The 56424-nt window shown below is 62.5% G+C and carries 53 protein-coding genes (1 of these 53 only partly in view); 31 read left to right on the plus strand and 22 right to left on the minus strand.

The annotated features are described in order from the left end of the window. From VBE63_RS05270 to VBE63_RS05280, 3 genes are all read right to left on the minus strand, one after another. A partial coding sequence (locus tag VBE63_RS05270; RefSeq protein WP_323681953.1) for an efflux RND transporter permease subunit occupies positions 1–1058 on the minus strand: 1058 nt, incomplete at its 3' end. Positions 1059–1482: 424 nt separating this feature from the next. Further along, complete coding sequence (locus VBE63_RS05275; protein ID WP_323681954.1) at positions 1483–3186, minus strand: FapA family protein; 1704 nt, start codon at positions 3184–3186, stop codon at positions 1483–1485. 20 nt (positions 3187–3206) lie between these two features. Beyond that, positions 3207–4790 (minus strand): cation:proton antiporter family protein, encoded by a 1584-nt coding sequence (locus VBE63_RS05280; RefSeq protein ID WP_323681955.1) that lies wholly within the window; start codon positions 4788–4790, stop codon positions 3207–3209. Positions 4791–5017: 227 nt separating this feature from the next. Between VBE63_RS05280 and fusA the strand changes: the two genes are divergently transcribed. The 4 genes from fusA to VBE63_RS05300 all read left to right on the plus strand — a co-directional run bounded on the left by fusA (position 5018) and on the right by VBE63_RS05300 (position 10638). Continuing rightward, a complete protein-coding gene (gene fusA / locus VBE63_RS05285; protein WP_323681956.1) occupies positions 5018–7066 on the plus strand; it encodes an elongation factor G in 2049 nt (682 codons plus the stop codon). A gap of 141 nt (positions 7067–7207) precedes the next feature. Then, entirely contained in the window at positions 7208–8878 is a 1671-nt protein-coding gene (gene pabB / locus VBE63_RS05290) for an aminodeoxychorismate synthase component I (protein ID WP_323681957.1), read from the plus strand. A gap of 38 nt (positions 8879–8916) precedes the next feature. Next, a complete protein-coding gene (locus VBE63_RS05295) occupies positions 8917–9936 on the plus strand; it encodes a Uma2 family endonuclease (protein WP_323681958.1) in 1020 nt (339 codons plus the stop codon). An 81-nt stretch (positions 9937–10017) separates the two neighbouring features. Continuing rightward, positions 10018–10638 carry a copper chaperone PCu(A)C gene (locus VBE63_RS05300; protein WP_323681959.1) on the plus strand — a complete coding sequence of 207 codons (621 nt, stop codon included), beginning with the start codon at positions 10018–10020 and terminating at the stop codon, positions 10636–10638. Between the two features lie 178 nt (positions 10639–10816). On the opposite strand, the gene VBE63_RS31305 is transcribed toward VBE63_RS05300, so the two are convergent. After that, positions 10817–10945: a helix-turn-helix domain-containing protein gene (locus VBE63_RS31305; protein WP_416274508.1), complete on the minus strand. Its 129-nt coding sequence runs from the start codon at positions 10943–10945 to the stop codon at positions 10817–10819. After that, positions 10942–13668 (minus strand): aminopeptidase N, encoded by a 2727-nt coding sequence (gene pepN, locus VBE63_RS05305; RefSeq protein WP_323681960.1) that lies wholly within the window; start codon positions 13666–13668, stop codon positions 10942–10944. Before pepN ends, VBE63_RS31305 begins: the two co-directional genes overlap by 4 nt. A gap of 252 nt (positions 13669–13920) precedes the next feature. On the opposite strand from pepN, the gene grxC reads away from it, so the two are divergent. The 3 genes from grxC to VBE63_RS05320 are packed head-to-tail and all read left to right on the plus strand — an operon-like array spanning position 13921 to position 15076. Continuing rightward, positions 13921–14178, plus strand: coding sequence for a glutaredoxin 3 (gene grxC, locus VBE63_RS05310; protein WP_323681961.1), 258 nt, complete (start codon positions 13921–13923; stop codon positions 14176–14178). Positions 14179–14189: 11 nt separating this feature from the next. Continuing rightward, the gene (locus tag VBE63_RS05315) at positions 14190–14597 is read left to right on the plus strand and encodes an RNA-binding S4 domain-containing protein (protein ID WP_323682017.1); all 408 of its coding nucleotides are present in this window, start codon (positions 14190–14192) and stop codon (positions 14595–14597) included. A 17-nt stretch (positions 14598–14614) separates the two neighbouring features. After that, positions 14615–15076 (plus strand): hypothetical protein, encoded by a 462-nt coding sequence (locus VBE63_RS05320; RefSeq protein ID WP_323681962.1) that lies wholly within the window; start codon positions 14615–14617, stop codon positions 15074–15076. Positions 15077–15084: 8 nt separating this feature from the next. Here the strand turns inward: VBE63_RS05320 and VBE63_RS05325 are convergent, their stop codons facing one another. From VBE63_RS05325 to gmk, 4 genes are all read right to left on the minus strand, one after another. Beyond that, on the minus strand, positions 15085–17316 hold the full coding sequence (locus VBE63_RS05325) for a RelA/SpoT family protein (RefSeq protein ID WP_323681963.1): 2232 nt from the start codon (positions 17314–17316) through the stop codon (positions 15085–15087). A gap of 142 nt (positions 17317–17458) precedes the next feature. Continuing rightward, entirely contained in the window at positions 17459–17737 is a 279-nt protein-coding gene (rpoZ, locus tag VBE63_RS05330) for a DNA-directed RNA polymerase subunit omega (protein ID WP_323681964.1), read from the minus strand. Between the two features lie 235 nt (positions 17738–17972). Beyond that, complete coding sequence (locus tag VBE63_RS05335) at positions 17973–18107, minus strand: hypothetical protein (protein ID WP_323681965.1); 135 nt, start codon at positions 18105–18107, stop codon at positions 17973–17975. After that, positions 18107–18754, minus strand: a complete 648-nt coding sequence (gmk, locus tag VBE63_RS05340; RefSeq protein ID WP_323681966.1) for a guanylate kinase — start codon at positions 18752–18754, stop codon at positions 18107–18109. Before gmk ends, VBE63_RS05335 begins: the two co-directional genes overlap by 1 nt. Before the next feature lie 229 nt (positions 18755–18983). Between gmk and VBE63_RS05345 the strand changes: the two genes are divergently transcribed. The 6 genes from VBE63_RS05345 (at position 18984) to VBE63_RS05370 (ending at position 25619) form a co-directional block, all read left to right on the plus strand. After that, positions 18984–20102, plus strand: coding sequence for an aminotransferase class V-fold PLP-dependent enzyme (locus VBE63_RS05345; protein WP_323681967.1), 1119 nt, complete (start codon positions 18984–18986; stop codon positions 20100–20102). Between the two features lie 330 nt (positions 20103–20432). Then, complete coding sequence (gene pap, locus VBE63_RS05350; RefSeq protein WP_323681969.1) at positions 20433–21992, plus strand: polyphosphate:AMP phosphotransferase; 1560 nt, start codon at positions 20433–20435, stop codon at positions 21990–21992. A gap of 125 nt (positions 21993–22117) precedes the next feature. Beyond that, a complete protein-coding gene (locus tag VBE63_RS05355; RefSeq protein WP_323681970.1) occupies positions 22118–23314 on the plus strand; it encodes an alpha/beta hydrolase in 1197 nt (398 codons plus the stop codon). 13 nt (positions 23315–23327) lie between these two features. Then, positions 23328–24926: an alpha/beta hydrolase gene (locus tag VBE63_RS05360; protein WP_323681971.1), complete on the plus strand. Its 1599-nt coding sequence runs from the start codon at positions 23328–23330 to the stop codon at positions 24924–24926. A 102-nt stretch (positions 24927–25028) separates the two neighbouring features. Beyond that, positions 25029–25160 (plus strand): hypothetical protein, encoded by a 132-nt coding sequence (locus VBE63_RS05365; protein WP_323681972.1) that lies wholly within the window; start codon positions 25029–25031, stop codon positions 25158–25160. A gap of 24 nt (positions 25161–25184) precedes the next feature. Further along, on the plus strand, positions 25185–25619 hold the full coding sequence (locus tag VBE63_RS05370) for a YqaA family protein (RefSeq protein ID WP_323681973.1): 435 nt from the start codon (positions 25185–25187) through the stop codon (positions 25617–25619). A 60-nt stretch (positions 25620–25679) separates the two neighbouring features. On the opposite strand, the gene rfaE1 is transcribed toward VBE63_RS05370, so the two are convergent. The 5 genes from rfaE1 to argH form a co-directional block, all read right to left on the minus strand. Beyond that, entirely contained in the window at positions 25680–27113 is a 1434-nt protein-coding gene (rfaE1, locus tag VBE63_RS05375) for a D-glycero-beta-D-manno-heptose-7-phosphate kinase (RefSeq protein WP_323682018.1), read from the minus strand. A gap of 121 nt (positions 27114–27234) precedes the next feature. Beyond that, positions 27235–27861, minus strand: a complete 627-nt coding sequence (locus VBE63_RS05380; protein WP_323681975.1) for a D-sedoheptulose 7-phosphate isomerase — start codon at positions 27859–27861, stop codon at positions 27235–27237. Continuing rightward, positions 27851–29320 carry a glycogen synthase gene (locus VBE63_RS05385; protein ID WP_323681976.1) on the minus strand — a complete coding sequence of 490 codons (1470 nt, stop codon included), beginning with the start codon at positions 29318–29320 and terminating at the stop codon, positions 27851–27853. The genes VBE63_RS05380 and VBE63_RS05385 overlap by 11 nt, the downstream gene beginning before the upstream one ends. A 31-nt stretch (positions 29321–29351) precedes the next feature. Continuing rightward, entirely contained in the window at positions 29352–30515 is a 1164-nt protein-coding gene (locus VBE63_RS05390; RefSeq protein WP_323681977.1) for a hypothetical protein, read from the minus strand. A 71-nt stretch (positions 30516–30586) separates the two neighbouring features. Next, positions 30587–31984, minus strand: coding sequence for an argininosuccinate lyase (gene argH, locus VBE63_RS05395; protein ID WP_323681978.1), 1398 nt, complete (start codon positions 31982–31984; stop codon positions 30587–30589). A gap of 223 nt (positions 31985–32207) precedes the next feature. Here argH and hemC point away from each other — a divergent pair, with 223 nt between their 5' ends. Then, positions 32208–33197: a hydroxymethylbilane synthase gene (gene hemC, locus VBE63_RS05400; protein ID WP_323681979.1), complete on the plus strand. Its 990-nt coding sequence runs from the start codon at positions 32208–32210 to the stop codon at positions 33195–33197. Next, entirely contained in the window at positions 33194–34030 is an 837-nt protein-coding gene (locus tag VBE63_RS05405; protein ID WP_323681980.1) for a uroporphyrinogen-III synthase, read from the plus strand. The genes hemC and VBE63_RS05405 overlap by 4 nt, the downstream gene beginning before the upstream one ends. 62 nt (positions 34031–34092) lie before the next feature. On the opposite strand, the gene VBE63_RS05410 is transcribed toward VBE63_RS05405, so the two are convergent. After that, positions 34093–35124 (minus strand): CDP-6-deoxy-delta-3,4-glucoseen reductase, encoded by a 1032-nt coding sequence (locus tag VBE63_RS05410; RefSeq protein ID WP_323681981.1) that lies wholly within the window; start codon positions 35122–35124, stop codon positions 34093–34095. Positions 35125–35257: 133 nt separating this feature from the next. Between VBE63_RS05410 and VBE63_RS05415 the strand changes: the two genes are divergently transcribed. The 6 genes from VBE63_RS05415 (at position 35258) to VBE63_RS05440 (ending at position 39172) form a co-directional block, all read left to right on the plus strand. Beyond that, a complete protein-coding gene (locus VBE63_RS05415; protein WP_323681982.1) occupies positions 35258–36118 on the plus strand; it encodes an SDR family oxidoreductase in 861 nt (286 codons plus the stop codon). A 222-nt stretch (positions 36119–36340) separates the two neighbouring features. Beyond that, positions 36341–36736, plus strand: coding sequence for a Rap1a/Tai family immunity protein (locus tag VBE63_RS05420; RefSeq protein ID WP_323681983.1), 396 nt, complete (start codon positions 36341–36343; stop codon positions 36734–36736). 83 nt (positions 36737–36819) lie between these two features. Next, positions 36820–37047, plus strand: a complete 228-nt coding sequence (locus VBE63_RS05425; RefSeq protein ID WP_323681984.1) for a glycine zipper family protein — start codon at positions 36820–36822, stop codon at positions 37045–37047. An 84-nt stretch (positions 37048–37131) separates the two neighbouring features. Continuing rightward, a complete protein-coding gene (locus tag VBE63_RS05430; protein WP_323681985.1) occupies positions 37132–37371 on the plus strand; it encodes a glycine zipper domain-containing protein in 240 nt (79 codons plus the stop codon). 25 nt (positions 37372–37396) lie between these two features. Next, a complete protein-coding gene (locus VBE63_RS05435) occupies positions 37397–38713 on the plus strand; it encodes an SO_0444 family Cu/Zn efflux transporter (RefSeq protein ID WP_323681986.1) in 1317 nt (438 codons plus the stop codon). A gap of 192 nt (positions 38714–38905) precedes the next feature. Beyond that, on the plus strand, positions 38906–39172 hold the full coding sequence (locus VBE63_RS05440) for an RNA-binding protein (protein WP_323681987.1): 267 nt from the start codon (positions 38906–38908) through the stop codon (positions 39170–39172). Between the two features lie 77 nt (positions 39173–39249). Here the strand turns inward: VBE63_RS05440 and ubiD are convergent, their stop codons facing one another. Genes ubiD through egtB form a run of 3 tightly spaced genes read right to left on the minus strand, consistent with a single transcriptional unit; the run spans position 39250 to position 43075 of the window. Then, positions 39250–40716, minus strand: coding sequence for a 4-hydroxy-3-polyprenylbenzoate decarboxylase (gene ubiD, locus VBE63_RS05445; RefSeq protein ID WP_323681988.1), 1467 nt, complete (start codon positions 40714–40716; stop codon positions 39250–39252). Further along, entirely contained in the window at positions 40713–41777 is a 1065-nt protein-coding gene (gene egtD, locus VBE63_RS05450) for an L-histidine N(alpha)-methyltransferase (protein WP_323681989.1), read from the minus strand. Before egtD ends, ubiD begins: the two co-directional genes overlap by 4 nt. Then, positions 41774–43075 carry an ergothioneine biosynthesis protein EgtB gene (gene egtB / locus VBE63_RS05455; RefSeq protein ID WP_323681990.1) on the minus strand — a complete coding sequence of 434 codons (1302 nt, stop codon included), beginning with the start codon at positions 43073–43075 and terminating at the stop codon, positions 41774–41776. The genes egtD and egtB overlap by 4 nt, the downstream gene beginning before the upstream one ends. 308 nt (positions 43076–43383) lie before the next feature. Here egtB and VBE63_RS05460 point away from each other — a divergent pair, with 308 nt between their 5' ends. From VBE63_RS05460 to VBE63_RS05480, 5 genes are all read left to right on the plus strand, one after another. Further along, positions 43384–44340 (plus strand): MDR/zinc-dependent alcohol dehydrogenase-like family protein, encoded by a 957-nt coding sequence (locus VBE63_RS05460; protein WP_323681991.1) that lies wholly within the window; start codon positions 43384–43386, stop codon positions 44338–44340. Positions 44341–44567: 227 nt separating this feature from the next. Next, positions 44568–45866, plus strand: coding sequence for a sodium:proton antiporter (locus VBE63_RS05465; protein WP_323681992.1), 1299 nt, complete (start codon positions 44568–44570; stop codon positions 45864–45866). Between the two features lie 31 nt (positions 45867–45897). Continuing rightward, positions 45898–46953 carry a serine/threonine protein kinase gene (locus tag VBE63_RS05470; protein WP_323681993.1) on the plus strand — a complete coding sequence of 352 codons (1056 nt, stop codon included), beginning with the start codon at positions 45898–45900 and terminating at the stop codon, positions 46951–46953. Between the two features lie 93 nt (positions 46954–47046). Next, positions 47047–47397 carry a DUF4342 domain-containing protein gene (locus VBE63_RS05475; protein WP_323681994.1) on the plus strand — a complete coding sequence of 117 codons (351 nt, stop codon included), beginning with the start codon at positions 47047–47049 and terminating at the stop codon, positions 47395–47397. Positions 47398–47507: 110 nt separating this feature from the next. Beyond that, positions 47508–47720 (plus strand): hypothetical protein, encoded by a 213-nt coding sequence (locus VBE63_RS05480; RefSeq protein WP_323681995.1) that lies wholly within the window; start codon positions 47508–47510, stop codon positions 47718–47720. 31 nt (positions 47721–47751) lie between these two features. Here the strand turns inward: VBE63_RS05480 and VBE63_RS05485 are convergent, their stop codons facing one another. Genes VBE63_RS05485 through VBE63_RS05495 form a run of 3 tightly spaced genes read right to left on the minus strand, consistent with a single transcriptional unit; the run spans position 47752 to position 51412 of the window. Further along, positions 47752–48615, minus strand: coding sequence for a phosphatase PAP2 family protein (locus tag VBE63_RS05485; RefSeq protein WP_323681996.1), 864 nt, complete (start codon positions 48613–48615; stop codon positions 47752–47754). Continuing rightward, positions 48615–50228: a glycosyltransferase family 39 protein gene (locus tag VBE63_RS05490; RefSeq protein WP_323681997.1), complete on the minus strand. Its 1614-nt coding sequence runs from the start codon at positions 50226–50228 to the stop codon at positions 48615–48617. Before VBE63_RS05490 ends, VBE63_RS05485 begins: the two co-directional genes overlap by 1 nt. Then, positions 50228–51412: a glycosyltransferase family 2 protein gene (locus VBE63_RS05495; protein WP_323681998.1), complete on the minus strand. Its 1185-nt coding sequence runs from the start codon at positions 51410–51412 to the stop codon at positions 50228–50230. The genes VBE63_RS05490 and VBE63_RS05495 overlap by 1 nt, the downstream gene beginning before the upstream one ends. A 57-nt stretch (positions 51413–51469) precedes the next feature. Here VBE63_RS05495 and VBE63_RS05500 point away from each other — a divergent pair, with 57 nt between their 5' ends. Further along, entirely contained in the window at positions 51470–51904 is a 435-nt protein-coding gene (locus VBE63_RS05500) for a DUF29 domain-containing protein (RefSeq protein WP_323681999.1), read from the plus strand. Between the two features lie 77 nt (positions 51905–51981). On the opposite strand, the gene VBE63_RS05505 is transcribed toward VBE63_RS05500, so the two are convergent. Then, positions 51982–52995 (minus strand): class 1 fructose-bisphosphatase, encoded by a 1014-nt coding sequence (locus VBE63_RS05505; RefSeq protein WP_323682000.1) that lies wholly within the window; start codon positions 52993–52995, stop codon positions 51982–51984. 245 nt (positions 52996–53240) lie between these two features. Here VBE63_RS05505 and VBE63_RS05510 point away from each other — a divergent pair, with 245 nt between their 5' ends. The 4 genes from VBE63_RS05510 to VBE63_RS05525 all read left to right on the plus strand — a co-directional run. Further along, entirely contained in the window at positions 53241–53723 is a 483-nt protein-coding gene (locus tag VBE63_RS05510) for a hypothetical protein (RefSeq protein WP_323682001.1), read from the plus strand. A gap of 10 nt (positions 53724–53733) precedes the next feature. Continuing rightward, entirely contained in the window at positions 53734–54486 is a 753-nt protein-coding gene (locus VBE63_RS05515; RefSeq protein ID WP_323682002.1) for a molybdopterin-synthase adenylyltransferase MoeB, read from the plus strand. 262 nt (positions 54487–54748) lie between these two features. Beyond that, positions 54749–55750, plus strand: coding sequence for an endonuclease/exonuclease/phosphatase family protein (locus VBE63_RS05520; RefSeq protein ID WP_323682003.1), 1002 nt, complete (start codon positions 54749–54751; stop codon positions 55748–55750). An 83-nt stretch (positions 55751–55833) separates the two neighbouring features. Next, on the plus strand, positions 55834–56424 hold the 5' portion of the coding sequence (locus VBE63_RS05525) for a hypothetical protein (RefSeq protein ID WP_323682004.1). The gene runs 159 nt beyond the window's last position; the window shows 591 of its 750 coding nt (coding positions 1–591); its start codon is at positions 55834–55836; the stop codon falls past the right edge of the window.

Raw genomic sequence — 56424 nt, forward strand, 5'->3', positions numbered from 1 at the left:
ATCCGCTGCTCGAGACCGGCGAGCTTCTCGAGCACCGCCTCGGCCACCGTCACGCCGTTCGCGCCCTCTTTCTTGGCGATGGCAAGCGTCACCGCCTGCGCGCCATTCGCCGGATGCTGGCCCTGATAGGCCGGGCCGGTCAGATGGGTCACGACCTGCTCGGTCTCCTGCGGCAAGGGTCGCACGCGGGCGATATCACGGATGTAGATCGGCTGGCCGCCCTGGGAGCCGACCACCAGCCGTTCGATGTCATCGGCATCCTGCAGAAAGGCCCCGGAATAGACCTTATACGAGGTACCGCCGCCTTCGGTGGCGCCGGTCTGGGTCTCGGCATTGGCGCTGCGGATGGTCTCGGCGATGCGATCGAGCGTGATGCCATAGCCGGCCAGGCGCTCCATCATCACCTCGACCCGGATCTGCTCCTCGCGCCCGCCGACGACGAAGCCCTTGCCGGTCTCGGGCACCGAGCCGAGTGCTTGCAGCACATCCAGCCCCAGGGTGCGCAGTTGGCTGTCCTCGACCTCATCGGACCAGAGTGTCAAGGTCACGATCGGCACGTCATCGATGCTAACCGGCTTGACCAACGGCGGTCGCACATCCGGCGGCATGCGATCCATGTTCGCCTGCAGCTTGTCGTGGACCTTGACCACCGACTGGCCCATGTCCTCGCCGACCTTGAAGCGCACGGTGACGACGGCACCACCGCGTTGGGTGGCGGAATAGACATGGCGCACGCCGGTCAGCTCCATCATCAGCTGCTCGAGCGGCTGGGTCACCATGCTCTCGACCTGCACCGCCGACGCACCGGGGTACTGAACGAAGAGATCGATCATCGGCACCGAGATCTTCGGATCTTCCTGCCGCGGTGTGAACAGCAGCCCAAGCAGGCCGATGCAGAGCGCGCCGATCAGGAGCATCGGCGTCACTGGGGTGTTGATAAAGGTGCGTGCGATGCGGCCGGAGAGGCCGATCGAAGCCGCCGCCTCTGGGGCACTGCCCTGCCCCTGCGGAGCGGCCTGTGGCGGTTGAGACGCGCTGGAGTTGGTCGATTGATGCATGCGGTGCGCTCGCTCTAGAAGCCGGGCACTGCATAAGCCCGATCAGTGGCCTTGACCTGTCATGACAGACGGCTGCCACTATAACCGACAGGACGATAGCAACAAGTGTCTTCTGTACGTACGGCCATTGTCTTTAGGCGCGCATGCGCGTGCCGCGATATGCCGAGCTTGATGTGCCGAACTGTGACCGAGTCGCTTGTTTGGCAATTAAGCGTTTAGTAATATTAGGAGCATCTAGAGCAACTGCCTCGCTCGAGGCTGGACACATAAAATGATCGTCGATACGCTGACCATTGCGGGTTTCTTGAGTGCAGCCAGCTTCCTGCTGATGCCGCTCCTGATGGGCCGCGAGTTCGTTTACGTTCAGGCTGCCGACGAGCCTCAAAGCGCAAGCCTGGCCAGATCAGGCAAGGCCCTGCGTGACTCAGCGGGTTTGAATGGCCCCATCCTGCAAGATGAAGGTTACGTTCCCCAATTGCTTGTGCGGTGATAATTCATGGCCAGCCAGTTTGATGAGGGTCCCTGGATAGCAGGTAAATCTGACCCGGATTCGCGCTGACTGGCACTGTTGTAATGCGATTTTCAGCTCTGCCAACTCGTCATAGTGGGCGTGCTCCCGCTGATGAAGGCTTTCCCGCGCCTCAAGGAATTTTTGTTTTTTCTCCGCCGTGATCGGTTTCTTCTGCTTGACGAATTTCTCGACAATCGCCGTCAATTGCTTGCGCTGACCCTCGATCTGATTGATCGCCTCCTTGAGGTCGGCGATGCGCGTCTTGATGTCCTCGCTCTCTCCAGCGATCAATGTGGTCGACACATTGGCGATGGCGCCAGAAACCCCGATATCGATCATCTCCTTAGCGCGAATCACACCGCCAACGATGGCCCCGCGACCTGGCAGCAGAACCCGACTTCCAGCCCTGACGTTGGAGTGGAAGATCTGCTTCTGAACGATGATCTCTTGACCGGCTTCGAGCGTCGCATCCTGCACGAAGCGCGCCTTGATCTGAGTGCCTGCCTTAAGATACGCATCATCGATCGGTCCTGCCGCGCCGTCCTGACCCTCTGAACTGGACTTTTTGGTGCTGGGGTGATCGTCTCCATCGGATTGTCGACGGCCAATCACGCCACCGCTGACTTCGATCGCACCTCCTGCCTGGATATGCGCAGCCTCAACCAAGCCACCGACTTTCACATCGCCTTGCACCTCGATTTTCATGCCCGGCTCAACGTTGCCCTTGACCTGAACACTGCCATCGAAGCGGATATGTCCGGTTTCGATGCCCACCTGCTCGAAATGCAGGACTTTTTCAACGTAAGCGCCCTGGCTGTAGACCACCGGCATGCCGCTGGTGGCGGCGATCAAAAGATGCTCATCCCCGGGGGCTAGCTGAACACTGTCATCCTTGGGTTTGAGAACAATGTTCTTTCCGTTGCGCGCCTTGACCAATCGGCCCGTCACGGTCCGTCCTGGCTGACCCTCGGTCGCTGGGTGATGTCTCACGAGCGCCTGGCCGACCTCGATATGGGGAAAATCCCCAAGCTCGAGGAAATCGACGTTTCCAGCCTCGTCGACCTGCGGCCGACGATCAACAATGGTTTCGATCAGCGGCTCTAGCCAGGCATCAACGCCATCCTGGGCTGGCTCGCCAAAGGCGACGATCATGCCAACGGGTATCTGGGTCTCGCGGAGCTTTTGCCGGAGCGCATCGCTGGTCAAGGTCTCAAGGCTATCCGCAAGCAAACCGCGCAGGATATTCGCATCCCTGAGGGCCTCATTCAGCGCTTCGGCGGTCAGATCCTGCCCCTTCCCCCGAGGCGGATGAACAACCACGCCAGCCAGCATCTCATTGGCGCTGACAAAGACCTCGAGACGCGCATCGACAGGGCCACCGAGACGCAGATCACAGGCTTCGTTTCGTTGCATACAGGCGCGCAGCGTCGAGAGTGTTGAAGGCTCGATGGCGTAATCGCTGACCTTGAGGCCCGCCTTTTCCATAAGGCCCCGGAATTGCGCCGGCGCCAGAGGTGACGGCGTAGTCTCTTGTGGCTCATAGCGAGCCCAGACATCCCCCGTTTCGACCTCTTCACGAAAACTGAGCCCAACATCGTCGTCTGTGGCTGGCTCCATGAACCTGCTCCTGTTACGAACTACTCTGTGATTGATTGTTGCCCGGCGCACACATGCTGGGCGAACCCCGCACCGGCCTCGGCGTAGAGGTTGAAGACCAACTGAACACCCGCCGCCCGCAGGGCTTGCTCATCGTCCGGATACTTGGCGATCGCGCCAATGGTGCCGGTGAAGCCCTCCTTGAGCAAATGCTCGGCCGCGAATAGATTCTCAGAGACACGCGGCATTGCCAAGAGCACGAGACGCATGTGACCATCGTCGAGATGTAGCCGATGCCAGAAATCCGCATCGGTCGCACTCCCCTGTACCACATAGCGCCCCTGCTGCTGGTGACGCCTGATGGTATCCGGATCGGCATCGACCCCGACCGGCCGCAGCCCACGCGCATGCGCCAGCTCATCGTAGGCACCGCAGCCAATCCGCCCCATGCCGACCACCATAGCATTGGCGTCGCCGGGATCGATCTCGGCCTCCTCCGGCAAGCGCCGCCGGCGCTCGAGCAAGCGCAGCCAACGGCTCAACGCCTCGTACCAGACATGCGAGCGACTCACCGCCGGCGAGGCGGCGATAAACGAGAACGCTAGTGCCAGCGCCATCACTGCCAGCCATTGCGAATGGAGCCAGCCATTCTCGACCCCCACGGCGACTACGATGAGACCGAATTCGCTGTAGTTGGTCAGCGTCAAGCCGCCGAGAAAGGCGGTCCGCCCACGCAGTCCGAACCAGAGCATCAGCTGCTGATAGAGCACCCATTTGTAAGGCAGCAACAGCAGCAGCGCGAACGCGAACAGGATCATCACTGGACTCGGCAGCCCCTGCAGGCCAATGCTGAGGAAGAAACCAACCAAGAACAGATCCTTGAGATCGAGCAAGGATTTCGCCAGCTCGCTCGCCTTGGGATGGTTAGCGATCATCACGCCGATCAGAATGGCCCCGAGATCGCCTTTCATGCCCACCCACTCGAACAGCTCCGAGGTTCCAAGCGCCAAGATCAGTCCGAACAGCAACAGCAGCTCGCCATGCCCGGCATGACTCAGCAGCCAGTGCAGCCACCGCCGTGCCGGCAACAGGAGCAGCAAGAACACTGCCCATAAGGTCGGAATCTTGCCTGCCGAAAAGGCCAAGAAGACCACCGCCGCCAGATCCTGGATGATCAGAATACCGATGGCAATCGTGCCATAGAGCGCCCCCATCTCGCCCTTTTCCTCGAGCACCTTGACGGCGAACACCGTGCTCGAGAAGCTCAGCGCGAAGGTCAATAAGGCCGCGGTGCCCAGATCAGCCCCCACCAATAGCGGCAGCCCAAGTCCACCAAGCGCGAGCAGTAAGGGCACCACCAGCGCCAGCATTGCGATCATGTGCAACACCGCAGTACCCCAGACATGCGGCTGCGCCAGGCTCTTGAGCTTGAGCTTCAAGCCAATGGTGAACAGCAACAGGGTAATACCGATGTGGGCCAGTTCTTCGACAAGGGCATCCTCGCGCGCACCAAAAGCGTGCAGCAAGAATCCCCCCACAAGATAACCGACCAGCGGCGGCAAACCGATTTGACGCGCCCCGAGTCCTAACGCAAAGGCCAACGCGATCCAGATGATATCGAACATTCGAAGCCTTCTCCTCTAGGATCTGGGATGGCAAATCAAGGCAGGCACAGCCTGTATGGTACGGGCTGCATTGATCTATCGCACGCATCAAGCAGGCGCCATGCCGATCAATCGCCGCAGCTATCCTAAATGACCACTGGGTTACGCTATACTCCCGCTGTTTAACTCGGCCATCGCCGTCGCGATCGGCTACCTGCCAACCACTGAAGCGCGAAAAGGGTTCCTGCATGTCTGACTACAACGCCGAGGACGTCCGCAACATCGCCCTCGTCGGCCACGCCGGTTCCGGCAAGACCTCCCTGGTCGAGGCCCTGCTGGCCAGCGCCGGCGCCATCGCCGAGCCCGGCAGCGTGACCAAGGGCACCACGGTGTGCGACCACGACGACATGGAGAAGGAGCTACAGCATTCGCTCGATGTCGGCATCACCGGCTTCACCGCTCACGGCAAGCACATCAATCTGCTCGACACCCCCGGCTATCCGGACTTCCTCGGCCGCACCCTGTCGGTGCTGAATGCGGTCGAGACCGCGGCCATCCTGGTCAATGCCGAGAATGGCATCGAGCCGCTGACCCAACGCGCCTGGAAGGCGGCCGACAACCGCAATCTGTGTCGCATCATCATCGTCAACCGGATCGATGGCACCGATGTCGATCTGGCCGGCCTCACCGAGCAACTGCGCGCGACCTTCGGCAGCGAATGCCTGCCGATCAACCTGCCCGCGGACGGTGGCAAGCGCGTCATCGACTGCTTCTTCAACCCGGCTGGCGACGTCACCGATTTTTCTTCGGTCGAGGAGGCCCATGGCCAGATCATCGATCAGGTGGTCGAGGTCGATGAGGCCCTGATGGAGGTCTACCTGGAGCAGGGCTCGGAGCTCAAGCCCGAGCAGCTGCATGATCCCTTCGAGGCGGCGCTGCGCGAGGCGCATCTGGTGCCGATCTGCTTCTGCTCGGCCGAGACCGGCGCCGGCATCCCCGAGTTGATGGAGATCCTGGTGCGGCTGATGCCGAATCCGTCCGAAGGCAACCCGCCGCCGTTCATGAAGGGCGAAGGCGCCAACCTGAAACCGGTCAGCGTCGATCCCGACCCGAGCAAACATGCGATCGCGCACGTCTTCAAGATCATCAACGACCCCTTCCGCGGCAAGATCGGCATCTTCCGCGTCCATCAGGGCCGCATCACGCCAAACAGCCAACTGCTTATCGGCGATGCGCGCAAGCCGTTCAAGGTCACCCATCTGTATCGGGTGCACGGCAAGGAGCTGATCGAGGCCGATGAGGGTGTGCCGGGTGATATCCTCGCCGTCTCGCGCGTCGACGACATCCATTTCGACGCCGTACTGCACGACTCGCACGATGAGGACCATTTCCATCTGCGCAGCATCGAGTGCCCGGTGCCGCTGTTTGGCCTTGCCATCACGGTCAGCAAGCGCGGCGATGAGCAGAAGCTCAACGATGCCCTGCACAAGCTTGAGTCCGAAGACCCTTGCTTCCACATCGAGCACAATGCCGCCGCCAACGAGACCGTGATGCGCGGCCTGGGCGAGGTGCATCTGAAGGTGCTGCTGCGCCGGCTCTCGGAGCAGTTCCACGTCGAGGTCGAGACCAAGCCGCCAAGCATCCCCTACCGCGAGACCATCACCGCCAAGGCCGAGGGTCACCATCGGCACAAGAAGCAGACCGGCGGTGCCGGCCAGTTCGGCGAGGTCTATCTACGCATCGAACCCCGCGAGCAAGGCAGCGGCTTCGAGTTCGCCGACGAGACTGTCGGCGGCTGTATCCCGAACCAGTTCATCCCCTCGATCGAAAAGGGCGTGCGCCAGGTGCTCGAAGAAGGTGCCGTCGCCGGCTACCCGATGGACGATGTCCGCGTCGCGGTCTACGACGGCAAGTCGCATCCGGTCGACTCGAAAGACATCGCCTTTGCGACCGCCGGCAAGAAGGCCTTCATCGAGGCCGTGCTCAAGGCCAAGCCAGCGATCCTGGAGCCGATCGTGAAGATCCGCATCACCGCGCCGGACAGCCACATGGGCGATCTCGCCGGCGATCTCTCCGGGCGGCGCGGGCGCATCAACGGCAGCGAGTCGAAAAGCCTTGGCCGCATCGTCATCGAGGGCGAGGCGCCACTGGCCGAATTGGAAGGCTATGAATCACGGCTGAAGTCGATTACCGGCGGCGAAGGCACCTACAGCATCGAGCTCAGCCACTACGCCCCAGTGCCTGCGAATATCCAGAAGCAGCTCGCGGACGCTTATCAGCGCACCGGCGACGATTAGACAACGACGGCCAGCAAGACCGACGAAGACAGACGTCCCCGGACTTGTACCACCGGCGGCTTGCTGCCGGTGGTTAGCGCCTTCGCTGTCATCAGATGCAAGCGTCGCGCATCATGTCAACGGCAGCGTCAAGGCGGACTGATGCGCTATCTCAACGAGCTTCCCTATCGCGCCGATTCAGCCAACCTGTTCACCCCTCTGAGCAGTCGCCCCTGGGCAATGTTCCTCGATAGCGCAACGGCCTGCGGCGGCGGCGGCGGCCGCTGGGACATCTTGGTCACCGACCCGAGCGCGACTCTGGTCACCCGCGGCGTGATCACCGAGGTCCGTGATGCGGCGGGTTGCTACCGCTCAGGCGCCGATCCCTTCAGCCTGCTCCGCGAGGCCCTCGGACCACCCGCGGCTCATGCCGACCCCGCCATTGCTAGTCTGCCCTTCGTCGGCGGCGCCATCGGCTGGTTCGGCTATGACCTCGCGCGACGCCTCGAGCACCTGCCGGTGCACGCCATCGACGCCGAGGGGCTGCCGGAGATGGCGATCGGCATCTTCGACTGGGCGCTGCTGGTCGACCATGGCGAACAGCGGAGCTGGCTGGTCAGCGCTGGCCGGGATGCGCGGACCCAGGCCCGCTGGCCGCGGCTGCTGCGGCAGTTCCGCGGCATGCTCTCCAGTACACCAACAGATTTGCCAACAGATTCGCCAACGGATGCGCCAGCAGATACGCCAACGAAGCGGTCCATCGCGTTCGCCGCCGAGCAGCGCCTGGGACAGACATCGAGCTTCGCAAGCGCCGATCAGGCCGAGCCACGCTCGGCGGCAACATCAAGCCCCGCAAGCGCCGATCTGATCGCGCGCGGCCCGATCGCGCAGAAGGCATGCCCGCCGCTGCACAGGCTCGCGCCACTGCGCACGCCCGAGCCGCTGCTGGCGCCCCAGCCACTGCACACGCTCGAGCCACTGCGCTCGAATCTCGCGCGCGCCGAGTACGCGGCCGCCTTCGCGCGCATCAAGGGCTACATTCGCGCCGGCGATTGTTACCAGATCAATCTCGCCCAACGCTTCGCCGCGCGCGCCAGCGGCGACCCCTGGAGCGCCTATCGCCGCCTGCGGCAATTGAACCCAGCGCCGTTCTCGGCCTATCTGCAGACCCCCTTTGGCCAGATCCTCAGCTCATCACCCGAGCGCTTCCTCGCGCTGCGCGACGGGCGCGTCGAGACGCGACCGATCAAGGGCACCCGCCCTCGCAGCGCCGATCCCGACGAAGACGCCGCGCTGAAACGCGCGCTTGCCGAGAGCCCCAAGGATCGCGCCGAGAATCTGATGATCGTCGACCTGCTGCGCAATGATCTTGGCCGCGTCTGCCGCACTGGCAGCATCCAGGTGCCAAGCCTGTTCGCGACCGAATCCTATGCCTCGGTACACCATCTAGTCAGCACCATCACCGGTGAGCTGCGCGCGAACGAAGACGCCAGCTCGCTGCTGCGCGCCTGCTTTCCCGGCGGCTCGATCACCGGCGCACCGAAGATCCGCGCCATGCAGATCATCGAAGCGCTTGAGCCGCATCGACGCGGCGTCTACTGCGGCGCCATCGGCTACTTGGGCTTTGATGGCGCCATGGATACCAATATCGCCATTCGCACCATTGTGCATAGCGCCGGACAGGTCCGTTTCTGGTCCGGCGGCGGCCTGGTGCATGACTCCGATTGCGAGCAGGAATACCGCGAGACCTTCGACAAGGCCGCGCGCCTGATCGAACTCCTTGCGCCTGGACCCGCGGGACGCGAGCTTGCGGCACTCATAGGCGTTGACTAGTATCGCCTTCAAGCTTAACGACTCGAGAGTTGCCGCAAATGCCACAATGGCCCATTCCAGGTGAGCCGCTCGCCCACGCCGAGCCGGTCTCCGCCGACGGCCGACTGGTCAGCGAAGAGGAGTACTGGCAGGACTGGTACCACAGCGCTGACTTCAGCTACGAGTGGAACAATGGCCGCTTAGAGGAGAAGCCGGTGTCGGATTTCGAGACCTTTCAGGTCTATCTCTGGTTTCTGGAGCTGTTGCGCCATTACCTGCGGCTGCAGCCGATCGGCAAGCTGGTGGCGCTGGAGATGGGCTTTCGGCTGGCGCTCAGAACAGGCACGGTGATCCGCAAGCCAGACCTGGCGCTGGTGCTCGACAGCAACCTGGTGCCGCTGGATCTGACCGATAGCTCCTACCACGGCGTTTTTGACCTCTGCGTCGAAGCGCTCTCGACCGAGAAACCGGCCTACATCCATCGCGACCTGGTGGTCAAGAAGGCCGAGTATGCTGCCGCAGGCGTGCCCGAGTATTACGTGCTGCACCGCGAGCAGGGCAACCTGGCCTTCTACGGCCGCACCCGAGGCAGTAGCGTCTACAGCCCGCTACCGATCGAGGGCAGCGGTGATGAACGCCTGGTGCGCTCGCGGATACTGCCCGGCTTTCAATTCCGCGTCAGTGACCTGATCCGCCGGCCCGACCTGGATGCGATTCGTTGCGATCCGGTCTATAGCGACTTCGTGCTGCCAGAATGGACGCGCGCGGAACTGGAAAAGGCACAAGCGGAGCAGGCGCAGGCACAAGCAGAGCAGGCGCAGGCGCAAGCGGAGCAGGCGCAGGCGCAAGCGAAGCAGGCACATGCGCAAGCCGAACAGGCACGCTTGCAAGCCGAGCGCGAGCGTGACGAGGCCAGCCGCCAACGTGATCAAGCTAGCCGCGAGCGCGATGCGGCTAGCCGTGCACAGGATCAAGCCAGCCGCGAGCGCGATGCGGCCTTAGCAGAGGCGCGTCGCGAGGCCGCCGCCCGAGCAGCACTCGAAGCGGAGCTGGCCAGTTTGCGCAACGGATCGACCTGATCGATCGCGACACTGACCAGATCAAGCGTCCCGAACCGCTCGCCTACTCCCTTTCAACACTTGAGTTTTGGAGATGAATCGATGGCTGTCACCCTGAATGCGATTGGTCGCCGCTTGGCCCCTCGTGCTGAGGCGCGACCACAGCCCCAGTGGTGCTTGATGAGCCCAAGAAACTGTCCATCATTCGCGGCCAGTTGCCGCGACCGGTCGCTCCGAAATCGGGAAGCAATCTCTGGACTGTCACTCAGCATCACTCTCGCCCTCAGCCTCGCGCTGGGCCTCGCCCTGCCGAGCATGGCGTTTGCCGAGGGCATCGCCATCGCAGACGCCTATGCGCGCGCCGTGCCGCCAGGCCAGCCCAACAGTGCCGCCTTCATGACTTTGACCAATGCAGGCGAGCAGGATCGCGCCTTGATCACCGGCGAGAGCGATGCCGCCGAGGTGGTGGAATTGCACAGGCACCGGATGGAAGACGGCATGATGCGCATGCGTCAAGTCGAGCAGATCGCACTGCCCGCTGGCGAGACAGTCACCCTCGCGCCCGGCGGCCTGCATGTGATGCTGATCGGCCTGACCAAAACGCTCGCGCCAGGCGATCAAATCGAACTCACCTTAGGCTTCGATGACGGCTCTTTACAGACGCTAAACCTGCCGGTGCGGCGCATCGATCCAAGCGCCATGCCGGCACACAAGCACCATTAAGATCGCCTTCAACCAGGGCTTGCATCCAGCGATTGCATACCGCACTGTCGACGATGATAGCCGCGCTTGCAGCGATGATGCGCGGGAAAGCCGCGAGCAGCAGCAGAGAACCTTCTGGCATCAGGCGATCTCAAAAGCGGTTGCTCGGTTGCCTGGCCGGCGACCCGCCGAATGCCCATCACCGCCGCTGAATGCCATGGCGCTTGATCCGCGAGGTCAGGGTGGTGGGCTTCAAGCCCAGCCTTTCCGCCGCGCCGCCAGGGCCAGAGACCTTACCCCGGCTGGCGGCGAGTGCCTGTTCGATCAGCCGGCGTCCAGACTCTTCGAGACGACCTCGTAGACATCGTTCGAGAGTCCTTCCACCTCGAGGATGCGCTCAAGTTGCGTGCGCAGTCGCTGCTGTCGGCCCTCATCGTAGCGGCGCCAGCGCGTCATCGGGTAGACCAGGCGCGAGGCGATCTGCGGATTCAGTGGATCAAGCTCGAGGATACGGTCGGCGAGGAAGCGGTAGCCGGTGCCATCCACGGCATGAAAGCGCACCGGGTTGCCGGCAGCGAAGGCGCCAATCAAGGCCCGCACGCGGTTCGGGTTAGTGAGTGAGAAATCTGGATGGGCCAGCAGACTCTCGACCCGCGCTAGCGTATCGCTCCGGCTGCTCTGCGCCTGCAGCGCAAACCATTTGTCGAGCACCAAGGGCTCACCAGACCAACGCTGGTAGAAGGCCGCGAGTGCCTGTTCGCCGGCATTGCTGCCCGACTCGGCTCCAACTCCGGCTACCCCGCTTGGGCTTACGGCTCCAGCATTCGCCGCTGGAGTGTCTGCAGATGGCGCAGTCGGCGCCTCGATCAGCAGGCGTAGCGCGCTGATCACGTCGGTCATGTTCTGCTGGGCGTCAAATTGCTGCTGTGCCAGGATCAGCCCCTCGGTATCGCCAGCGCGCACCAGATAGCTCAGGCAAAGATTGCCGAGCGCGCGGCGCCCCATCGACGCATGGCTCAGGTCGAAGCCAGCATCGGTGCGGGTCCGCTCGTAGGCCCCTAGCAGGAGCTCGCGCAAGCGCTTGCCGACCTCGGCAGCGAGTGCCTGGCGGGCGCGATGGATGCCATCGACATCCACGATCCGCATCTGGTCGCCAAGATAGCTCTCAGAGGGCAACGTCAGCACTTCAGCGATCAACGCCGCATCGGCGCTCTCATCCCGCAGCGCCCGCTGGAACGCGTCGATGAAGCGCTCCGGCACGCTCAGCGCTGGATCAGCCACCATCGCCAGCAACAACCGCTGGGCCAAGGTCTGCGCCGCATCCCAGCGGTTAAAGCCATCCGTGTCGTGCGCCATTAGAAAGCTGAGCTGCTCATCGGTATAGGGATATTGGACTTGTACCGGTGCCGAGAAACCGCGCAATAACGAGGGGACCGGGCACTCGGTGAGTCCGGTGAAGACAAAGGTCTCGACCGGGCGACGCAGTTCAAGCATGCGGGTGCCCGCCGCCGGCGCCCTCTGCTCACCCGCCAGCTGCAGCGGCAGATCTTGACCCTGAGCGTCAAGCAGACCGAGCGCGAGCGGGATGTGTAAGGGCTGTTTCTCGGGCTGCCCCGGCGTGGCTGGCGTGTGCTGGCGAACTTCAAGCCGATAGGTTCCGGTCGTGGCGTCGAACTGATCGGCACAGTCGAGCTGCGGCGTGCCGGCCTGGCTGTACCAGCGCTTGAATTGGGTCAGATCGATACCGCCAGCCGCTTCCATGCAGCTGACAAAGTCATCAGTGGTCACCGCTTGGCCATCGAAGCGCTCGAAGTAGAGATCGGTCGCCTGGCGGAAGCGCTCCGGGCCAAGCAGCTTGGCTTGCATGCGCACCAGCTCGGCGCCCTTTTCATAGACCGTCGCAGTGTAGAAATTATTGATCTCGATATAGGAATCGGGCCGCACCGGATGCGCCATGGGGCCTGAGTCTTCCGGAAATTGGCGCGCGCGCAGCTGACGCACGTCCGCGATCCGCTTGACCCCACGCGAGCCCATATCCGCCGAGAACTCCTGGTCGCGATAGACAGTGAAACCTTCCTTCAGGCTGAGCTGGAACCAGTCGCGGCAGGTGATGCGGTTGCCGGTCCAATTATGGAAATATTCATGCGCGACCACGCCCTCGATGCCAGCAAAGTCGGCATCGGTCGCGGACTCCGCACTCGCCAGGATGTACTTGGCATTGAACAGATTGAGCCCTTTGTTCTCCATCGCGCCCATATTGAAATGGCTGACGGCAACGATGTTGAACACCTCCAGATCGTATTCCCGACCATAGTGCTCCTCGTCCCAGCGCATGGCGCGGATCAGCGACTGCATGGCATGCGTGCATTTCTCCTCGTTACCGGGCTCGACGTAGATGCGCAATGGCAACCAACGACCTGAAGCCGTCTTGAATCGATCCTCGACAGCGCTGAGGTTACCGGCGACTACAGCAAACAGATAGCTTGGCTTCGGAAAGGGGTCATCCCAATGCACACAGAGACGGCCGTCTTCGAGCCGTTCCTCGCCGGCTGGATTGCCATTCGCGAGCAGCACCGGATAACGCTCAGCGTCGGCGATCAGCGTCACGCGATAGGTGGCCATGACATCCGGGCGATCGATAAAGTAGGTGATGCGCCGAAAGCCCTCCGCCTCACACTGGGTGCAGAGCATGCTACCGGAGACGTAGAGCCCCTCCAAGGCGGTGTTGGCGCTCGGATTCAGCTGCACTCGGGTCTGCAATCGAAATCGATCGGGGACTCGATGCACCAGCAGCTGATCTTCTTCAACCTGATACTCGGCAGGCGTGAGCGGCCGCTCGTTCAGACTGATCGCCTTAAGCTTGAGCTGCTCGCCATGTAACCGCAGATCACCATCGCCACGGGTTGCCGCCGGGTTGCGCCGCAAGCTGAGCTCAGCCTCGACCTGGGTCTGCTGGTCATCAAGCTCGAACCGCAGCGCAACGCTGTCGATCAAGAATTCCGGGGGGCGATAGTCGCTGAGGCGAATGACGGGCGGTGTGGTGCGATACATCGGCTTAGTCGGTGGCTCTGCTAGTATGGGGGTGAGTATCGGGCGCGGCTTGGCGGACCCGGGCCGCTTATGCCAATCTTGCGTCATTCGGCCGCCATTGGCCGATTTCAAGCAGTGCGCGCCGAGGTTTCTCGTTCGAGCGCACTGAGGTCAGCGCCTTGTGCGCCTCTGGAGCGTCCAGAGTTCAGCCGCGTGTTCCGGGTCTGGCCTAGCGGTCCCGGCGCGCCGATTAGCGAGGGTAACAGCGCAATGATGCCCATTGTGCAGATGTACGCGACGGCCTTCTGCCCCTACTGCGTGCGCGCACGCAGACTTCTGAAGCAGAAAGGCATCGCATTTGAAGAGATCCGGGTCGATAAAGACCCGCATGAAATGCGCACTATGATCCAGCGCAGTCGCCGTACCACGGTGCCGCAGATCTTCATCGGTGAGCAGCACATCGGCGGCTATGACGACATGGCAGCGTTGGATCGGGCCGGAAAGCTCGACCCTTTGCTCGAGGAGCGCTGAGCACCGACATGATGACCGCAGCACAGGCAGACACCGAAGCGCTAGGCAGCCAGCGGCTCGACAAATGGCTCTGGGCCGCGCGTTTTTTCAAGACGCGCCCACTCGCGGTAGAGGCCATCAACGGCGGCAAGGTGCATGTCGAGGGTCAGCGCGCTAAGCCAGGCCGCAGTGTGCGCCCTGGCACCAAGCTCAGCATCCACAAAGGACAGCTGGAATGGCAGATTGAGGTCAAGGCCGTCTCCAAGCAACGCCGCCCGGCCAGCGAAGCAGCGCTGCTGTTCGAGGAGGACGAGCAGAGCCGGCTCAAGCGTCAAGAGAGGGTCCAAGCGCGCCGAGCCGCTGGGCCGAGCTTACGCGTTGAGGGCGGGCGGCCGACCAAACGCGACCGCCGCCGGCTCAGTGAGCTGACCGGCAAATAGTCAGAGGCCCTATCGCTATGGACAACCAAGTCTTCCGCGAGACCTATAGCCGCATCAACGAGCGCTACTGCCCGTTCGAGAAGAGCATCCTGACCAATCAATGTGCCTGCAGCCGTGCCGAGCGCTTCTGCATTGCCGAGCGCGAAGGGGTCCAATGCAAGACCGATGAGGCGCAGGCGCGCTGCCTAAGCCTATTGGCGCTGCTGCGCGGTCAAGCACGCTTCGCATTGAGAACCATCGATGGGGGTTCTGCGTTGCCGCACGCGAAGGCGATGCGCGTTCAAGTGGGAGGTCTACGTGGTCTGTATCTGGCACTCAACCCGGATGCGGAGGTGCCAAAGACCATCGACGATGTGGACGCCATCGTCGAGGCAGCGGTCAGCCGCTTTGGTCATCTGGACAACCTGCCCTTTCAGGTCATCGTGCAGCAGATCACCGCGTACCGAGGGCGACGTCCGTTTCGCGACCGACGGCGCTAACGCTCCCCTTAATGCTTGCCGTAGCCATCGCGCGAGCGGCCCGCATTGGAGAGTCGCACGATGCGCGTCACGGTCGGGATCTGGCGTAGACGACGCATGATGCCGGCGAGATGTTTGCGGCCGGTCACGTTGACGAGGAAGTCGAGCGTCGTCGTCATACCATCCTTATCACGCGAATTCACGTTCTCGATATTCGAGCCTTGCTCGGCGATGGCGCTGGCAAGGGTGGCCAATGCACCGCGGCGATTGCCCACATCCACCCGGATCTCGGTCTGAAACTCGGCCTGTGGGTCCTCTGCCCATTCGACCTCGAGCCATTTGTCACGCTTCGAGTGAAAATCGCCGAGGTTTCCGCACTCGTTACGATGCACCACGATCCCCTTACCCGCACTGAACAGGCCCGTGATCGGATCACCCGGGATGGGCCTGCAGCAACGGGCGAAGTGCACGACCATCCCCTCGGTGCCGCGAATCGCGAGTCGGCGCGCGCTTCCTGGTGCACCGTTGCTCGTCTCAGGTGCACCCGGGCCCGCCGCAGCGACCTCACCACCCGGCATCGGCTCGGACGGCCCGGCGAGACGCCGTGCAATCAGCATCGGCATGCGATTGCCGAGCCCAATCTCGGCGAACAGCTTGTCGCTGTCTTCCAGACCAGTCTCGACCGCATGCGCCAGGATGCGCGGCTCGCCGACTTGCTCCAGCGTCAGCCCGAAGGCGGCCAGCTCGGCCGACAACATGCGTTGGCCCAACGCCTGTGCTTCACGGTTCTGCAGATTCTTCAGGTAACTGCGGATACTGGCACGCGCCTTTCCGGTCACGACGAAGTTGAGCCAAGCGGCATTCGGCTTCGCGCCGGGTGCGGTGATGATCTCCACGGTCTGCCCGCTGCGCAGCGGTGTGCGCAAGGAAGCCAGACGACGATCGATTCGTGTTGCGACGCAGGTATTGCCCACGTCCGAGTGAATCGCATAAGCGAAGTCGACCACGGTCGCGCCCATCGGCAGCACCAGGATGCGCCCCTTGGGCGTGAACACATAGACCTCATCGGGGTATAGGTCGACCTTGACATGTTCGAGAAACTCTTGCGAGTTGCCGGAATCACGCTGGACCTCGAGCAGTCCTTGCAGCCAATCCTTCGCGGCCGCCTGCGGACCACTGGCCTCGCCGCTGTTCTTGTACATCCAGTGCGCGGCAATGCCAGACTCAGCGAGCTGGTTCATGTCCGCTGTCCGGATCTGGATCTCGATCGGCACGCCCTGAGGGCCGATAAGCCCGGTGTGCAGTGATTGATAACCGTTCGACTTCGGGATCGCGATGTAATCCTTGAAGCGCCCCGGAACCGGCTTGTAGAGATCATGCACCTGACCGAGGACGCGGTAGCAGGTATCTACACGGTCAACGATGACGCGAAAGCCAAAGACATCGACCATGTCTTCGAACGAGCGCCGCTTGGCGCTCATCTTTCGATAGATACTGTAAAGATGCTTCTCACGACCGAAAACCTCGGCCGCAATCCCTTCCGCCTCAAGTCGGGCTCGCAGCGCGGCCTCAACCTTGGCAACCGTCTCGCTCCGGCCTTGTAGCTTCTCGCCCACCGTGCGCGATAACACCGCATGGCGCCAGGGCCAGTGATGGCGAAACCCAAGGTCTTCCAGATCGAGCCGAATCCGGTTGATGCCGAGCCGGTTGGCGATCGGCGCGTAGATCTCGAGGGTCTCGCGCGAGATGCGCCGGCGCTTGGCGGGCATCATGGCATCCAGGGTGCGCATATTGTGCAGGCGATCCGCGAGCTTGATCAGGATGACGCGGATATCGCGCGTCATCGCCAGCATCATCTTGCGGAAGCTTGCTGCCTGCGCCTCGGCGCGGGAGGGAAAGTCGATCTGCGTCAGCTTGCTTACCCCATCGACAAGCTCGGCAACATCATCGCCGAAGGTATCGGCAAGATGCTCTTTCGCCGTTGGCGTGTCTTCGATCACGTCATGCAAGATCGCTGCCATTAGGCCTTGGTAATCCATCCGCATCTCGGCGAGGATGCGTGCCACCGCGATCGGATGGTAGATGTATGGCTCGCCACTTTGCCGCTCCTGGCCTTGATGCGCTTCGGCGCCAAAGAGGTAGGCGCGATAGACTTCGCTGATCTGATCGCGCGGCAGATAGGTCTCAAGCTCGGTGAGAAGATCGCTGATCAGAAAACGCGCAGGCTCGTTGTCGGTCTGCCGATAACAACTCGGCCCCATGTCGCATGCAGCGCCTACGGCCTGCCTAGATTGGTCTTGCCGAGGGTTGACCGAGCGCTGATCTGTGGGCGGAGCATAGGCGAGCGCGGGCATGACGGGTGCCGAAGCCCCCGCACAGGGACGACTCAGTGCAGTATCCAACTCAGTCTTCTGCATCCCGTGACGCAAGCTCCTCAGCCAGCGCTCGCTCCAGTGCCTCGGCGGCATCTTGAGCCGCGCGGTCACCCTCTTCCAAGGTCTGCGGCTCGATCAGTCCGGCAGCGATCTCGCGCAAGGCCATGACCGTCGGCTTGTCATTCTCCCAAGGCAGCAGCGGCTCCACGCCCTTGGCCAACTGCCGAGCGCGTTTGGTCGATACCAAGACCAGGTCAAAACGATTATCCACGTGTTCGAGGCAATCCTCGACAGTGATGCGAGCCATGCGAATACTCCAAAACCAAACCGGTCACACCCTGATCGTCGGCCCGATGGGCGACATACCTAGGTGCAATCGGAAAAAAAGAAAGACGTTTCAACATCGGTGCCCACTGGGTCTGATCGTCTGTCTGATCATCTGTCTGATCATCTGTCTGATCATCTGTCCGATCGTGGGTCCGATCATAGGCCTGATAATGGGCCTGATGAACAGCGAAGCTGTTCTGAATCCTAGGCTCAAATTACCAGAAAACAACGCCTGACACATTGTTGCGCATCTGGTCGCGCGGATCAGTCTCGAGGATGATTGCATTGATGACCACGGCGAACGGGATGAAGTGCGCATGAAGTGCGCCGCAGACGTGCGCATCAAGCATCAAGCATCGAGCATCGAGCGCAGTCGATCTTGCTCGCGCGCGGCTTGCCGCGGCCGGCGCAAGCGCTCGGCCTTGACGATAGCGCCAAGATCGCCAAGCGCCTGCTCGAAGCGGTCATTGACGACCAGATAGTCATATTCATCCCAGTGCGAGAGCTCATGACATGCCTTGGCCATGCGCTCGCCGATGACCTCATCGCTGTCCTGACCGCGGCCACGCAGCCGTTCCTCGAGCGCAGAGAGCGATGGCGGCACGATGAAGATCGACACCGCCTGCGGAAAGCGCTCCCGAACCTGACGCGCGCCCTGCCAGTCGATCTCGAGCAACAGATCCTGGCCGCCATCGAGGGTCTCGCGCAGCGAGGATTCCGCCGTACCGTAAGCGTTATCGAAGACGCGCGCATACTCGATGAAGGCACCTTCGGCGATCATCTGCTCGAAGCGCTGATGATCGACGAAATGATAGTGTTTGCCATCGATCTCGCCCGAGCGGCGGGCACGGGTGGTGTAGGAGACGGAAAGCGAAAGGGCTGGATCACGCTTAAGCAGCGCGGCGACCAGGCTGGTCTTACCGGCTCCCGAGGGCGCGGAGACGACAAACAACAGACCTTGTGACGCAGTGAGCGGGAACGCGGGAGCTGCAGGCATGGGGCTTCCTAGGCGGATCGGGACAGGGCGGCAGAGCCGTGGCTTGGGCACAGGATTATAACGATGACAGGCCGGTCAGTCAGACCCCGCATCTGTGCCGGAACCTGTTCCGCGGGCCCTGTTCGGCAGACACTGTTCGGCGAGCAGTATTGGTCGGGCCCTGTTCGGATAGCATGGCCGGTACAGTTACTGGCATGATCGCAGCTTAAGCAATCGATCAGCCATCCTTATGCACCCAGACTTCGACCTCGATCCCGATATCCTCTATCTCAATCACGCTGCGATTGCGCCCTGGCCACAACGCACGGTGGCAGCAGTCGCAGGCTTCGCCGCCGAGCAGGGTCGGCTCGGCTCGCGGCGCTATCCGGTCTGGCTCGAGGTCGAGCAGCGGCTTCGCGAGCGCGCGGCGCGTCTGATTGGGGCCCGCTCGGCGGAGGAGATCGCGCTGCTGAAGAGCACCTCGGAAGGCCTGTCATTCGTCGCCCAAGGGCTAGCTTGGCAGGTCGGCGACAACATCGTCAGCATCGCGCAGGAGTTTCCCTCCAACCGCATCGTTTGGCAGACATTGGCCGAACGCGGGGTTGAGCTGCGCGCCCTCGACCTGGCCCTCAGTGCGGACCCGGAGGCCGATCTGCTGGCGCTCTGTGACGCGCGCACGCGCCTGCTTGCTGTGAGCTGGGTGCAGTATGGCCGAGGACAGCGTCTGGATATCGCCCGACTTGCCACGGCCTGCCGCGACCGCGGGATTCTGCTCTGTTTGGATGCGATCCAAGGCCTGGGCGCCCTGCCGTTCGATCTCGCCGAGACCCCGGTCGACTTTCTCGTCGCCGATGGTCACAAGTGGCTGCTCGGACCGGAAGGGCTGGCCCTGTTCTGGTGTCGGCCAGCGCTGCGTGAGCAACTACGACTCACCGAATTCGGCTGGCACATGGTCGAAGACATGGGAGCCTTTGATCGCCAAGACTGGCGGCCAGCGGCCAGTGCACGGCGCTTCGAATGCGGCAGCCCGAACATGCTCGGCATCCATGCCCTCGAGGCCAGCCTCTCGCTGCTCGAAGAGACCGGCGCGGAAACCATCGCCACCGCGATCGAGGCCCGGGTCGAGCGTCTGATCGAGCTTGTCGACCAGGCCGGCTTCGAACTGCTATCGCCGCGTCTGCCGTTACGGCGTGCCGGCATCCTCAGCTTCCGCGTGCCGGGCGTGGATCAGCAATGGCTGTATCAACAACTGATGAAACAGGGCCTGATGTGCGCGAGCCGCGGGGGTGGGCTACGCTTCTCACCACACTTCCATACCCCCGAAGCCCATCTGGCGCGCGCCATCGAGCTGACCAAGCAGACCCTGTAGCAGAACCTGTTCCGTTCAGGTTGAGAGACTGTCTCGCAAGGGCTGTCTCGCAAGGCCCATCTTTAAGGCGATTTCTGTCAAAGCTCATACCGCCTTGCTTGTCTTTTCGCTCGCCTTCTGCGTCGCATCGCCGGTCACATAGCTCGGCTATGCTCCCGGCGACGCTCCTTGAAGGCAAACGAACATCCTGCGCAATTCGGTACGCGCTTTTTCCGGCAATCGCCTAAAGCCATCTGTAAAGGTTAGCCGGGCACTATCAGCCATCACCGCTGCATGCGATGATTCGTGCCGGAGAGGATTCGACAGCACAGCTCAGCGAGTATCACGCATATGTTCGAGGCAGCGAAGGTCGGCCGATCGGTCAGCAAGTCAGACTTCAAAGAGCAACGCGACGAACTTCGGACGCACTTGCTCGAGGCGCAGCGTGAACTGCGGGAAAGCAATATCCCCGTCATCGTCATCGTCGCTGGCGTTGAAGCCGCCGGCAAAGGCGAGGTGGTCAATCGACTCAATGAGTGGCTGGACACGCGCGGCATGCAGACCTTCGCGTTTTGGGACTTCAGCGACGAGGAACGAGAGCGGCCGCGTTACTGGCGCTTCTGGCGCACCCTACCACCCCGCGGCGAGATCGCGATTCTGTTCGGCGGCTGGTATCTCGCTCCGATCGAGCACCGGTTTCGCGGCGAATGCGATGATGCCGCACTCGACGCCGAGCTGGCGCGCATCGTCGACTTCGAGCGCTCACTGACCCAAGACGGCGCGCTGGTGGTGAAATTTTGGTTTCACTTGTCAGAGGAAGACCAAAAGAACCGACTCAAAGAGCTGTCGCGCGACGATCGCAGTCGTTGGAAGATGCTGCCCAAGAAGTCGTCGAAATTTACCGAGCAGTATCAGCTGTTTGAATATGTCGCCGAGCGCGTCATCCGGCAAACCGACCGCGGCATCGCGCCTTGGTATCTGATCGAGGCCGAAGACAAACGCTATCGGGATCTCACCGTCGGTAAGACCCTGCTGCAAGCGATTCGCGCTCGACTCCAGCAACCGCTTCCCAACGAGCCGCCCGCAACCGCCGAGCCACTTGACCTGCCTGAATCGGCGAGCGCGCAGATTACCTTGCTTGACCAGCTCGATCTGACCCAAAGCCTATCGCGCGACGACTACAAAGAGGCCCTAAAGCAGTACCAACGCGAGATCAACGAGCTTGCCTGGAAGGCCTACAACCGCAAGCGCACGACCGTCCTGGTGTTTGAGGGGGTTGATGCCGGCGGCAAGGGCGGTGCGATCCGCCGCATCACCAGCGCCGTCGATGCCCGCATCTATCGCACTATCCCCATCGCCGCTCCCACCGACGAAGAGAAGGCGCATCATTACTTGTGGCGGTTTTGGCGCCATCTACCCCGTGCTGGACACATCATCATCTACGATCGCTCCTGGTACGGCCGCGTGTTGGTCGAGCGCGTCGAAGGCTTCGCCGCCGAGGACGAGTGGCGTCGCGCCTATGCCGAGATCAACGACTTTGAGGAGCAATTGGTCGAGAACGGCGCCCTGCTGCTGAAATTCTGGCTTCATGTCAGCGAGGACGAGCAGCTAGCGCGTTTCCAGGATCGCGAACAGACGCCCTATAAACAGTACAAGATCACCGATGAAGACTGGCGCAACCGCGAGAAGTGGCCGCAGTACAAGATCGCTGTCAACGAGATGGTCGCCCGCACCAGTACCGAATACGCCCCCTGGACGCTGGTCGAAGGCAACGACAAGCCCTTCGCGCGAATCAAGGTTTTGCAGACCCTGTGCGACCGGCTTCGCGCCGCGCTCGATGATGAGTCCCAGCCCGCACCAGGGACCAGCGTGACGCGTTGCGGCTACCAGTCCACCGAGAACGGCGACTAACGTCCGCGCCACGGCGGCAGAGACCCGAGAGTCAACCGTTTCGGCCTGGGGCTGGCCGCCGCGACTGTCTGCGGTTAATCTCTCGGGTCATGGACCATGCGACGCTTCGGCGATGAACTTCGGCGATGAACAGATCCACCAAACGTGCGCTTTGGCTCGGCGGTTTCCTGCTGATGCTGCTGGCCGCCATCGGTGGCTACCTCTTCTTCATCGCGACCAACCGTAGCTTGAGTCGAGCCGAATCCTTCGAGTTCCGGCGCATGCAGGTCGCGCGCGTCGAGAACAGCGATGCGTTTCGCTTCTTCTTCGCCACGAATCGTGTCGCTCGGGTGGGTGACGAGCCACTCATCGAACGGCTCGGCACGGAGCGCTCGTCGCAGCTGACCTTCGGCTCTTTCGATACCGAGATCGAGCCCACCCTCGGTCTTGGCATGTGGCTTGATGAAAGCCGTTGGCTCTTGGATGAGGAGATCAGGATCACCCGTCTCACGCGGCTTGATCGCACCGCTTTCATCCATCAGATGCGCGGGATGGTGTCGGCCTCGCCCCATCGCGGGTTGCTCCTATTGGTGCATGGGCTTCGCACCGATCTCGACTTTGCGATGCGCGGCACCGCCTTCCTCGCCCATATCCTCGATATCAACGCGCCTGTCATCGTCTTCGACTGGCCGGCCAATCAGGGTGACAGCTTGCGTGGGTATCGCCGGGCACGCCAAATCGCGACCGCCTCCGGCAGCGAGCTCGCGGCGGTGCTACGTCTGCTCATCGACGAGGTCCGCCCGCAGCAGCTGTGGGTGGCCGCCAATAGTCTCGGCGCTCAGGTCATTGTCGATGCCATTGCCCATCTCGCCCAGGAGCCATCGTTCGCCGATGCCGAGCGCGCGATCAGCGATGTCGTGCTGACGGCCCCCGACATCAGCTACGGCCAGTTCAACGCGCAGTTCAAGCACCAGCTCGCCGCCCTGGTCGACGACACCACGATCTATGTCTCATCGAATGATCGAGCCCTGCTGTTGAGCCGATTGATCAATCTGCAGCGACGCTTGGGAGAGAGCACGCTCGACAAGGTCAACGCCGAGCTGATCGACGAGATCGAGCAGCTCCTGGAGTTGACCGACAGCGACAATGGTCGCGTCGAGCTGGTCGACGTGACGCCGGTGAACCGCACCCGGAATTTCCACAACTTCAGCCTTGAGGTACCCGAATACTTCGACGACATCTTCTTGCGCCTTACCAACCGCGGCAGCCCACTGAACCGACAGCGCTACCAATTCCGCACGCCCGACGGCAAACAGTATTCAGTCCTCACTCGCGGCCGCTGACAGGATAGAAGCCATGATGAACCCTATTCGCCTGTTCAAGCATCTGATCAAGCGCCTTGGCCTGTGGGCGCTGATCGCGACCCTTGGATTCCTCACCGGCGTCATCGTTCTCTATGTGCTATGGGTGCGCAGCGGCCCTCCGGTGCAACCTTGGCATACCCTGGAGTTCGAGGAAGAGTTCACCGCTGATCGCGCCCAGGAGATCACAACCTTCCCGGATTACCAAGCGTTGGAAGCGAGGCTGTTCCAAGAACTGGATGATAAGGTCTACGCCCACACGCCCACCGGTTCCGACCAACTGCTCAACCGTTTCAGCAGCGGCAGCGCCGCCGATCCGAGAGATCGAGACCCGAACTGGAATCACAGTTTCGAGCTGACTCCGGAGCAGCCGATTGGCGGTGTGCTGCTGCTGCACGGGATGTCAGATGGCCCCTATAGCCTGCGCGCGATCGGTCTCGCCCTCGCCGATCAAGGCTATCAGGTGCTAGGTCTGCGCATGCCGGGCCATGGCACCGCGCCCGCCGGATTGCGCTCGGTCACCTGGGAAGACATGGCAGCCGCCACCCGCCTCGGAATGGCCCACTTGCGTGCACAGCTTGGCGGCAAACCGCTGCACATGATCGGCTATTCAACCGGAGGCGCGCTTGCGCTCGATTACAGCTTGAATGCGATGGCGGCCCGAAGCAGCACCGAGCAGGGTGATCATCGGGGTGACGACCGGGGTCAGGATCAGGGATCAGAGCTGGGCGCAACGGCTGATGTGGCGCAGGTTCCTGCCAGTCTGGTGCTGATCTCGCCTGCGATCGGCATCACGCAAGCGGCCGCGGTGACACCTTGGCTGGTGCGCATGTCAACCCTGCCAGGGCTAGACCAAGTCGCCTGGACCACGCTACTGCCTGAGTTCGATCCGTTCAACTACAACGCCTTCAGCGCCAATGCGAGCCTGCAGGTGCATCGGATGACGCGCTCAGTCTCCGCGCGGGTACGCCAGCTTGCACGCCAAGGCCCCATCACTGACTTCCCAGCAACCCTGGCCATGCTCAGCGTGGTAGATGCAACGGTCTCGGCTGACGCCGCGGCGGACCATCTGCTCGGACAGCTCGCACCCGGCAGCCAGGCACTGCTGCTCTATGATATCAATCGGTTTGCGGTCACCGCTCCGCTGCTCGTGACCGAGCGCGCCGCGCTCGCCGAGCGTCTTCTAGCAGATGCCAGCCTGCCCTTCGAGCTCACCCTGATCACCAATGCCGGACCCAAGACGCGCGAGGTCGTCGCCTTGCGCAAGCCCCCGTTTAGTGCCGAGCCGACCTCAAGGGAGCCCTTGTCAGAGCCTTGGCCTCAGGATGCGCTCTCACTGTCGCACGTCGACCTACCCTTCCCGATCGATGATCCACTCTACGGACGCTATCCCCCGGAGCAAAGCGGTCAGCTGTTCTTGGGCCAGATGGCGGTGCGCGGTGAGCGCGGGGTGCTCAAGATTCCAGCGCAGTGGCTCTTGCGTCTGCGTCATAACCCGTTTTACGACTACCAAGAGCGGCGGATCATCGAATGGATCAACCAGGCGAGCGAACAGCCAAGGCAGCCTGCAACGGTAGTCAGCCCGGATGCCTAGCGCGCAGCCAAGCCATCCGCCAAAGGTCAGCGCAGAACAAGCGCCACAATCCTCCAGCCGAACAGCGATCGCAGGCGCGAGGCACAGGCAAGGAGCCTTGCCATGGATGCCGCTAAGGCACTCGCCGATGGAAGCGCCACCATCGTTGCCGGCGACTTCAACATCCAGGCCCCTAGATGCGTGCTGCACGTCGGCACTAATCCTGCGCAAACCGGGATCTTCGCCTCGAGCTGAAGCCCGGCAACCAAGGCATTGACCATGGAAGCCTATCTCGGGTTATTTACCGCGGCCTTTGTCGCCGCAACGCTCTTGCCCTTCTATTCCGAAGCGCTGCTGATTGGGCTGCAGGCCGCTGACTACGACCCGCTGAGCCTCTGGCTTTGGGCGACGGCCGGGAACACCTTGGGCGCCGCGGTGAACTGGGCGCTCGGCCGCTGGCTTTTGCATTTCCAAGACTGGCGCTGGTTTCCGTTTAAGCCCGAGAGCCTTGGCCTGGCCCAACGCTGGTATCAGCGTTGGGGTGTTTGGTCCCTGCTCATGGCCTGGCTGCCGGTCGGTGGCGATGCCCTGACCTTCATCGCCGGCATCATGCGCATCAACTTCATGCTGTTCTTCGTGCTCACCTGGATCGGCAAGGGCGCACGCTATGCGGCGTTGCTTGGACTCTTCGACTGGGCCTCGGGCTTGGCCTGATACTCGTTTGGAGAGCCGTTTGGAGAGCCGGACGGAGGACCGACCAGAAAAGCGATCGCCTCAGCGCTGCATGCGCCGAATGATGCCGCTCGTGCTGCGTTCTTCGAGCAGCGGAACCAAAACGAGCTCTCCGCCCCAGCTGCGTACTTGCTCGGCACCGACCACCTGCTCGGGACTGTAGTCGGCGCCTTTGGCTAGTACCTCGGGACGCAGGGCCTCGATGAGTCTGAGCGGCGTATCGTCATCGAAGAACACGACCGCATCAACGACGGCCAGCGCAGCAAGAACCCGCGCTCGGTCTTGCTCGGCGATCAACGGACGCTCGGGGCCTTTGAGTGCGCGCACGGAACGATCGCTATTCAGGCCGATAATCAGGCGCTGGCCATGGCGCCGGGCGCGCTCCAGATAGCTGACGTGACCGGCGTGGAGCAGGTCGAAGCAGCCATTGGTGAAAACAACCCGTTCGCCGCGTGCCTGCCAGGCGCGGACCCGTGCTTGGAGCTCGGTCAGGGTGCAGAGCTTCGCGGCCTGCCCGAGGGCCGCCTCCTCACTGATGGCATGCTCAAGCTCACTCAGGCTGACGGCGGCCGTGCCAACCTTGGCCACGACCACACCGGCAGCCAGGTTGGCGAGATGGGCGCTGTCGATTGGATTCAGTCCGGCCGCGACGCCGGCAGCCAGCGTGGCAATCACCGTATCGCCAGCCCCCGAGACGTCGAAGACCTCGCGCGCCACCGCGGGGATGCGGGTCTGGCGGTCAGGTTCGATGACCAGCAGGCCAAGCTCGCCTAGCGTGAGCACCAAGCGCTCAAGCTGAAGCTCAGCGCGCATCCGTTTGGCGGCGGCGGTCAGCGACTCGAGATCGGCTGGATCGACGCCCACCGCTTGCGCCAGCTCGGCGCGGTTTGGCGTGATCAGGCTAGCGCCCAGATAGCGGCTGAAGTCGCGACCTTTAGGGTCAACAAGCACGGGAAGGCCCTGTTCACGGGCGGCGCCGATCAGACGTTGGCAAAGACCGCCAAACAGCACGCCCTTGGCATAGTCCGACAGCAACAAGACCGAAGCGGCACTCAACTGCGGCTGGATCGACGCGAACAGGCAATCTTCGAGCTCGGCGCTGAGCGGCGCGAGGCGCTCGGCGTCGATGCGCAACATCTGCTGGTGATTGCCGAGCAGCCGGGTCTTGGTGGTGGTCGGCCGGGTTGGATCGACCAGCACGGCGCTAGTCTCGATGTCCTGCTCGGCCAGTCGCTGGAGCAGACGCTGGCGATTCTCGTCCTCACCAGTGACGCCGGCGATGCTCACCCGCAGCCCGAGCCCGACCAGGTTACGGGCAACGTTGGCTGCACCGCCAGCGGTTTCGGTCTCGCGGTTGAGGTGGAGCACAGGCACCGGAGCCTCCGGAGAGATGCGCCCAACCTGCCCCCAAAGGTAGCGATCGAGCATCAGATCGCCGACGACTAAGACAGTTCCACCGCCGAAGCAGTGACGCACAGCGGCCAGGACTGGACCCGGTAGCTGCGCGGCTGAGCCTCCCCACAACGGCTCGGATCCCTGTTCCGGGACCGACCCTGGAGCTGACGCTGCGTCTCTGGACATAGCGACGCGACTCGACTCAACGCGCGTTGGCGGCCTTGTACGCGCGCTGCTCGACCAGGTCGCACAGAATATGGCCGATGAGCATCTGTGCCTCTTGGATACGAGCGGTATTGGTCGAGGGCACCTCGAGCCAAAGCTCGCAGCAGTGTCGCAGACGCCCACCGCCCTCTCCGGTCATGCCGACACGGTAGACCTGAAGCCGCTCAGCGCGCTCCATGGCCCGCACGACATTGGCACTGTTGCCGGAGGTGGATAGGCCGACGAGGACATCGCCAGGGCGGCACATCGCCTCGACCTGACGCGCAAACACGGACTCAAAGCCATAATCGTTCGCGACCGACGTCAGCACTGCCGTGTCAGAGGTGAGCGCGATTGCCGGGAGGCCGGGACGCTCGCGCTCGAAGCGACCGACCAGCTCCGCAGCCAGATGCTGGCTATCGGCTGCGCTGCCGCCGTTACCCATCCAAAACACACGGCCGCTGCGTTCGATGGCGGTAGAAACCTCCGTGGCAAAGGTCTCGATCGGGGCGCGCAGTTGCTCAAGTGCCTGTACCAGGTCGATATGCGCGCTGAGGGCCGCACTGATGGGATCGGGCCGAGGAAGGCTGTTCGGGTCGCTCGTTAACAACGCACTAGCAGACACGGATGTGCTCGTAGATATTGAGGTAGTCCTGAGCGGGTCGAGCCCAGGAGTTGTCCATTCGCATGCCATTGAGTCGGAGCTGGCGGAAATGGTCCGGATGCTGCTGCCAGAGACCGATGGCACGCCCGAGCGCGGATTCTAGCCCCTCAAAGGTCAGCTCATCGAAGACGTAGCCATTGCGCTCTTCGTAGGGGCGATCGCTGTAGTTGGCATCGAACACCGTATCCGCGAGACCGCCGACCCGCCGCACGATGGGCACGCAGCCGTAACGCATCGCGATCATCTGGGTCAGGCCGCAGGGCTCGTAAACACTCGGGATCAGGATCATGTCAGCGCCAGCGTAGATCAGATGCGCCAATTCCTCATCGTAGCCTAGCTCCAGATGGGCGTCGGGATGATCGGCTAAGGACTGCTTTGCATCCCAGAAGATGGCGTTGATCGCCGGCTCTTGGGCGCTGCCGAGGAGCACGAATTGAGCACCCTGCGCCAGGCTGTAGTCGATGCCATGACGCATCAGGTCGATGCCCTTCTGGCGGTCGAGTCGACTCACCACGGCAACGATCGGCCTGGGGGCATCGACCAGACCCAAGCGCTCGCGCAGGGCGACTTTATTCTCTCCCTTCGCGGGGAGCTTTTCCAGGTCGTAGCTGGCGGCGATAAAGGGGTCGGTGGCTGGATTCCAGGTAGTGGTGTCGATGCCGTTGAGTACGCCGCCGAACTTGCGGTCGTGGGTCCGCAGAACGCCTTGCAGGCCAACCCCCTGGTCGGTGTGTTGGATCTCCCAGGCATAGCGCGGCGAGACCGTAGTGATAAAGTTGGAGAAGACGATACCACCCTTCATCAGGTTGAGGGTCTGCGGGTTACCGGGATCTTGCAGGCGGTCAGGGACCATCAGGCGATCGACATCCAAGCCGTTCATCTCCAGCACCTTGGGCGTCGTCCAACCTTGATGACCAAGGTTATGCAATGAATAGCAAACGCGGGTCTTCGCCAGCCCGAGCTTGGTGTAGCGCTCGAACAGCAGCACCGGCACCAGCCCGGTTTGCCATTCGTTGCAGTGGATGATATCGGGACGCTTACCGGAGGCCACTAGGAACGCGAGGATGGCATGCGAAAAGAAGGTAAAGCGGTCAGGATCATCAGCGTCACCATAGATAGCGCCGCGGTTGAAGAAGCCATGCTCTGAATGGGCATCGATGAAGTAGCAGCGCAGCCCATCAACCAAACCCACCTCGACATCACAATGCAGGGTACGGTCGAAGAAGGGCACCCAGAGATCTGGATGCTCCATGGCCATGTCTTCGACGCGGTCATAGCGCAAGCAGTCGTATTTCGGCAGGATCACCTCGACCTGGTGGCCTTGAGCCGCAAGCTCGCGAGACAGTCCCTGCACGAAGTCGCCGAGGCCACCGGCCTTGGCGACCGGCGCGCACTCCGGCGTGGCCATCAGGATATACATACAACCGTTCTCAATCAGCTATCGATAAGGATCAGGACTCGCGCTCGTCGACCGGCAGCCGCGGTAGCCGCGCGAGGAGCGCGGCCAGCAGATCGGGGTCGTCAAGCGCGACACGAAACGAGAAACGCCCACCCGAACCGACGCGAAACGGGTGCCCGCCAAGGTCGAGCAGACTGCCCGGAGGGGCGCTGCCAAAGACCTGCAATTCGCCGCGGATCACTGCCCCTTGGCCGGATGGATAGGGGGAAAGGGGGCCGCTACCGCGCGAGGCGCGCGTTTCCGATGGCACAACATCTTGCCGGTTTGGCGGCTTCTGGTCCAATAGAACCTGCTTGGGGGCCGCCTCGACAACTGGACCAGAGGGCGAATCCGAGGCTGAACGAGGAGCTAAACGAGCGTCCAAACTAGAACCCAAACGAGGGCCCAAAACAAAGGCAAGATCATCGGCTTTCTGAAACGCCAGCCCACTAACCCCTCCAGCATGCGGAGGATTAACACCGACCAGCGGAAAGTCGCTACCGCGCAGCTCCGGACGTTCCGAGCGCGCAGCCAAGGAGACATCGGGGAAGCGGGTCACGAGCGACAACTCACGCCGGCTTGGCGCGAGTCTCGGGTGGTCAGGATCAAGCACGGACGCCATCTCGACCTGCTCTGCCAGATCAGCCTGCGCTAACAGCGGCACGGCCTTGGACTCAACCGACGCTGGTGCTAGTGCCGATGCCGGTGCCGAATGAGGGTTGAGCGCGCGCAGATCGGGGGCTGGTTCTGAAGCAGACAGCCGGGAGTCTATCGTCGCCAGGAGCGCGGACTGTCCCGCGACCTTCGGCATTGGCTCGGGAACCGCCTCTAACCGGTTCGAGCGCGCCAGCAGCAGCCAGCCACCATCGCGCGCCCCTTCAAGGCCAAGCTCAGCCTGCAGCGGGCCGACGACCGGCGCCTCGAAGCGAGCGAAGCCGGCGGGATGGCGGCTGAGGTCGGCTAAGACCGCCACGGCGAGGAGGGCCCGGTCGGCATCGGCACGTCGAAGACAAAGCTTGGCGACCGGCTGGTGCGCGGTGAAGGCGATGCGCGCCTGTTGGATCAACGCTGGATCGAGCAACCAATCGAGCGCGACACCACCGCCAACGATCGGAAAGAGCACGAGACGCGGTGCCAGATCTGGGTTTGGAAACTGCCGTGCGCGCTCAGCAGGCATGATCGCACCCCATGCGCGCGCCCGAGATCATGGCAGCGGTGCGCCAGTTGAGCAAACTGCGCCCTGGCTGCTCAGCGCGTTGGGGCACGCCGCGAGCGGGCTCGCGCAATCGCCGCATGGACTTGCGCTGGTGCGGTGCCACCCAAGTGGTCGCGCGCCGCTACCGAGCCTTCGAGACTCAGCACGTCGAAGACATCGCTGCCGATGGCGGGCGAGAAGCGTCGCAGCTCATCAAGGCTCAGCTCGGCCAGATCACGCCCCTGCTGAACAGCGTAGCCGACGGCCTTGCCAACGACCTCATGCGCGTCGCGAAAGGCAATGCCCTTGTGTACCAGATAATCGGCAAGATCGGTCGCGGTCGAGAAACCTTGGTTGGCGGCCTCACGCATGCGCGTTGGTTTGCAGTGCACGTTCGCCATCATCTCAGCAAAGACTTTGAGCGAGCCGCGCAGGTTATCCGCGGTATCGAACAAGGGCTCCTTGTCTTCCTGATTATCTTTGTTGTACGCCAAGGGCTGCCCTTTCATCAGCGTCAGCAGCGCCATCAGGTGACCGAAGATGCGGCCAGTCTTGCCGCGGATGAGCTCAGGGACGTCTGGATTCTTCTTCTGCGGCATGATCGAGGAGCCGGTGCAGAAGCTATCCGAGAGCTCGATGAAGGCAAATTGCGCCGAGGCCCAGAGGATGAGCTCTTCGGCGAAGCGCGACAGGTGCATCATCAGGATCGAGGCCGCGGCAACGAATTCGATCGCGAAGTCGCGATCAGAGACGGCATCGAGCGAGTTCTCGCAGGGCGCATCGAAGCCGAGCTGCTCTGCGGTGTAGGCACGATCGATCGGGTAGCTGGTGCCAGCCAGCGCGGCGGCGCCGAGCGGCATCTGGTTCATCCGCTTTCGGCAATCAGCAAAGCGCCCAGCATCGCGCTCGAGCATCGCCTGCCAGGCCATCATGTGATGACCAAAGGTGACCGGTTGCGCCACCTGAAGATGAGTGAAGCCCGGCATGATGGTCTCGGCCTCGCGCTCGGCAAGGTCGAGCAGCGTATCTTGCAGGTACTGCAGCGCTGCGTTGATGGCATCGATCTCGCTGCGCAGCCAAAGGCGGATGTCAGTCGCCACTTGGTCATTGCGCGAGCGACCAGTGTGGAGGCGCTTGCCGGCTTCGCCGATCTCGGCCGTCAGCGCCGCCTCGATGTTCATGTGGACATCTTCGAGCGGCACGGACCAGTCGAAGCCTCCGGCCTCGATCCGAGCTTGGATACGCATGAGGCCCGCGCTGATGGCCTCGGATTCCTCGTCGCTCAGGATGCCTTGGCGCGCCAACATCCGGGCGTGGGCGATGGAGCCGGCAATATCTTCGCGATACAGGCGCTGGTCGAAGCCGACCGAGGCGGTAAAGGCCTCGACGAAGGCATCGGTGGGCTCAGAAAAACGGCCTGCCCAGGGTTTCGAAGCGGCACTCTCGATCATCGCGGGCTCTTGCTCATGCGCCTTGCAAAACCACCACCATAGTACAGATCAGGGTTCGGCAACAGCCTGAAATCGGTGGCGAGCGCTGTTGACAACCCTGCTGACAGGTTAAGCTTGCCGCATTCACCCCGATTGACCGCTGCCAACGCCGGCAGGGTTGCATTCGGTTACCTTTAGCGGTCGACTCCATTCAACCGACCACCAGCCAGCTGGATTCGCCTCCATGCCAGAGACTATTCGCATTGCCACCCGTAAATCTGCGCTCGCCATGTGGCAGGCTGAGCATGTTGCCGACGCGCTGCGCCGCCTACACCCTGGGCTGAGGGTCGAGATCATCGGCATGACGACCCGTGGCGACAAGATCCTCGACGCGCCCTTGGCGAAGGTCGGCGGCAAGGGGCTGTTCGTCAAAGAGCTGGAGCAGGGCATGCTTGCGGGTGATGCCGACATCGCCGTACATTCGATGAAGGACGTGCCAGTCGACTTCCCGGACGGGCTGCATCTGGCCTGTATCCTGGAGCGCGAAGACCCGCGCGATGCCTTCGTCTCCAACCAGTACGCCGCGCTCGACGACCTGCCGGCAGGGGCCTGTGTCGGCACCTCGAGCCTAAGGCGCCAGTGTCAGCTCGCGGTGCGACGCCCGGATCTCCGCATCGAGCCCTTGCGCGGTAACGTCAATACCCGGCTGCGCAAGCTGGATGAGGGCGTCTACGACGCGATCATCCTCGCTGCCGCAGGTTTGATCCGACTCGAATTTAGCGCGCGCATTCGCTCCTTCATCTCAGCCGAGGACAGCCTGCCAGCGATTGGCCAAGGCGCGATCGGCATCGAATGCCGGGTCGATGACGAGCGCGTACATGCGCTGATCGCCCCGCTGCACCATGGCCCGACCGCAGAGCGGGTGACGGCTGAGCGGGCGATGAACGCGCACCTCAATGGCGGCTGTCAGGTACCGATCGCCGGCTATGCGGTGCATCGCGATGACGGCCAGCTGCATCTGCGCGGGCTGGTCGGCATGCCGGATGGCGCCAAGCTGATGCGTGCCGAGGTCAGCGGTCCACCGGCTGACGCCGAGCGCATGGGCCATGAGGTTGGCGAGGCGCTGCTCGCACAGGGCGCCGCCGAGGTACTGGCAGCGCTGGCACATGAGCCAGCCGAGCCAGCGGCAGGCCACGCCAGGAATCAGGCATCGGAGTCCGCATCGAAGTCATGAGCCCGATCTGTCCGCTCAAGGGGCGCGGAGTGCTGGTCACGCGACCGGCAGGCCAAGCCGAGCATCTGTGTCAGTTGATCCGTGAAGCCGAGGGCGAACCGATTGAGTTTCCGACCCTAGAGATCCGCGCCGCCAGCCATCCCGAGCAGGCGCGCCAGCGCTTGGCCGAGCACTGGGATCTGATGCTGTTTGTCAGCCGCAACGCGGTCGAATACGGCATTGCGCTGTTCCCGTCTGCCTTGCGACCGAGGCCGGGCGCGCACCCTGGCTCGGCACAGCACTCGGCAGCGGCGAATTCGGCATCGCCAAACACAAGCCGGCCACTGATCGGCGCCGTCGGTCGCGCCACCGCGGCCGCCTTGAAGGAGCAAGGTCTGGCGCCGGACCTGGTACCAGAGCGCGGCTTCGACAGCGAGGCGTTACTGGCCTTGCCGGCGCTGACTCAGGTTGCCGGCAAGCGCGTCTTGATCGTGCGTGGCGAGGGCGGCCGCCCACTGCTCGGCGAGACCTTGCACCAGCGCGGAGCCGAGGTGGCCTTCGCCGAGGTCTACCGGCGCGCCCTTCCCGATGTCGATGTCAATGCCGAGCTCGCGTCTTGGCGTGAGCGGCTCGGCTTCGTCACCGCGACCAGCGATGAGGTGCTGCAGAATCTGCTGCAGATGATCGGCCCAGACCATCAGGCCTGGCTACTCTCTAAGCCCTTAGTGGTGATCAGCGACCGCGGCGGCGCCACCGCAATGCAACTTGGCTTCCGTCGCGTCGCGGTCGCCGAAGAGACGAGCGACGAGGGAATCGTCGATGCACTCTGTCGATTGGCGATGAGCTTGGGCTGAGCTGAAGCTCCGGCATCTTCCGCAGCACCGGCATCGCCCTCCCAGGCGTCAAGACCCAGGCATCAACCTGCGCGGCAGAAATCGGCTGCATACTCGAAGGCATCAGAGAAGAGGTGCTCGATGCTGGCACCGGCGGCCTCGAAGGCAGCACGCCCGGCCTCGACCATCGGCGGCGGCCCGCTGAGGTAGCAATCAAAATCGGCGAGCGAGGGATGGTCCTCGAGCACGGCCTGATGCACCCAGCCGGTTCGCCCACTCCAATCGGGATCAGGCTCTGAGAGCACTGGCACCCAGCTGAAATTGGGGTGCGCCTCGGCCCAACGCGCCGGCAGCTCCAATTGGTAAAGATCGCGACGCGAGCGCACCCCCCAGTAAAGCTCGATCGGGCGCTCGATGCGGCGATGAAAAGCGTGCTCGAGCATTGCCTTGAGCGGTGCAAAACCAGTACCGCCAGCAACCATCAGGATGGGTCGCTCGGAGTCCTCGCGCAGGACGAAAGTACCGAGTGGACCGCGGATGCGTAGGATGCAACGCTCCTCCATCCGCTCAAAGACCTCATCGCTGAAACGCCCTCCAGGTACCCGCCGCAGGTGCAGCTCGAGCAGCTCGTCAGCCTGCGGCGGATTGGCGATCGAATAGGCGCGTCGAGTACCGTCGCGAAGCATGAGCTCTAGATACTGACCTGCGACGAAGGCCAGCCGCTGGCCCTCCGGTAGCTTCAGGCGCAGGCGCATCACATCGTGGTTGAGGCGGGTCTTCTCAGCGAGCCGACAGGGCAAGGTGCGCACCTCGATGTCGCTGAGCCGCTCAAGCTCAGCAACACGCAGCACCAGATCCGAGGTCGGCACTGCCTGGCACGTCAGGCAGGCGTCCGCCGGCTGGCCTGCGAGTGCCTCTGTGTTGCCACTAGGGTACTCGACTTGACCAGCCTGCAGCTGCGCGGTGCAGCTGCCGCAAGTGCCGCGCCGGCAACCATAGGGCAGGCCAATGCGCTGCGCCAGCGCGGCCTCAAGGATGGTCTGATCAGCCGCGACCTCGAACTGATGGCCGGCGGGCTCGGTGCGCACGGAGAAACTCGTCGCTGAGACGCTCATCGATGGGTCATGCTCCTCGGCTTGTCGGTGTTGGGGCTTGGCGGTCTTGGGATGGCCCTAAACTTGGGGCATCATGTGGGGCAACATGTGGGGCATCATGCGCGAGAATCGAAGCGAACGAGAGGATAAGGCGATGATCATACTCGGCTGCGGCTCTATCGGGCAGGCACTGGCTCGGCGCTATCGGCAGCGCGGCGAGACCGTCCTCGGCGTGGTACGCAGCGCTGAGCGCGCCGCGGAGGTCAAGGCAACGGGCTCACGGGCCTTGCAGCTTGATCTTTCACGCGACGATCTGGCGCCACTCGGGTTGGTCGGACAGTCCATCTTCCACCTCGCCCCCCCCCCGAGCGAGGGCGACGACGACCCGCTAACGGCTCACCTGATCAGTGCCTTCGAGCGTCATGGGCATCCGCGCCGATTGGTCTACATCGGCACCACCGGCGTCTATGGCGACTGCGGCGGGGCTTGGGTCAACGAAGACTGGCCACCGCAACCGACGGCGTCGCGCTCATTACGCCGCTGGGATGCAGAGCAACGCCTGCGCCACTGGAGCCGTGACAGCGGCGCTGAACTGGTGATTCTGCGCGTGGCTGGCATCTATGCCTGCGATCGACTGCCGCTGGCGCGCATCCGCAGTGCTCAGCCGGTGGTGAAGGTCGATGAGGCACCTTGGTCGAATCGCATCCATGCCGAGGATCTGGTCGAAATCTGCATCGCCGCGATGGAGCGGGCGCCGACCGGTGCGGTCTATAACGTCTGTGACGGGCATCCAAGTAGCATGACTGACTACTTCTGCCAGGTAGCCGATGCCGCCGGCCTCCCCCGCCCGCCGCAGATCCCTCTCGCTGAGGCCGATGGCCAAGTCTCGGCCGGCATGCTCTCCTACTTCAAGGAGTCGCGACGTCTGAGCAACCAGCGCCTGCTCGATGAGCTCAAGATCAGCCTGCGCTATCCAGATCTGGCTCAGGGTCTCGCGCCCTGCTTCAAGCGCTGACAGGGGCTGAAGGAGGCCGACCCTCGCCGATCGATGTCTTGATTGCCGCGCTTGCCTGCGCAGAATGGCGAGCAGTCATGGCAGGATTGCGCTGTTAGAATCCGCCGCGAGGTTGCGAATAGCCGCTAGTGGCGCGCAACATGCTCAAGGCGTCGACAAGAGACTCGCTTCAGTCGGGCGCCTACACTCCAGAGTGAATTTCGCTAATAGAGGACCCGTTTGATGAAGAACCTATTCGCCGGCAGTCTTGCCGTCGCCGCCGCAGCGGGGCTGAGCCTGTCGGTTCAGGCCGCTTCCGTCACCGACGAGGATTTCCACTACGACACCACGGCCGACCTCTACCAGGTCTGCTCGACTCCGAACGACGCCGCGGAGTCCTTGATTGCAAGCTTCTCCTGTCGCGCCTTCATCGAAGCCACCGTCCAGTACCATGATGCGGTGTCGGATAAAAAGACCCTCAAACGGCTCATCTGTTACCCGAACGGGGCAACCATCGCGGATGGTCGACAGGCATTCCTCGCATGGGCGAAGGCCAATCAAGACGACAAGACGTTGATGGGCGAACAACCGGTGGTCGGCCTGGTGCGCGCCCTGGCCGCCAAGTACCCCTGCCGCTGATTTGCCCATTACCCCACCCATCAATACCCTAGGCATTGCCTGATCAAGCCGCTGCGCGGCCTTTAATTCCAGGAGACTGAGAGATGAACATGATGCGATTACCGGTGATGGCCGCAGGCCTGTTGCTGGTCTCCGCCTGTGGCACCACCACAGGCGAGCGCTCCGGAAGCGGCGCCCTCATGGGTGCCGCCGGCGGTGCTCTCATCGGCTCGCTGAGTGCGAATGCAGGTGCAGGAGCGCTGATTGGCGCGGGCGCAGGCGCCTTGGGCGGTTTCCTGGTCGATCAGCACGCGAAAGGCAATATCGACTAGAGATCTGTCTTTGCACCCTTGGCATTCTCCAGCAGCCCCTCAGTATCAGAAGACATCCCTGCCCCCCTTCAGCGGAGCTTTAACATGAAATTACTACAGATCGCACTGATGCTTGGGCTTGTAACCCTCTTGGCTGGCTGCGGAACAACCACCACTTCGCGCACCGCATCCGGTGCCGCCGCAGGTGCTGCAACAGGTGCTGCAGTCGGCTCTTTGAGTGCGAATGCGGGTAAGGGCGCCGCAATTGGCGCCGCAGCGGGCGCCCTAGGCGGCTATATCGTCGATCAAAACGAGAAGGAGAAAGAGCGTCAACGCCGTTACTAAAGCGATCCATCGATACTAATAGACGATGACCGCCTTTCCCGCAGCCCTCTGGGGCATTCTGCTCGAGCTGGCTCCGTCACTGCTGATCGGTCTGCTCATCGCTGGGCTGATCCATGCCTATGTGCCCTCGGCAGTGATCCGGCGCGGCCTAAGTCGTCCCGATCTCGGCAGCGTCGTGCGCGCTTCCCTGGTCGGCGTCCCTCTCCCCCTCTGCTCCTGTGGCGTGATCCCGACTGCACTGGGATTGCGGCGTCAAGGCGCATCGCCTGGTGCTGCGACCTCATTCATGATCAGCACACCACAGACCGGGGTCGATTCAATCTTGGTCACCGCAGCCTTCCTCGGCTGGCCCTTTGCGATCTTCAAGCTGGTTGCCGCTTTCGTCACCGGTGTCATCGGTGGCGCCCTGGTCAATCGAGTCGTACCCGCCGAGACCGATCCCAGCGAACAGGACTTGCACGAGGCCGCAGACGATGACAGACCCAGCGGTTGGCTGCCACGGATGACTGAAGCGATGCGCTATGCGGTGTTCGACCTCCTTGGCGCGATCAACACCTGGCTCATCATCGGCGTGCTTGCAGCGGCCATCGTCACCAGTGTCACGCCAGCTGACTTTTTCGCCGATCGCCCCTGGGCAGGGGGTGTACTCGGCATGCTCGTTATGTTGGCCATCGCCCTCCCCTTGTATGTCTGCACCACTGCATCGGTTCCAATTGCGGCCTCATTGATTGCAGCCGGACTGCCAGCGGGCTCGGCCCTGGTTTTTCTGATGGCAGGACCGGCCACCAACCTAGCCACCATAGGCGCGGTGTATCGGACACTGGGTGCAAGGGTTCTCTCGGTGTACTTGGCCACCGTCGTCGTCATGAGTCTCGGCTTTGGCTTGCTCTTCGATCAACTCTTGACCGGTGTGAGCCCGAACAGGATCGTCCATGAACATCAACAGAGCTGGCTATCCGTTCTCTCGGCGCTTGTCTTGCTGGCCTTGATGGCGATGCTGGGACTGCGACAGCATCGGGCCCGACGGCAGTCGCACGAGCGCCTGGAGAGCTTAAAAGCGACCGCTCATGAAGCGGCTATTTCTGACCCCGAGCTTTCTGGCCCTGAACAAGGCGCGAATGCCAGAACCGATGCGGCCTACAGCGTCCTGAAGGTTAAGGGCATGACCTGCGGACACTGTGTTGCAACGGTGAAGAGCGCACTCGAAACGCTCGAGCAGGTCAATGAGGCAATGCCAGATCTGACCAGTGGCCAGGTGGTGATTCGCGGCGGCTTTGTCGAGACCCAGACCCTAGAGCAGGTGATCAAGGATGCTGGATTCCAATTGCTAACACGCGATTGACGTCAGCTATGGTGATCGGTGACACTCATTCAAGACCAGCAGCAATGTCCTAGATCAACACGGGGATGCGCCGAGCGGGCAGCACTCCCAACCTTATACGGCACCGACTGCCGTATCGCTATCGTTCGAGTTGTGCGTTGATCGACCGATAGTGTGCGCGTGCTCAATGCACGTCCGTTGCGAGAGTGAGCGATGAGGATCTACGTAGGAAACCTGAAATACTCGGTCAATGACGATACCCTGCGCGAGATGTTTAGTGAGTTCGGCGAAGTGGCCAGTGCCGATGTGATCAAGGACAAGTTTTCTGGGCAATCGAAGGGGTTCGGCTTCGTCGACATGCCAAACCAGTCCGAGGCCGAGGACGCGATCCAGGCCCTGAACGATACCCTGCAAGATGGCCGTAAGCTGACGGTCAACGAGGCGAAACCCCGCACCGAAAGACCGCAACGGCGTTTCTGAGCCAACCCCCTGCTCGCTCTGCTCCCGGGTCCAGATCATGGTCACCGCGAGTAGCGCGAGCATGCAGGACATGCCGATCAGCTGATCCCGAATCGCGGCCAAAGCTGATCCACCCGCGCCTTCACCTCGGCATCCATTTGGATGGGCCGGCCCCATTCCCGTGTGGTTTCACCTGGCCATTTGCTGGTGGCATCGAAACCGATCTTTGAGCCAAGCCCAGAGACAGGCGAGGCAAAATCCAGATAGTCGATCGGGGTGTTCTCGATCATCACCGTATCTCGCGCCGGGTCCATCCGGGTGGTCATGGCCCAAATCACGTCCTTCCAGTCGCGGGCATTGACGTCGTCGTCAACGACAATGACGAACTTCGTATACATAAATTGGCGCAGAAAGGACCAGACGCCGAGCATGACCCGTTTGGCATGCCCTGGGTATTGCTTCTTCATGGCCACCACGGCGAGCCGATAGGAGCATCCCTCAGGCGGCAGATAAAAGTCGGCGATCTCCGGGAATTGCTTTTGCAGGATCGGCACGAACACCTCGTTCAGCGCAACGCCGAGGATCGCCGGCTCATCCGGTGGCCGCCCGGTATAAGTACTGTGGTAGATGGGTTGATTGCGCTGCGTGATGCGATCGATACTGAAGACCGGGAAGTCATCGACCTCGTTGTAGTAGCCGGTGTGGTCACCAAATGGCCCCTCGGGCGCCATATCATTAGGATGCAGATGGCCCTCAAGAACGATCTCGGCGGTCGCCGGCACCTGCAGGTCGGAGCCGAGACAAGAGGCGAGCTCGGTACGGCTGCCGCGCAGCAGGCCGGCGAAGGCGTACTCCGAGAGGCTATCCGGTACCGGCGTAACGGCGCCAAGGATGGTGGCGGGGTCGGCACCGAGCGCAACCGCAATCGGGAATGCCTGGCCCGGATGCGCGCGCTGCCAGTCACGGAAGTCGAGCGCGCCGCCGCGGTGCGCCAGCCAGCGCATGATGACCCGATTACGTGCGAGCACCTGCATCCGATAGATACCGAGATTCTGCCGCGACTTCTCTGGCCCGCGCGTGATCACCAGCCCCCAGGTGATCAGCGGCGCTGCATCGCCAGGCCAGCAATGCTGAATCGGCAAACGCCCGAGATCGACCTGATCACCCTCGAAGACCTCCTCCTGACAAGGAGGATTGCGGCGCACCTTCGGCGCCATGTCGAGCACCTTCTTGAAGATGGGCAGCGTGCGCCAGGCCTCTTTCATCCCCTTCGGCGGGTCCGGCTCCTTGAGAAAGGCGAGGAGTTTGCCAACCTCGCGCAGCGCCGAGACCGACTCCTCACCCATGCCGAGCGCGACCCGCTGCGGCGTGCCGAACAGGTTGCCAAGCAAAGGCACCTTGGAGCCCTTCGGGCGCTCAAACAGCAGTGCTGGGCCAGCGGCGCGTAAGGTGCGATCGCAGATCTCGGTGACTTCCAGATAGGGATCGACCTCGACACCAATCCGCTTGAGCTCGCCGCGGCGCTCGAGCTGGTCGATAAAATCGCGTAGATCCTGATATTTCATCGGTCTTCAGGCCGGTCTTCAGGCCGGTCTTCAGGCCGGTCTTCAGGCCGGTCTTCAGGCCGGTCTTCAGGCCGGTCTTCAGGCCGATAGACCAGGCAGTGGACGCTGAACAGCTGTTCAGGGTCGGTCCAGACCTGCTCGGCCTGAAAGCCCGCACGAGCGGCGAGCCTGTGGAAGTTGTCGAGACTGTATTTGTGCGAACACTCGGTGTGGATGGTCTCACCCTCGCGAAAGGCGAAGTGCTCGCCGGCCACCTCGACCCGCTGATCGCAGGTGCTAAGCAGGTGCATCTCGATACGGCTCTGCTCGACGTTGAAGAAGGCGTCATGACGAAAGCGGTCGAGATCGAAGTCGCCCTCGAGCTCGCGATTGATACGGCTGAGCAGATTCAAGTTGAAGGCCGCCGTCACACCCGCGGCGTCGTTGTAGGCGAGCTCAAGGCGCTCGCGGTCTTTGATCAGATCGACACCGATCAGCAGTCGACCCTCTGCGCCCAGAATGGCGCCGACGCGACGCAACAGATGCTCAGCCTCGGTCGGCTCGAAGTTACCGATCGAGGAACCGGGAAAGAAGGCCGCCCGCGGATGCTCATGATCATCGACGGGAAGCTCGAAGGGCGTCGAATAATCGGCGCAGACCGCATGGACTTCGAGCCTCGGGAAGGTCTCGGCAAGCGCCTGTGCCGACTGACGCAGGTGTTCGCTAGAGATGTCGACCGGCATGTAGACCGCGGGCTGCAATGCCTCCAGCAGGACGCGGATCTTGAGGCTGCTGCCGCTACCCAACTCGACCAAAAGCGCCTCGCGACCCAATCGCTGTGCCATCTCGGCACCGTGCTCGCGCAGGATCGCAATCTCGGTGCGAGTCGGATAGTACTCGGGCAGCTCGCAGATGGCGTCGAACAGCTTCGAGCCCTCGGCGTCGTAGAACAGCTTGGGCGAGAGTTGTTTGCGCGGCCGCGCCAGACCTGCCAGCACCTCGGCACGCAGGTCCGCGGGCGTCGGGTGATAGTCGTGAAAGTAGATCGGGTTCGCCGTGGTCGGGTCTGTCAAGGAGATCATGCCAGGTCCTCCGCCAGCCGAATGCCTTTGAACTGCCAGCGTTCATGGGGATAGAAGAAGTTGCGGTAGGTGGCGCGCGCATGGTCCCGAGAAGTGGCACAAGAGCCGCCGCGCAGCACCATCTGCCCGCTCATGAACTTGCCGTTGTATTCACCAAGCGCGCCTTCCACTGCACGGTAGCGCGGATAGGGCAAATAAGCCGAGGCAGTCCATTCCCAGCAGTCGCCAAATAGCTGCTGCAAGGCACCCTTGCCAGCCGGTGTCGGATGCAAGCGTGCCGCATCGACAAAGTGGCCTTCGACCGCCCGGTCAGCAGCGGCATGCTCCCATTCGAACTCGGTCGGCAGCCGGCGTCCGGCCCAACGCGCATAGGCCTCAGCCTCGAAGTAGCTGAGGTGGCAGACTGGCTCCGCCGGGTTCAGTGGCCGGCGGCCACCCAGGGTGGTCTCGTGCCATACCGCATCGAGCTGTTCCCAGTAGAGCGGCGCTTGCCAGCCCTGAGTCTTGATCTGCGCCCAGCCGTCCGAGAGCCAGAGCCCTGGGTGCTGGTAGCCACCGTCTTCGATGAAGTCCAGATACTCAGCGTTGGTGACCAGCCGATCGGCCAACCGAAACGGCTCAAGCAGCCGCTGATGGCGTGGAAATTCATTGTCGTACGCAAAGCTTGGGGCCGGGCTAGACGGGTTGCTGTCGCCTTGACCTTCAGGCTGGGCGCCAAAGCTGTGCACCCCGCCTTCGAATGCAGTAAAGGTGAGGGGCACCGGCGCACGCACCGGCGCTGTCGGCAGATCTGCGCGATAGGCTGGCCGCAGCGGGTTATGGGCCAGGTTGTACTTGATGTCGGTCACCAGGAGTTCCTGGTGCTGTTGCTCATGGTTGAGACCGATCGCGAGCCGCGCCTGCAAGGTCTCAGCATGCTCGGCCGGGCAGTCGGCGAGCAACCGCAGCATCGCCTCGTCGACCTGATGACGGTAGGCGTACACCTCCGACACCGTTGGCCGCGAGATCAGCCCGCGTTCGGGCCGCGGCCAGAAGCCGGCTTCGGTCTGCTCGTAGTAAGAGTTGAACAGATAATCGAAGCGCGGATGGAAGACCGCATAGCCAGGCAGGAAGGGCTTGAGCAAAAAGGTCTCGAAGAACCAGGAAACATGCGCGAGATGCCACTTCGCCGGGCTGGCCTCAACGGCGGCTTGGAGCATGTAGTCCTCGATCTCAAGGGGCTCACAAAGCTGTTCGGTGAAGGCCCGCACGCGTCGATAGGCGGCGGATAAAGAGTTGAGGTCGTCCGTTAGGGGCATCAGGCTCTCCTGGTGTCCGGTCATCGTCGATGAAGTGGTGGGCTGAAATGCGTGAATCGTGGCAAGGACTTCCGGCAAGACATCGTGGTGCCGACTTCAGAAAAGAAACGCGGAAGCTCGACGCACGCTCGACTGCAGCCGGAGAGTTGGCGGTATGGCGAGCGGATTTCCAGTCACAACCGTTTGACTTGAAGGATCGAAAGGATACCCTGAGCCTGCAACGCGGCGCGGAACAGATCTCAATGCGGCTTGATTGAGCGCATCTGAACGCGCAGATCAGCCCAAAGCACCTGTCGGAGAACCTCCTGATGAAGGCGATTTGGCTCGACCAGCAGCCTCGATTGAGAACCGATCTCAGCGTCCCCTCTCCGAGCACCGGCGAGGCGTTGGTGCGGGTTCGATTGGCCGGTGTCTGCTCGACGGATCTTGCCCTTCTGGATGGCTATTATCCCTTCACCGGCGTGCTCGGCCACGAATTCGTCGGCGAGATCGTCGCCGCCGCCAACGCCCCGGAGCGCATCGGCGAGCGCGTCGTGGGCGCGATCAACATCAGTTGCGGCCAGTGTCGCGAATGCCTGGCCTGTCGCCCTAACCACTGTCTCAACCGAGCGGTGCTGGGTATCAAGCGGCACCACGGCGCCTTTGCCGACTGTCTCTGCCTACCGCTGCAAAACCTGTATCGGGTGCCGGATCAGGTGTCAGACCGCGCAGCGGTCTTTACCGAGCCGCTCGCCGCGGCACTCGAGATCCCTGAGGTAACCCGGATCAAACCTTCCGACCGGGTCCTGTTGGTCGGTGCCGGGCGGCTTGGACAATTGATCGCGCGCGTGATCGCCTTAACCGGCGCCAACCTCGATGTCGTCGCGCGGCATGCTCACCAACGCCAGCGGCTGCAAGGCATCGCCAGCCGCTGCATCAGCGAGCCCGAGGTGGCCCAGGGCCAATATGACCTCGTGGTCGAGGCCAGCGGCGCGCCCAGTGGATTCGCATTGGCGCGACAGGCGCTGCGCCCGCGTGGCACCCTCTGCCTTAAGAGCACCTACCGAGGCGAGGTGCCAGTGGCGTTGTCATCGCTGGTAGTCGACGAGATCCGGATCATCGGTTCACGCTGCGGCCCTTTCCCCGCCGCATTAAGGTTACTAGAGCAGCAGCACATCGACCCGACCCCGTTGATCGATTGTGTGGAGCCACTCGCCAATGGCCTTGTCGCATTGCAGCGGGCCGCCGAGCCGTCCGTCTTAAAGGCGTTGGTCGATTGCCGCTAAGCCGTCGTTGCAGGGCGCGGTCAGCAAGGGCGGATCGCAAGCCGAGCCAGGGCTCCGGCAGAATAGCGGCCAGCGCGACGCCAGAGAGAATCCCGAGCAGAGCTAGAGCTAGAGCTAGAGCTAGAGAGAACCAGATCCGGCACTTGCTGGCCCAAGACGACCCTTGAACAATCCGGGCATAATGCGCGGATCTGAAAACCGATCCTTTGCCGAGCCAGACCCATAGCATGCATCTTTTCAACATCATTGCGGTTCTGATCAGCCTATCGGCGGTCTTCGCCTGGTTTAACGATCGCTTCCTGAGGTTGCCAACCGCGATCGGGCTGATGCTGATCGCGCTGCTGATGTCGTTATTCCTGCTGCTGCCGATCCCGGGCACCGAAAGCCTTGAGCACAACGTCCGGCAGATGGTTGCCAGCATCGATTTCGACGCCGCCGTATTGCACGGGATGCTCAGCTTTCTGCTCTTTGCAGGCGCGCTGCATGTCAGCCTCAAGGATCTGGCGGAGCACAAATCGGTGATCGCCGTCCTGGCCAGCGTCAGCGTCCTCATCTCCACGGTCTTGGTCGGCAGCGTCGCTTGGTTGTTGTTCAGCCTGCTCGGACTGGATATCCCGCTCATCTACTGCCTTCTGTTTGGCGCACTTATCTCTCCAACCGACCCCATTGCCGTGCTCGGCATCCTCAAGAGCGCTGGTGCGCCCAAGGCGCTCGAGCTGAAAATCACCGGCGAGTCGCTATTCAATGACGGCGTCGCCGTAGTGCTGTTCATGGTCTTGTTTGAGATCGCAGTCGGCGGCGAGCATGTCACGCTCGGCAGTGCCTTGACGCTGTTCGTCAAAGAGGCGGTCGGCGGCCTGCTGCTCGGGCTGGCGAGTGGGGGCATCGCGTATCTGATGCTGCGCAGGGTGGACAACTATCAGGTCGAGGTGCTGATCACCTTAGCGGTTGCGAGCGGCGCCTATGCGCTCGCCGAGCATCTTCACCTCTCGGCACCCATCACTGTGGTGGTGGCGGGACTGCTGGTCGGTAATCAGGTGCGTCACCATGTCATGTCAGAAAAGACCCAGAGTCACCTCGATGATTTCTGGGAGCTGGCCGACGAGATCCTGAACGCGGTGTTGTTCGTGATGATCGGTCTTGAGGTGCTGGTCATCAGTATCAACGGCCCGACCTTGATCGCTGGCCTATTGGCAATTCCTCTCGTGCTCGTTGCCCGCGTCATCAGCGTTGGCGCCCCCGTCAGCTGGATGCGTCGGTTTCGCAGCTTCTCCACCGGCGCAATCACCATCCTAACCTGGGGCGCGCTGCGCGGAGGCATCTCCGTGGCGCTGGTGCTCTCGTTACCCGAATCCGAGGTCCGCGATGCCCTGCTAACCGTGACCTACATCGTGGTGGCGTTCTCAATCCTGGTCCAGGGACTCACCTTGGGCCCCCTGGTTCGGCGAGTCGGCGCAAGGGCCAATCTGGAGATGGAGCGCACCGAGCTGCCTCGGCCTCCGGTTCAGGCGGAAGGCAAGCACTGAGTCTGGAGCCTGGCCGAGAAGGCGCACCCTCATGAATCCATCTTCATCAAGTACCCATCCGCCTGGCGATGCCGACGACGACGGCGCTACTCAGCTTAGGCCCTACGCTGATCTAACGCCCGATCTGGTGCTCGACGCGATCGAGTCGCTCGGCTTCCTGGTTGACGGCCGCCTGCTGGCGTTGAACAGCTATGAGAACCGGGTGTATCAGATCGGCATCGATGATGCGGCACCGCTGATCGCGAAATTCTATCGGCCCGGACGCTGGTCCGACGAGGCCATCGCCGAGGAACATGCCTTCGTTGCCGCCTTGGCTGAGCGCGAGATTCCGGTGGCTGCACCGCTAGAGATCGATGGCCGTCGCCTGCACTGCCATCAAGGCTACCGCTTTTCGCTCACACCAGGCTGCGGCGGCCGTGACCCAGAGCTCGAAGATTTTCAGATCCTGACCCGAATCGGCCGCTTCATTGGTCGCATCCATGCCGTGGGCGCGAGTCAGCCATTTCGGTCTCGCCCAACCCTGGACCGGCAGCACTTCGGCGAGGAGCCCAGTCAGTTCTTACTCGAGCAAGGCTGGATTCCGACCGAGCTTGAGACCCCGTACCGCAGCGTCCTGGAGCATGCGCTGGCCGAGATCGCCGCCTGCTACGCGCGCGCCGGCGCCATCGGCACCCTGCGCCTGCACGGCGACTGTCATCGCGGCAACCTGCTCTGGACCGACACCGGGCCGCACTTCGTCGACTTCGACGACGCACGCAACGGCCCGGCTGTCCAAGACCTTTGGATGCTGCTCTCCGGCGACCGACAAGCGATGGCGCTGCAGCTCGATGCGATCCTCGAGGGTTATCGGGACTTCGCTGATTTCGATCTGCGCGAGCTGCATCTGATCGAGGCCCTGCGCACCTTGCGCTTGATCCACCATGCCGCCTGGATCGCGCGTCGTTGGGAAGATCCGGCGTTCCCGAGCGCCTTCCCCTGGTTCGACTCGCCGCGCTTCTGGGAGGAACAGATCCTGATCCTGCGCGAGCAGATTGCGGCGATGCAAGAAGGGCCATTAGCGCTGTTTTGCGCCGCGTCGATTGCTTGAAGTGCCCTGGATGTTCTGTTGGTCAGCCGGCATCGAAGTTGACGCACCCACGAGGCTCAGCCGATGATAGTAGGCCAGTTCGAGCCCCCTAGCATGGCCTTCACGCAAGTCGAGCAACGTCCCAAGATGTCAAAAGATCCCTACGAGCCCCGGCGCGGCATTAGCGAGCGAGTCACTGTTGCCGGCAGCGAGCTGGTTGATTACGTCAAACAGCTTGTCGCCGAGGGCAACGTTCACCGCCTGATCATCCGCAAGCCTGGTGGCACAACGCTGCTCGAGATACCGCTCACCGCCGGTGTCGCCGTCGGCGGCGTACTGACACTGCTCGCACCGATCATCGCCGCGCTCGGCGCCATGGCAGCACTGATCGCGAAATTCGAGATCGATATCCTACGCGCTGATGAGAAGACTGAGGATAAGAACGACCCAGATGTACTGCCCTAGCTCTTGCCAGCACGCAAACCCAGAGCGAGAACCCGGCCAGCACGACGGCTGAGAGCCCAAGGGCCCCAAGGCCCGATCAAATCCCCTAACCTCCCTGACAAAGGCAACCCATGAAAAAGCTCAAGACCACCACCGACCACAGCATCTATGAGAAGCGCTCAGGACGCTACGCAGTGAAAGATAAGCGCAAGCGTTGGGTGCAAGGAGATGACAAGGTCGCCGTGCTCCGGGCGGAAGGATTGCTGAAAACGCCAGAGCCAAAGACAGCGCCCGCCGAGACAGAAGCCGATGCGTCCGAAGGCGCCGAAACCGCAGCCGACTGACTCGACCGACGCCCTCCAAACTGACAGGCCATCAACGCGCCGCTGAGCGATTGGGCAGAAGCGGCAGCAACAGATATTGGAGCAGGGACCAGACTAAGGCCAGACTCGCTAACATCGCCATCAGCGGTGCCGCAGCCGGGTAGCCGCCAGCATCGAACAGCAGCCCGACTGCAGCAAAGACCGCGAGCACCACAAAGGCCAGATGCACGCCCTCGTCGTAGATACCCCAGAGGCTGCGACGCGCCAACCAGACCCCAATGAGGGCGGCAACAACGCCTCCAGCGAGCCCGGCCATTACATCGATAGGCCAGTGCACCCCGACCGCGACCCGGCTCAGGCCAACAGTCGTAGCAAGCAAAATAAAGGCCAACCGCCAACGGATGCGTTGCGCATAGTAGGCGAGCACGCCGAAGAATAGGCCCGCCGTCACGCTATGCCCAGATGGGAAACTGTGACGCTGATGGGCCTCACCGATCAGCCGAAATGCCTCGGCATCGAACACCGCTGGTGGCCGCGCGGCATCGACCAAGGGTTTGAGTCCGCGTGCGTAGGCAATTGCGACCAGGGCGGCGCAGATCAGACTCCAAAACACCCGCGGATGACGACGTGAGAGGAACAATGCCAAGGTCAAAGTCACGCGTTCATCACCAAGGACGGTGAGCCATTGCCATAGGCTTGCAGGCAGCGCCCTAAACAGCGCGTTCAGGCTTAAAAAGCCGCTATGGTAGCCGCCGCTGAAGAACAAGGCCGCGGCAACCGCTAAGCAGAGCAACACCCATACACCGAGCCAACGCGCTCCACCCGAAGCGATCACTGGATCGCGCTCTGCAGCGCTGGCCAGCTCGCGGCGCAGTCCAGCACCGAGGACCGACATCGCATCAATCGCCCAAACCATCAGGGCCTGTCACCGATAGACTGCATCGCTGCGGGCATTGGCTCAATCAGCACCAAGGCCACCGGGCCCTGTCGATAACGCAGATCGATTCGATTCGGCGCCACGGCCTCGGCCAAACGCTCAAGCTTATCGACGCGTAGGAACACCAGCTCACCAACTCGCGGCCGATCACTCTCAGGCGTTATCGCATCGCGATAGACGCTGAAGCTCGGCATACTGGTGCGGTAGATCAGCGTCGGCCGATCAAGCTCCCGCGCCAGCAGCCCGGCTTGCTTGACCGGCTCCTGCATCACGGCAAACACCGCCGGCACCAGCAGCCCAAAGACCAACAAGGTCTGCACCAGGCCAGCCAAGATCAAGCGTTGCCAGAGCCCAGCCCGCGTCCAAAGCAACAAACCCAGCATCGCCAGGAGCCCAAGCCAGGTGCCAAGCCGATACCCGTCGTCGAGCACCCGCGCCCCTTCCGCGAAGATAGCTTGCTCATGGGGGCGCTCAGCCTGCCCCTCCAACAACCCCAGCAGATCCGGTAGCGCCACCATCAAGGCCACAAGCAGCAGCGGCGGCAAAAATGCTAGCCAACGGTTGTTCAGTGCATCGCGATGTCGCGCCATCAGGATGAACAAGGGCGTGATGCCATAGACCAGATAATGCGGCAGCTTGGTGCCCGAGAAGGAGAACACCACAAACACGGTAACAAACCAGAGCAGCAGGAACCGATCCAGCTCATCCGTCCAGAGTTGCCGCAACCTCGGCAGCAGACTGAGAAACCAGCCCGTGAAGGGCAGCAACACCAACGGCAACATCACGAAGTAGTAGCCAGGGAAGCCGGAATGGCCGTGCTTGACCCCACTGTAGCGCCCCAGGTTGTGGCCGAGAAAGAAGCTCTGAAAGAAGCCTAGGCCGTCGTCGAGATAGATCGCCAGATACCAGGGAGCGGCCACCGCGATGAAGACCAGCCATCCACGCCAGTCGAACACGGCCGCGAGCCAGGCGCGCCATTCGCGCAGCGAGCCAAAGTAGAGCAGACTCACCAGCAGCGGAAAGAACACCGCGACCGGGCCTTTGGTGAGAAAACCGAACCCGAGCCAGAGGTAGACGCGCAGCAGGGTCGCACGGGTCGGTCGCAGCCGCCAGCGGTAGATCTCGAAAAAAGTCAGCGCGATGAAGAGGTTCAGCAACGCATCCGCCACCGCGGCCTTGCCGATGATCGCGACCTGCAGCCCGAGCGCCATGACCAACCCAGCGATGGTCGCGGTCGCCACATCCAGCCGCTCGCGCACGAACCACCAGAGCGCTAGCAGCCAGAGACTAGCGGCCAGCGCCGACGGCAACCGCAGCGCGAATTCGCTCCAGCCCAGCGCTGAGACCGAGGCCGCCTGCAGCCAATAGATCAGCACCGGCTTGTCATAGCGCGGCTCGCCATCGCGGTGCGGGGTGATGAAGTTGCCGCTGGCGAGCATCTCACGAGTGGCCTCGGTGAAGGCGCCCTCATCGAGGTCATAGAGCGGCACAGCGCCGAGCTGCCAAAAGAAGGCGAGCCAGACGATGAGCACCAAGAACCAAGACGAGACCAGCAGGCGCGTGAGCACTGAGTCAGGCGTCGGCCTCGTCATCAGCCCCGCTGCTCCCTGTTCGTGTTCGGTTCGACAGCCTGCTCGCGGTCTGCCTGCTCATGACCCAGGCCATCCCGACTCGTCACTGACTCGCCCGGATGGTCCCTGCTCGCTTCCTGCCGCCCTGCGTTCTCAGCGCGCGCATGCGACCTCTGCTTGAGCTTCCAGCCGGCAGCCTCCGGATCAGTCTGCCGACCGATGCAGTGATGCGTGCGCTCACCGGAGGCAAACAGGGTGCGGGTCATGATCTCAGCGAGGACACCGGTGGTCAGGAATTGGATCGACGCGACTAGGAACAGGATCGCCACCAAGAACAGCGGACGGTCGCCGATATTGATACCGAGCCCAAACTTGACCCAGGCCAGCCAGCCCATCATGAGCCCGCCGAGCAGACCGAATGAAAGCCCAATGCCACCGAAGAAATGCCCAGGCCGCGCGCCGAAGCGGAGAAAAAAGAACGCGACCAGCAGATCGAGCAGCACCCGGAAGGTGCGCGAGATGCCATATTTGGACTGCCCCAGCTCGCGCGCCCGATGCCCGACCTCGGTCTCGCCAATGCGCTCGGGCGCGGTGACCCCAGCCACCCAAACGGGGATGAAGCGATGCATCTCGCCGAACAGGCGGACCTGCTTGATTACCTCGGCCCGGTAGACCTTGAGGCTACAGCCGTAATCATGCAGGTGAACGCCGGTGACCCGTGCAATCAGCCCGTTGGCGAGACGCGATGGGATCTTGCGCAGCAGCAAGGCATCTTGTCGATCGCGCCGCCAGCCTTGCAGCAGATCGAGATCGCGCGCCAACAGTTCGTCGATCAGACGCGGGATCTCGGCCGGATCATTCTGTAGATCACCGTCCAGGGTCGCGATCAGCGCGCCGCGCGCGGCATCAAAACCGGCCTGCATCGCCGCGGTTTGGCCGAAATTACGCCGAAAGCCAATCACCCGCAGATGCGCGCCATAGTGTGCGGCCTGCTCGAACAGCGCCTGACCCGTCCCGTCGCGACTGCCATCATCGACCAGGATCAACTCCCAGGGATGGGGATAGATCTGCAGGCCCTGATGGATTCGGGCCAACAACGGCTCGATGTTGTCGCGCTCCTGATAGAGCGGAATCACCACCGAGAGGCTCAGCGGATGGGGATCAGGCAGGGGCTGGGGCTGACGCTTTGGCTGGGGTTCGAGCATGTCCATGGTCGACTAAGGCTATACTCGTTGGGACTCGCCAACGCGTTGAGGCAAACAATGACGACGACCGGCTACGAGCAAGATTTTCATCGTTGGACGCAAGAGCAGGCCTGCCTGTTGCGCAGCGGCCAATATGCCGCGCTCGACATCGATCATTTGGCGGAGGAGCTCGAGAGCATGGGAGCCAGGGAGCGTCGCGAACTGACCAACCGTCTCAAGGTGCTGCTGGCGCATCTGCTGAAATGGCAGCATCAGCCAGAGCGGCGTTCACCAAGCTGGCGCGCGACCATCAAGGAGCAGCGACTCTCGATCGGTGATCTGTTAGATGACAATCCGAGCCTCAAGCCCACGCTTGAGCAGCAGATCGCAAAGGCCTATCGGCTCGGGCGACTGCTCGCGGTCAAGGAGACCAACCTCGAAGAGTCGCAGTTTCCGGTCGACTGCCCCTATAGCAGGGTGCAGGTCACCGACTTAGCGTTCTATCCGAACTGAGGTTCATATCGCCTCGCCGCGACCGCGGGAATCGAATCCGCGGCCACGGCCATCAAGCTGTCGCGCTCACCTGCGACTCAGCCCTCGTTGTGATAGCCCTGGATACGCTCGACCTCATTGCGCGAGCCCAGGATCACCGGCACGCGTTGGTGCAGACCCTCGGGCTGCATCTCCATGATGCGCTGCTTGCCAGTGATCGAAGCACCGCCGGCCTGCTCGACAACGAACGACATCGGGTTCGCCTCGTACAGCAGGCGCAGCTTACCCCCCAACCCCTTCTCGGCCATCTTTGAATCCATCGGATACATGAAGACCCCACCGCGAGTCAGGATGCGATGCACCTCGGCAACCATCGAGGCGATCCAGCGCATGTTGAAATCCTTGCCCCGCGGGCCTTCTTTACCAGCCAGGCACTCGTCGACGTAGCGCTTGACCGGCGCTTCCCAGAAGCGGCCATTCGACGCGTTGATCGCGAACTCAGCGGTATCGGCAGGGATGGTCATGTTCGGATGGGTCAGGATGAACTCGCCGATGTTCTGATCCAGCGTAAAGCCATTGACGCCATTACCGGTCGTCAACACCATCATCGTCGAGGGCCCATAGAGCGCGTAGCCGGCCGCAACCTGCTCAGTACCGGCCTTTAGGAAGTCCCGCTCGGTCGCGTCACCAGCCTCGGGCGGCATGCGCAGGATGCTGAAAATGGTCCCAACCGAGACATTGACGTCGATATTCGACGACCCATCGAGCGGATCAAAGGTCAGCAAGTACTTGCCGCGCGGATATTCCTTCGGGATCTCGTAGATCTCGTCCATCTCCTCCGAGGCCATGGCGCCGACATGCCCCGACCACTCGGTACACTGGATGAACATCTGGTTGGAGAGGACGTCGAGCTTCTTCTGCGTCTCGCCCTGGATATTCTCGCTGCCAGCACTGCCCAGCGCGCCGACCAGCGCACCATGGTTGACCTGATTGGAAATCATCTTGCACGCGGTCACGATGTCGTTGAGCAGCGCAGTGAACTCGCCGGTGGCGCCGGGCGCGTGGCGCTGCTCTTCAGCGATGAATTGGGTGATGGTCGTACCATGATGCATGGAGGTTGTCCTCTTGACTGATGGGGCGTGCAGTGGGGCGCTCTTAATGCCGGACATGCGCGCGGACAGAGCACCGAAACGCAGGAAGAAAAATCAGCTAATCGCGAAGTATAGCGATCAGAGCCCGATGAAGCACTCTCTGTGCGCGCGGTAGGTGTGCGACTCGATGTGCGACTCGGTGTGCGGCGAATGCCCATGTTCAAAAAAGCGCTGGGCAAGTAGTATGACTCGAAGATAACAACCTGGTGATCGATCTGGTCGTGATCGAGCTCGTCGTGATCAAGCTCGTCGTGATCAAGCTCGTCAACCTCGTTCACACGCTGTCCGCAACGGATCGCAATCCATCGCACAGGACTTCTTCTCCCCTGGAGTGCCAATCCATGCATGCGACGCCACCACAAAGGCGCCCAAGCCCGCTCGAGGTCGTTACCGGCCTAGGCCGCAAGGCTCAGCGCTTCGTCACATCGCTGATGCCAGTCGACGCGGGCAGACGTGGCGACTGCAACCGCTGCGGCGAATGCTGCAAGCTACCCTACCCCTGCCCCTTCCTGCGCTTCGACACTGAAGGTCTCAGCCGCTGCGCGGTCTACCATGCGCGTCCGCCGAGCTGTCGCAAATACCCGCGCACATCGAGCGAAAACCTGACACCAGCCACCTGTGGCTACTATTTTGTCAATGTCGCCGATATCGGCCGCGCTCAGCCCGCAACCGAACAGGCCGGAGGCTAGCGCTGAGCGAATGACTTCAGACGAGGCATCACGCTATAGCCGACAGATCTTATTGCCGGGCTTCGGTGAAGACGGTCAGGAGCGCCTGCGCGAGGCGAGCGTTCTGGTCGTCGGTCTCGGCGGGCTTGGCTCACCGGTGACGATGTATCTGGCCGCTGCCGGCGTCGGCCGACTGCTACTGGCTGATGTCGACGCCGTCGACCTGTCCAACCTGCAGCGGCAAATCCTCCATAACAGCGAGCGCATCGGCTGGACCAAGGTCGACTCCGCGATCGCCACCTTGCGCGCACTCAACCCGCATTGCGAGCAAGTCCCGATCAAGCGCAGTCTGAGCCCTAGCCGACTCGCCGAGCTAAGCACCGAAGTCGACCTGATCATCGACGCCAGCGACAACTTCCAGACCCGTTATGCCATTAACGCGGCTTGCGTCCAGGCTGGTATTCCCCTCGTCTCCGGCGCTGCCATCCGCGCCGAGGGCCAGGTCGCGGTCTTTTCCGGCCGCCCCGGCGATCCCTGCTACCAATGCCTCTACCCGGATGATGGACAAGCAGGCGAGCGCTGCGCCCGCGAAGGCGTGCTCGCACCACTGGTCGGCATCATCGGCAGCATTCAAGCCACCGAGGCGATCAAGGTGCTGACGGAATATGGAGAGCCGCTATTCTCAAAGCTGCTATTGCTGGATGCGCAGACCATGGCGATTCGCACATTAACGATACCGCCAGATCCCAGCTGCCCTGTCTGCGCAGGCGGAGACGAGCGCTAGCGAGGCTAGCCTGGACCAGATCGGGCCGCGAGACGGTACCGAACTCAGGGCCGGCGAGATGAGTCCGCGCCGTAATCAGAGGGTGCTGGATGCTCCAATACAAGACCTCAGGCCACCGCGGCGGGCTGCAAGCGGCGCGTGGACCGGAATCAGGAAAGCAGCCAACCGAGGGTGTGTGCCGCGCCGCGAACTCACTCGACGTGAGCCGTCCGCACCCCCATCATGGCGCCAACAGCAAGACGAACCAACCTGGCGGACCCTGATGCGACCGAGACTGACCCTGATGACCGCAGCCTGGCTGCTGCTCGCGCTCACCGCTGCGCAGGCCGACGTGATGCGGCTGATGACCTGGAACATCGAAGGCGGCGAGCAGCCGCCGCGGGTGATCGCCGAGCGCGTCGAGGCGGCGCTATCCATGGTCGGGCCGGTCGATGTGCTGATGCTGCAGGAGGTGATCGACGCGGCGCAGATCGAGGCGGCCGCTGAGGCCGGCGGCTTTGCGCACTGGGCGATCAGCGACTTCTCGCCGCCGACGCGCATCACCGGGGCTTGGCACCAATCGCTCGAAGTCGCGATCCTGAGTCGCCGCCCTTTCACGGCGGTGTCCGAGTGGGACCTCACCGGGAGACGACCGGAGGGCGACGGCCATCCGCCGCGGGTCTCGGATGCCGAGATCCCGAGCCGTGAGCTGCGTATCGCGCTCGACACCGCTGAGCCAGTCCCATCGCGCGGTTTCCTGCGCGCCGATCTGGCTAACGGCTGGACGCTGTATGCGGTGCACTGGATGTCCTCGCGCGGCCAGGACTGTACGGCCAAGGACCGCGAGAACGCGCGCCTGCGCGAGGTTCAGGCCGCGGGGCTGGTCAAGGATGCGGCGCGCGTGCTCGAGGCCGGGCGCAGTCTGCTCATCGCCGGTGACTTCAACATCCAGGCGCCGGGACGGGTGCTGCGGGTTGGCACCGATCCGGGCGAGGACTGCGCGCCGACAGGGGGCACCTGCAAGGATCTGTGCGGGCCGGCTGGACGCGACGGCTACGACGACAGCATCGCCATCCTGCTCGGCATGGATGCCTCGGCACGACTGCTCTCCAGCAATTTAGATGCGACCTATGTGCTGCGCCGCTTTCCGGGCGGGGCGATCGATCACATCCTAGTGGCAGGTCCCGAGGCCGCGAGCTTCGCCGAGGCGAGCACGCCACCAGTCAGGGGCAAGCGCTGGAATGGTTCGGATCATCGGCCGGTGTTGACCTCCATGACTCGTTGATCTTCGCCTTGATCCGCATCGACAATGGCGACCGCTCGATCCCGATCAGAAGATTAAGGACTAAACCTATGTTGATGATACCCATGTTGAACCGACTACGGCCCTGGTCTTGGCGCCATCCACACCTCGAGCTGAGCAGTCCGCGCCTTGGACGTTTTCTGCCGGCACTGATCCTACCGGCGCTCATCGCCGTCGGTCTGTTGGTGTCACCACTGGCGGCCTCTGCTGACGATGACCCACCCGCCAAGGTGAGCGAAGGCGAGGAGGCCTCATCGGCAGCAAGCGAGAGCGAAGAGGACGCAGCGGCGAAGGAAAGCCAAGAGGCCACATCAAACGGCATGCCGAACACAGATGCCGACAGCGATCCAGATGCCGAACCCAGAGCGGATGCGGATGCGGATGCGGATGCGGATGCGGATGCGGATGCGGATGCGGATGCGGATGCGGATGCGGATGCGGACAACAATGCTAGACCAGGGGAGTTAGGCCGACTCGGCATCGAACTGAACAAGCTAGAGCAGGTCGAGGAGATCTGCCGGGTCTATTTTGTGTTTGAGAACGCGCTCGATCATAAGCTCGAGACGCTGCAGCTAGAACTCGTGCTGTTCGACACCGAGGGGTTCATCAAGCGTCGCCTGACGCTCGATGCAGCACCTATCGATCAGCACAAGACC

The organism is Lamprobacter sp., from assembly GCF_034860625.1.
Classification (GTDB): Bacteria; Pseudomonadota; Gammaproteobacteria; order Chromatiales; family Chromatiaceae; genus Lamprobacter.

Excerpts from the sequence above, each read along its gene's own strand:
- VBE63_RS05275 (WP_323681954.1), bottom strand. The coding sequence starts at position 3,186 with ATGGAGCCAGCCACAGACGACGATGTTGGGCTCAGTTTTCGTGAAGAG.
- VBE63_RS05280 (WP_323681955.1), bottom strand. The coding sequence starts at position 4,790 with ATGTTCGATATCATCTGGATCGCGTTGGCCTTTGCGTTAGGACTCGGG.
- fusA (WP_323681956.1), top strand. The coding sequence starts at position 5,018 with ATGTCTGACTACAACGCCGAGGACGTCCGCAACATCGCCCTCGTCGGC.
- pabB (WP_323681957.1), top strand. The coding sequence starts at position 7,208 with ATGCGCTATCTCAACGAGCTTCCCTATCGCGCCGATTCAGCCAACCTG.
- VBE63_RS05295 (WP_323681958.1), top strand. The coding sequence starts at position 8,917 with ATGCCACAATGGCCCATTCCAGGTGAGCCGCTCGCCCACGCCGAGCCG.
- VBE63_RS05300 (WP_323681959.1), top strand. The coding sequence starts at position 10,018 with ATGGCTGTCACCCTGAATGCGATTGGTCGCCGCTTGGCCCCTCGTGCT.
- pepN (WP_323681960.1), bottom strand. The coding sequence starts at position 13,668 with ATGTATCGCACCACACCGCCCGTCATTCGCCTCAGCGACTATCGCCCC.
- grxC (WP_323681961.1), top strand. The coding sequence starts at position 13,921 with ATGCCCATTGTGCAGATGTACGCGACGGCCTTCTGCCCCTACTGCGTG.
- VBE63_RS05315 (WP_323682017.1), top strand. The coding sequence starts at position 14,190 with ATGACCGCAGCACAGGCAGACACCGAAGCGCTAGGCAGCCAGCGGCTC.
- VBE63_RS05320 (WP_323681962.1), top strand. The coding sequence starts at position 14,615 with ATGGACAACCAAGTCTTCCGCGAGACCTATAGCCGCATCAACGAGCGC.
- VBE63_RS05325 (WP_323681963.1), bottom strand. The coding sequence starts at position 17,316 with ATGGGGCCGAGTTGTTATCGGCAGACCGACAACGAGCCTGCGCGTTTT.
- rpoZ (WP_323681964.1), bottom strand. The coding sequence starts at position 17,737 with ATGGCTCGCATCACTGTCGAGGATTGCCTCGAACACGTGGATAATCGT.
- VBE63_RS05335 (WP_323681965.1), bottom strand. The coding sequence starts at position 18,107 with ATGCTTGATGCGCACGTCTGCGGCGCACTTCATGCGCACTTCATCCCG.
- gmk (WP_323681966.1), bottom strand. The coding sequence starts at position 18,754 with ATGCCTGCAGCTCCCGCGTTCCCGCTCACTGCGTCACAAGGTCTGTTG.
- VBE63_RS05345 (WP_323681967.1), top strand. The coding sequence starts at position 18,984 with ATGCACCCAGACTTCGACCTCGATCCCGATATCCTCTATCTCAATCAC.
- pap (WP_323681969.1), top strand. The coding sequence starts at position 20,433 with ATGTTCGAGGCAGCGAAGGTCGGCCGATCGGTCAGCAAGTCAGACTTC.
- VBE63_RS05355 (WP_323681970.1), top strand. The coding sequence starts at position 22,118 with ATGAACAGATCCACCAAACGTGCGCTTTGGCTCGGCGGTTTCCTGCTG.
- VBE63_RS05360 (WP_323681971.1), top strand. The coding sequence starts at position 23,328 with ATGATGAACCCTATTCGCCTGTTCAAGCATCTGATCAAGCGCCTTGGC.
- VBE63_RS05365 (WP_323681972.1), top strand. The coding sequence starts at position 25,029 with ATGGATGCCGCTAAGGCACTCGCCGATGGAAGCGCCACCATCGTTGCC.
- VBE63_RS05370 (WP_323681973.1), top strand. The coding sequence starts at position 25,185 with ATGGAAGCCTATCTCGGGTTATTTACCGCGGCCTTTGTCGCCGCAACG.
- VBE63_RS05385 (WP_323681976.1), bottom strand. The coding sequence starts at position 29,320 with ATGTATATCCTGATGGCCACGCCGGAGTGCGCGCCGGTCGCCAAGGCC.
- VBE63_RS05390 (WP_323681977.1), bottom strand. The coding sequence starts at position 30,515 with ATGCCTGCTGAGCGCGCACGGCAGTTTCCAAACCCAGATCTGGCACCG.
- argH (WP_323681978.1), bottom strand. The coding sequence starts at position 31,984 with ATGATCGAGAGTGCCGCTTCGAAACCCTGGGCAGGCCGTTTTTCTGAG.
- hemC (WP_323681979.1), top strand. The coding sequence starts at position 32,208 with ATGCCAGAGACTATTCGCATTGCCACCCGTAAATCTGCGCTCGCCATG.
- VBE63_RS05405 (WP_323681980.1), top strand. The coding sequence starts at position 33,194 with ATGAGCCCGATCTGTCCGCTCAAGGGGCGCGGAGTGCTGGTCACGCGA.
- VBE63_RS05410 (WP_323681981.1), bottom strand. The coding sequence starts at position 35,124 with ATGAGCGTCTCAGCGACGAGTTTCTCCGTGCGCACCGAGCCCGCCGGC.
- VBE63_RS05415 (WP_323681982.1), top strand. The coding sequence starts at position 35,258 with ATGATCATACTCGGCTGCGGCTCTATCGGGCAGGCACTGGCTCGGCGC.
- VBE63_RS05420 (WP_323681983.1), top strand. The coding sequence starts at position 36,341 with ATGAAGAACCTATTCGCCGGCAGTCTTGCCGTCGCCGCCGCAGCGGGG.
- VBE63_RS05425 (WP_323681984.1), top strand. The coding sequence starts at position 36,820 with ATGAACATGATGCGATTACCGGTGATGGCCGCAGGCCTGTTGCTGGTC.
- VBE63_RS05430 (WP_323681985.1), top strand. The coding sequence starts at position 37,132 with ATGAAATTACTACAGATCGCACTGATGCTTGGGCTTGTAACCCTCTTG.
- VBE63_RS05435 (WP_323681986.1), top strand. The coding sequence starts at position 37,397 with ATGACCGCCTTTCCCGCAGCCCTCTGGGGCATTCTGCTCGAGCTGGCT.
- VBE63_RS05440 (WP_323681987.1), top strand. The coding sequence starts at position 38,906 with ATGAGGATCTACGTAGGAAACCTGAAATACTCGGTCAATGACGATACC.
- ubiD (WP_323681988.1), bottom strand. The coding sequence starts at position 40,716 with ATGAAATATCAGGATCTACGCGATTTTATCGACCAGCTCGAGCGCCGC.
- egtD (WP_323681989.1), bottom strand. The coding sequence starts at position 41,777 with ATGATCTCCTTGACAGACCCGACCACGGCGAACCCGATCTACTTTCAC.
- egtB (WP_323681990.1), bottom strand. The coding sequence starts at position 43,075 with ATGCCCCTAACGGACGACCTCAACTCTTTATCCGCCGCCTATCGACGC.
- VBE63_RS05460 (WP_323681991.1), top strand. The coding sequence starts at position 43,384 with ATGAAGGCGATTTGGCTCGACCAGCAGCCTCGATTGAGAACCGATCTC.
- VBE63_RS05465 (WP_323681992.1), top strand. The coding sequence starts at position 44,568 with ATGCATCTTTTCAACATCATTGCGGTTCTGATCAGCCTATCGGCGGTC.
- VBE63_RS05470 (WP_323681993.1), top strand. The coding sequence starts at position 45,898 with ATGAATCCATCTTCATCAAGTACCCATCCGCCTGGCGATGCCGACGAC.
- VBE63_RS05475 (WP_323681994.1), top strand. The coding sequence starts at position 47,047 with ATGGCCTTCACGCAAGTCGAGCAACGTCCCAAGATGTCAAAAGATCCC.
- VBE63_RS05480 (WP_323681995.1), top strand. The coding sequence starts at position 47,508 with ATGAAAAAGCTCAAGACCACCACCGACCACAGCATCTATGAGAAGCGC.
- VBE63_RS05485 (WP_323681996.1), bottom strand. The coding sequence starts at position 48,615 with ATGGTTTGGGCGATTGATGCGATGTCGGTCCTCGGTGCTGGACTGCGC.
- VBE63_RS05490 (WP_323681997.1), bottom strand. The coding sequence starts at position 50,228 with ATGACGAGGCCGACGCCTGACTCAGTGCTCACGCGCCTGCTGGTCTCG.
- VBE63_RS05495 (WP_323681998.1), bottom strand. The coding sequence starts at position 51,412 with ATGCTCGAACCCCAGCCAAAGCGTCAGCCCCAGCCCCTGCCTGATCCC.
- VBE63_RS05500 (WP_323681999.1), top strand. The coding sequence starts at position 51,470 with ATGACGACGACCGGCTACGAGCAAGATTTTCATCGTTGGACGCAAGAG.
- VBE63_RS05505 (WP_323682000.1), bottom strand. The coding sequence starts at position 52,995 with ATGCATCATGGTACGACCATCACCCAATTCATCGCTGAAGAGCAGCGC.
- VBE63_RS05515 (WP_323682002.1), top strand. The coding sequence starts at position 53,734 with ATGACTTCAGACGAGGCATCACGCTATAGCCGACAGATCTTATTGCCG.
- VBE63_RS05520 (WP_323682003.1), top strand. The coding sequence starts at position 54,749 with ATGCGACCGAGACTGACCCTGATGACCGCAGCCTGGCTGCTGCTCGCG.